Origin of the sequence: Mariprofundus sp. EBB-1, from assembly GCF_003665155.1 — a bacterium.
GTDB lineage: Bacteria > Pseudomonadota > Zetaproteobacteria > Mariprofundales > Mariprofundaceae > Mariprofundus.
The window spans coordinates 1-57,671 of record NZ_RCFQ01000015.1 but is presented as its reverse complement, the minus strand read 5'-3'; the positions used below and the strand labels follow the sequence as shown (position 1 = coordinate 57,671).

The following is a 57,671-nucleotide window of genomic DNA, read 5'->3' as shown; positions in this document are numbered from 1 at the left end:
TCATCATCTTTCTGCTTTTTTTTGGCTCTTGCTATGGCTGGGTCAACGCCGCGCATAACCTCTAGGTTAAATTCGCCCACTATCTTGCGAGCTTCTTTTAATGTTAGTGCCGGATAGTCACCAAGCGTTAAAAGCTTTTCCTTCCCTGCCAGAGTGAATCTGTACCGCCATACTTTCTTACCAGAACGCTTAAAAGCCATAAATAGACCATCTGCATCATACTTTTTGATCTGCGCTTTATCCGTTGGGCATGCTGTTTTACGGATTTGAACATCTGTTAGAGCCATTTCACACCTCAAATGAGCGCAAATGCTGGGGTACAAACTGGGGTACGTTTGAGATCTGCGGTGGGGTACGACTTGCCGTACCACGGAATATACCCCTGTAAATCATGCGCTTCATTGCGTCAGTATGGCACCTATGCGACAACCCCACAAGAAAAAAGCCCCTGTTTCCAAGGGCTTTCGCGTCTTTCTGCTATTATATGATATTACTAAATGGTACCGAGAACTGGACTCGAACCAGCACTTCCAAGAGGAAACTAGCACCTGAAGCTAGCGCGTCTACCAATTCCGCCACCTCGGCCTATAGTGTCCCGCACTGCGGGTCCACGAAGGCGCGCAATCATAGGATGGAGCAACATAGTGTCAAGAAAGAAAAACGAAACAGATTCAGGCAATAAATGGCCAAAAAGATCGGGAAAAAAACAGACCCCGGACGCACGGTCAGGCAACAAGTGGCCAAAAAAGTCTGACAAAAAGCGGGATGCCGACGAACAGTCCGGCAATAAAAGCGCTGCAAAAAAATCGCGTGGCAATAGTGCATGGGACAAAACCTCTGAGCGCCCTAGCCGTCAAAAGCGGAAAGCAGGTGGTAAATCTCCCTGGGCAACCGTAAGCAAAAAAGACCAACAAACATGGACAGGCATTGTCTCCGCCCATCCCGATGGTTTCGGTTTTGTTGATGTTGTTGGCGTAGAAAAAGGTTTTTTTCTGCCGCATGAACAGATGAACGGTTTGATGCATGGCGACACTGTAGAGGTGCGTGCGGTGCGTAATCGCGGTCGAGAATCTGCTGAAGTAGTACGCATTGTTGAACATGCATCATCTATACTGGTTGGCCAATTCCTGATTCAAGGCAATAATGCGTTGGTAAAACCGCGCTCCCGTAAAATTTTGCAAAATATTCTCATTGCCCATAAAGACTGCAACGGCGCCACTGATGGCGACTGGGTGCGCATCGACATATCTCGCGGCTCCGGCCCTCTACGCGGACGCGTGCAGGAGGTACTCGGTGATAACCTTTCACCTTCCCGTCTGATCGACCTGATCGTTGCCGAGCTTGGATTAACAAATGAATTCCCGGCCAAGGTCGTCGCTGAGGCCAACGCTTTCTCAGATGAAGTGGCTGAAAAAGATATTGAAGAGCGCAAAGACTTAAGACATCTGCCGTTTGTTACCATTGATGGCGAAGATGCGCGTGATTTTGATGATGCCATTTGTGTATTGCCACGCGGCGAAGGTTTTGAAACCTGGGTGGCTATTGCCGATGTAGCACATTATGTTAAACCACGTTCTGCCTTGGATGAAGAAGCGCTGGAACGCAGTAACTCCTTCTATTTCCCTGATCGTGTGATTCCAATGTTGCCCGAAAAACTATCCAATGGCCTCTGCTCTCTGAATCCAAACGTAGCGCGCCTGGCCATGACCGTACGGATGCGTTTTGATGCCAATGGCACACGCCGCTCTATTCATATCTATAACGCAGTCATTCATTCACAGGCACGTTTAACCTATACACAGGTTGCAAAATGGCTGGAAGATGGTGATGAAAGTAGCGTTGAAGAAGCAGGCATCCGCGATATGCTTGATGATGCGGCACGCCTGTTCCGAAAACTGCTGATCAGACGTGAAAGACGTGGCGCACTCGACCTTGATATGCCGGAAGTACGCGCCAAGCTTGAAAATGATGTCGTCGTCGATATGACTGCCTCTGATCGCAACATTGCTCACCGACTCATTGAAGAGATGATGCTCTCTGCCAATACGGCCGTAGCTGAATATATGGAATCACATCATTGCCCGACATTATACCGTGTGCATGCAGCACCAGAACGTGAAGCCATTGAAAAACTCAATGATTATCTGGCCCCGTTCGGCTTGTTTGTCGTTCTGCCCAAGGCCAAGGATAAAGATGGCAAGGTTAAACCGGGTGCAGTGCAGCATGTGTTGTCGAAATCTGCAGGTAAACCGTTCGCACATGTATTGCATCGCATGGTGCTGCGCTCCATGCAGCGGGCACAATACACGCCCAATAACGAAGGGCACTTCGGTCTGGCGTATGAATCTTATGCGCATTTCACCAGTCCAATTCGCCGTTATGCCGATCTGATTGTGCATCGTCGTCTAAAAGCGCTGATCAAAGGCCAGGACCCGAATAAGGTACAGCATGAAAATACGCTGGCCGAAATTGGTTCGCAGACATCAACCCAGGAACGCAAACAGCAGCGCGGCGAGTGGGATACTCAAGCGATGTTGGCGGCCCTGTTTCATGCTAAAGATGTTGGCAAAACCATGAGCGCGCGTATTTCGGGCTTAACTAAACGTCGCATCTTCTTTGAACTGGAAGGCACAATGGCTGAAGCATCACTGGATGTGGATGATTTGACAGGTGCGTTTATTCTGGATGAAATGGGCCATACCCTTGCTTCCAAGCATAGCGGCCATGCCTATCATCTGGGTGAGACACTGGATGTAGTGATAGAATCCACCGATCCGGTTCGTGGTCAGATCCTGGCTCGCCTGACCGATGATGACTAAGCTTCTTGCGGAATTCTGCTGTTTTGGCATGATTCCGCCCGCTTAACGTGCATACCTACCTATGCCGAGGTGGTGGAACTGGTAGACACAAGGGACTTAAAATCCCTCGGTAGCAATACTGTACGGGTTCGACTCCCGTCCTCGGTACCATGCATAAAGCCCTGATTTATCGGGGCTTTTTCATTTTCTGATTTTGACTCAGTTACCATTCTGTAACCAAACAGCTCTAATTTTGTCTCCAGCATGTGGATACATCTCTGGCATCCAACGAGCATACTTCTTAAATAATACGCTCGGATCAGTGTGACCCATCTGCCTAGATATCCATGATGGATGCTCTCCTGCAGATAAAAGTGATGAAGCATAGGTATGTCGTGTCTGGTATGGCTCTCGATATTGAATATCTAATTTCTTAAATGCTGCTTGCCAGTGGCGCCATATAGCATCACAACTAGCCCATTCTTTTTTTGTGATTGGATTATGAAAAATACGGTTTGATAATTTATACGTAAATAATTTCTGACCGTTCAAAGCTTCTAAAGCAGCCTCAAATAAAACCACATCACGCTCACCAGCGGCTGTTTTTGTAGTTGATTCTTCTTTCCTACTAATAGAGCGCCTCACCCGAACCAAATTATTATCAAAATCAATGTCAGACCAGCGAAGAGCAATTAACTCCCCAGTCCTTAACCCTGTATAAAATGCGAACTGGATTAGATTCCGAGTTTGGTCATGGAGCACATTCAATATTTTCTTCTGTTCCTCAAGACTAAATGGTTGTGGCTCCCTACTTCTAGTTTTGTAATTTCGAATGCGATCCATTGGGTTTTGTTCAATAAGGCCATCAGCATGTGCGTCTTTCAACATGCCGCGCAGTGGAATCAGAATATTATTAATCCGTTTTGGTGAACAACTTAATGAAGACATCCACTGTCGAATCATACCGACATTAATATCAATCAAACGCACATCTTTAAATGCCTGGATAAGATGCCCCTCTATAGCCTGAAGGTTTGTTTCTTCGGTTGATTTTTTCCATCCTTTTTTATTGGCGTTGAAATAATTTTGCAGTGCCATTTCAACAGTCATATTTCCAGCCAAGGAATTACCAAAGATCATTGAACTATGAGTTTTACTATTAGGGAAATGAGCACGGTATTCAAAAGAATTGGTCGCTATCTCATGTTTAATGATTGATAACTTATTTTCAGCATATCGAATATTTGCTTTGGTTGGAGAAAGCTTCAATGTTTCTAGGCAGCGAACATTCCGATAATAAAAATCGATTTGTATGCTTTTTCCTCTTGGGCGAACACTCATTGAGTATCGCCTTTAACATAACGCATAACAGCTGGATAATCGTACCAAACAGTTCGTGCAGAACGCTTAAACCAATGAATATCCTTTAGTAACTTCCCTTGATATCTCATCGCATTAATTGCAGCAACCGTTAAACCGGTCACTTCAGCGAGTTTTATAGCACGAACGTATTTCATTAGTGTTGAACCGAACTAAAGTCAGGACTGCAGACGGGGCACGATTCAATTTCATCCAAATCCGCTTTCATTGCATCTACTTGGAAAGACTTGCAACGCGTGCAAACACTGAAAAATACGGGAACGACTTGAGGAAATCCGTCATAGACATATTCTGGCCACGCAAAAAAAGGAACGTGTAAAAGGTGGCCTTTACATTCCTTGCATTTTTTCTTTGGCTGCATGCTTTTCAGTTGAATTAATTGCTCTTTTGAAAGCCGCCCTTCGATTTTTAACATAAACACCTCCGTGGCCAAGTGCGGCCTACTGGAGGGGTACGCTATACCTCCACCAATGGAGGTGCAACACACCCCCTCTTGTAGAGGTGTGATATATCGCCACAGTTAATCTATTTCAGGACTACGAACACCTTTAATTTCTCCACGAACAGCTTTCCAGAATGAAGTAACCTTCTGCGCTAGCTTCCAAGCAATTGACTTATCTGCGTTATTTCCAACTTCCGGCAAAACCTTTCTAAACTCAACGCCAAGAATTTCCTCACAGCGACGTATAGTTTTTTTGTCGTGAATCAAAAGCAAAGGCTTCCACCCTAATTCGCGCCCTACAAGTAAAACTCCAATAGCAGTATGCAAATGATTCAAATTACCGCGAAAATTGAGTGTTGCCTCATTAATTAAATCAATAAGCTCTTTGGCTTCTTTTGCCGTAACTGGGGTCGGGGTTCGTTCCATACATGGAAGCATGCACTTAAATAATAGCACTCTCAACGCCCGACAATAAAAAACTAAAGTTTACAATGAAATTAACAGCTGATTGCACTATACCAGTAGGCTGTTGCAATGAGGCGACAGGCTGATTTCGGCCATAAATGGACAGTCAACTTAATAACATTTACCTTAATCATCATTAAGGCTGAATGTGTAGAGTTGAGTCATAAAGTTTCTCACTTCCTCTTTAATATGAGATATAGTGTGATTTATGTTCAACTATAGGGGCGTAATATGTGGAATGACTGTTACTCATATTACCTTAGTTAGAGGTACAAAATGAGTTCTTACTCTGAACCTGAAAAAAATAAAGCAAGGGCACTTGTAATAGACAATGCAATAAAAGCCCTGACTAAAAACCGTTCTGTATCAACTCTTGCGCGACGCACTTATGTCCGTGATGTCAGAGATCATATTACATCTGGTGATAATCCGTATGATGTAAAAATAGCGAAACAGCTTACCGATGAAACTATAGAAAGATGGGAATATTTTTACGACTCCATCGTACAATCCAGAACACCAGCCAATTTAAAAATCGCATATTTGTCGGGCCCTAACCCAGAAAATGACTTAAGGATATTCTGTCAGGCTGGCGTTCTTCCTGAGAATATTTGGGCATTTGAATCGGAAAACTCCACCTATTCAGATGCAGTTGTTTCTGCATTAAATTCAGAATTTCCATTTATCAAGATAATCAATGGTGGCCTTGACACGTTCATTGATGCTTCACCTCAACGGTTTGATATTATATACCTTGATTTTTGCGGCCCCCTTCCTAGTAGAAATAAGAAGCAGAAAACCTTAAGTGCTCTAACAAGAATACTTGCTAAACATGCCCTTAATTCACCAGGCGTCTTAATCACAAACTTTTCACTACCTTTGGAGGAGCAGGATGAAGCTGGCCGGTCATTACTAGCAAAGCTAGTCTCATGCTACCTTTACCCCAAAGATTTTCTAGAAGACAAACAATCTGAAAGTGGATTTAGTGAGGGACCCGTAGCGCGCAGTTTATCTCCAGAAGAATGGCATGAAACTGTATCAAGTGACTTGGAATATTATTATGGGCAATTTGTTACTCGTCTTTTAATAGATCATGCCAGTTTAATCTCAACGTACAATAGATTTCCTAAAAACAACTTTCTCTATAAGAAATTTTTTAGTGGAAATGAAGGGAGTATTCTAAATACGATAAAGCGTAGTTTTTTTCATTTTAATGACGAGGATGAAGGTGGTGGAGGGGACGTAATTGTTGATTCTGGGCAGCATCCTACCTTATGGACTCTTGCATCATTAGACAAAGAGTTAAATGCGAGAGATTCAAATTATCCTCAGTTTATTTTTGAGGATGATGAGTTTTATAAATTTACTGAGCAGTTTTTATCTCAACTAGATGTTGGTGGCAGCAAGAAAGAACTGATTAATACTCATTTATTAATATCTTACTTGTTGTCAGAAGGAAGCGGGCAAGAAGAATTCTGGTCTGAAAAGATAAAAGAACTATATAGAAACCACAACATCTGGGCCTTCCATCAGTTTTGTGACCTCGTATTATTTCATCCAATATTTGAAGCGTTGTTTCGGCAGGTAGCCACTCCTTATCATGTAAATATCAGCGAAACAAAACGCTGGAACTACAAGGCCAAAGACACACCGATGTTTATGGATATGTTAATACTCGATGAATGTCGCTACCTGTACGACTGGATGCCAACGACAGATATGTTCTCTAATGCAGTGGCCGATATTAATCGACAGCTTAGTTACCGGTTTGTCCTCGATGGGGTTTCAAAGCATCGGCGCTGGTATAATCCAGAGTACTTCTTTGGTACAGCTGTAGTTGATCAAGATACGGAAGGTTTTGATGCTAAAATTCTTAAACCTCGAGAAACTATCGAAAATGATCTCTAACAAAGCGCGGCGTCAAAAGAACGTTTCCGAACGTCCTGTTTTGGCCGAAATCAGCCGGTCGCTATATTGCAACGATAAGCTTCCAACTCCAACACTCTTCAATGTGGTTACCCACAAAATTTCACACAGTATCGCTATGCGATTCGCACCCAATTTCACCCACAACAAAAACACCTGATTTAATCAGGGATCGTTTTTTGTTGTGGATAAAACCCGGCACGACCCTGTGCATAATTCTATGGATAACGTGATTCTATTTCCTTTCCAATGACAGCATTAAAAAGCAAAGACCGGATATAAGCACTAACAGTTACATTCGACGTTATCGCCTGTTGTTCAACATGATTCATTAACTCAACCGGAGCTCTAAACTTAAGATACACATTACATTTCATCGTAGGAATAGAATCCATCACATCATTATTAACAATCGCTTCAAATAGCTTAAAACGAACAAATGAAGATGTATTCATACCTTTGTTTCCTGCTTCCATAGCAACCTTTTCTTTAAGGTTTAATGGAATAGATAATTTAACATATTTATTGCTTCTCATTATCAGCTCTCCTCTTGATTTATCAGATGGGCGGTGGCCTATTAGATGTACTCTGTAATGCACCCGTACAGTTATTGACAGGACTCCAAGGCGGCCGCTGCGCAGCCGTGCTATGCGCGCGCGTAGCGTGCTCTGCGCACTGCAGCTCATCGGCCTTTGAAGTAGAACGTAATTCAATTTTCCAATCGTGTAATCGTGTGCATAGATACTCTCTAGATGATTCAACTCCATTAACTAACCACCCCAAAGGATCACCATATTGGTTTTCATCATCACTCCACTCTTTTGAAAGATTCACTGTCTGGTCTTTACGAGAGCATTCAAGTCCACCCATTGCATGAATGAAGGCACACCAATCACCGGAATTAGCTGCCAACCATGCATCACCTAATTTAGGATCATTTACAGATGGTTCTCGAACACGTCTTAGTTCACGCCAAACAGAAACCGAAGGCCCACCGACCTGTTGAAACTGACGAATATTCCAAATAGAAGCCCAAGCAGTAACACGCTCTGAGCTATTTTTTGCATCGTTACCATAAAGGTCTTTTTCAACTTCATGTCCATCAATGTTTTTAGAGATATATTTAGCAATATAACCAGCAGCACTTCCTTTACTCCTATCAATAGCTTCGACTTTGAAACGATATTTGTCTGCGCCGGACTCGTGACCGTCTTCCATGAGTGAGTAAGCTCTAACAATCTTCGTTGCTTGTTCTTGGTCACGATCAGGAAGAAATACGAGCAGATGCCAATGAGGGGTACCATCATGTTGCGGCTCTACCACTCTGAACCCATAAAGTTTTATACCCATGCGATCAAATTTAGCTCTAATACATGCCCATAAATCACAAAGATATTTCTGTGCCTGGGCCGGAGTGGTTCCATCATATTTGGGATTGGAACGGCCTGATTTACTAAGCGATGCATGCATGCGACTAGGGCAAGTGATTGTCCAAAACAAAGCTATGTGACCTTTCTCAAGTGAATACTTCTCGAATCCAGCAATACGACACATTAATTCGTTGCGACGATTAACAGGGTTAGAAACAGAAGTGTCAGCAAGCTCAGCTAAAGTGAGTTCTTTACCCTCTTCATTTACGGCTATGACTTTCTCAAGCATTTTACGATTACGCTGTTTTTGCTCTCGATGAATACTCAGGCCTTCATCAGACACATAAATGCTTTTAAAGAGGTTCACACGGTTCTCTACGATAGCTTTTGCCTCTATCTCTCTAGCAAATAGCTTTCTAAGTGCTCGGCGCCACCAGTGCTCACTAATCATTCTCTGAACGGCACCATTTACTGATATACTATCTGATAAATCTGGAGCATGAATACCAAGCATCTGACATAAATCAGACAATCGACCAAAAGCAATTAAAGAAGATGTGCTGGAGCCAATTAGTCGAAAGCACAAGTTAGCATTTTTTTCTGCCATGCTTTGTATCTCTCTGCTAAAGATGCTTGGGTTTGTAACCAAACTGTGACTAGATAAGGACGAATTAGAGTGTTTTTTACCTCTTTCATCACCTGAGCGCTTTGTACTGTTTTTATTGACTGAGTAAGTGTTTCTTCGGTTTGATCCATGATTTTTATTATTTGGGAATCGGGTTCGACTCCCGTCCTCGTACCAACAATAAAAAGGGTAGTGACTTAATGTCACTGCCCTTTTTTGCGTTAGGCCTTTATTTAAAAAACTCAGTGACTCAATGTCACTCTCCCTTTTTGCGTTAGGCCTTTATCTAAAAAACTCAGTGACTCAATGTCAGCTGGGATTTTTGCGTTAGGCTCTTATGTAAATAAATCTGAGTGACTTAATGCCACGCGGGTCTTTTGCGTTAGGCCTGTATCTTTTAAAATTAAGGACTATCAACCCTTTAGCTCAATTAAAGCCAGTAAGCTATATGCGCTTACTTAGAGGTGCATAACTAATGCTAGTAATCTATACACGACTACTTATCAGTGTATAGATAATGATTGCTTTCTATATATAGACCGGACATCATGCATAGATATTCACCATTATCTATATATGGAGGACGTTGATGTTAGCTTACTTTAGCAATCAAGAGAGGGAGCATATCAGTGGCTAGCCCTAATTTACTTCCGCCAAGTGTAGACGTGGAAACAAAATCTGTATTGAAGAAAGCAGCATCTGCGCATCGTTATTTAGCTGAACTTAAAGGGGTTGCTGCCAGCATTCCAAACGCTGATATATTAATAACAACACTTGGACTGCAAGAGGCTAAAGATAGCTCAGAAATTGAAAATATTATCACAACACATGATGAGCTTTATAAAGCAGGCCTGTTTTCGGACTTTATTGGTGGCCCTGCCGCAAAAGAAGTAAATCGTTATGCTCTCGCGCTTCGAAAGGGCTTTGAACTAGTTGAAGGCAGCGAACTTTTATCAACAAGACTTATTCTAGAAATTCATCAAGAACTTGAGCAAAACCAGGGGGGTATTAGGAAGCTTCCCGGCACAGAACTTAAGAATGCACAGACTGGTGAGGTCGTATACACCCCTCCTCAAGATCACCATGAGATTACGAAGCTCATGTCTAACCTGGAGCAGTTTATAAATGATGACGCAATGTGTGACATCGATCCTTTAATAAAAATGGCGATTATTCACTTTCAATTTGAAAGTATTCATCCATTTTATGATGGTAATGGCCGTACTGGCCGGATGATTAATATCTTGTACCTAGTATTAAAAGACTTGTTGAACCTCCCCGTATTATATTTAAGCCGTTATATTATTCGTAGTAAATCCGAATATTATCGACTGCTTCAAGACACTCGTATATCAGGGAATTGGGAGCCTTGGATTCTCTATATGCTAGACGGAATCGAAAGCACTGCGCAACAAACCATATGGCTAATTCAAGGTATTAAAAAGTTAATGTTGGACTATAAACATCGAATTCGAAATGAGCTGCCTAAAATTTATAGCCAAGACTTATTGAACTTATTGTTTAGGCATCCGTATACAAAGATTGAACATGTAAAAAGTGAGTTGAGAGTCTCGCGAATAACAGCCACCCGTTATCTTGATCTGCTAGTGGAGAAAGGGTTTATTCAAAAACATAAAATTGGGAACTTCAACTATTATATCAACAATCCATTATACGATTTGTTTCTTGATATACCGGAACCAAAAGATAAGGCGTTTTAGATGAATCAATGTCAGCTCGGCTTTTGAATTAATCGACCTCATTGATGAACTTGGTGATATGGTGTCGATTTTCTCATGCATACAGACCTCCCTTAGAGAGGTCGATTTACACCCGAAATAGCCCTTCTAAGCGCCACATCACCTATCATATAGACGCATACTTATTATATCTCAGCTAGTTCGCTTGGTCTGACCCAATCCGACCAATTAAAGGATTAAACCTTAATGACCGCTCTATTGCTTTGGCGAAAGACATGGCCCAAAACTTTTGGAATAGAGTTGCAAATGATGAACGTATTTCCGATGAATTTAAGGACTTTCTAAGTAAGGGAAACCCCATTCAAACAGACACGGAACAACTAGACCTATTAAACAGTAAAGACTAAGAACTGGGAGTCAGCTCATTTAAGTGTGATTGACCGAATCCCAACAATCACAGCAATAGAAACCAATAAGAAGGGGAATGATATTTCATCACCCCCCCTTTTTCATTAGATCTACTTTATACCACTAAGCTTATTCAGTGGCCTGGAGGTACAGATAGGTAAGACCAGCATTTACACCGACGCCAGTCGTGCCTTCAACCACAGGTTGCAGTGAAACACTCGAATTACTGCCACCCACCAGCACTTGTGCACCAACACCGACACCGGCACTGGCCAATGCTCCAACACCGCCATATTTACCTGCCAGTTTATGGCTACCCTTCACCATATCCGCCGCAAAGACAGCGAAGCGAAGATGCCTTTCCACATCAAAATTAATATTGATGCCAAAGCCAACGCCGGTTTCTCCGATATAGTGCTCAACACCACTGCCATCAGTGGATTTAAACGTGCATTGTATGTCGACAGTAGAATGGATAAGCAGATTCACGCCCGAATCGGGAACCGAATCGCAACTTAAAATACCAATTTTTGTACCTGCCGTTGAATTACCGGCATAGGCCGGCATAGCAGCTAGTACCAGAGCGATACCAGCCGCACTTAAAATCATCATCCTCACTTTCATTTCAGCCTCCTTTTAACAAGGTGGCCGAAGCCACCTAATCAATTAGGCGTAGCTGAAAGCATAAAGTGACAGTTTTAATCTTGTAAACCCTGCCTGCTGACCTGCCATACTTACAAAGCGTGCATCACTCCGTTTTATTCACATGCACATCCATCTGTGGATATGGAATCGAGATGCCAGCATCATCAAATGCCAATTTTATTTTTTCAGTGACGTCAAACTTAACAGCCCAGTAATCACCAGCGTTGACCCAAGGGCGCACATTGAAATTCACACTGGAATCAGCCAGTTCACCAACAGCAATAAGGACAGCAGGTTCTTTATGCACACGCTCATCGGCATCAAGGATGCCCTGCATAATCTCTTTGGCTTTCTTGATATCATCGTCATAACCAATACCAAATACCATATCGATACGACGGGTATCGCGGGCAGAGTTATTGGTGATAGTGCCACCATAGATAGCGCCGTTTGGTACAATAATTTCACGGTTGTCGCCCGTTTTCAGACATGTGCTGAAGATACCGATCTCTTCCACAACGCCTGAAACACCTGCCGCTTCAATGAAATGCCCCACTTTGAATGGACGGAAGATAATCAACAGTACACCGGAGGCAAAATTCTGCAGTGAGCCCTGTAATGCCAAACCAACAGCCAAGCCAGCCGCACCGATCAATGCAATGAATGAGGTGGTATTTACACCGAGCTGATCAAGCGATGCAATAATAATGAACAGCAACAATAGTGCATTGAGAATGGAGTGCACAAAATTCACCAGCATCTTGTCCATGCCAGCTTTATTCAGCATCTTATCAACAACATTCAATAAGATGCCGGCAATCCACCGACCAACAAAGAATATCGCAAGGGCCATGGCAATATTGATGCCCCACGGAATAACATAAACATCTATAATATCCTGAACATTTGACGGGTCTAACATGCGAACTCCTTAGTGGTAAAAAACTTTTGAAAAATTAATAGGGCACTAGTTTACCATCAAACGCAATAAATTCACCACCCATAAAATCATGCGCATGGGCAATCACCTGTGTCATGCCGTTCACCGATGTGGAAACATCAATCAGACCGGTCTGATGCGTCATATCGGTCTCAACCCAGCCCGGATGCAGGGTGATCACCTGCACACCATACGGCTCTAAATCCACCGCCATTGACTTCGATACAATGACCAGGGCCGCTTTAGCGGCGCGATAGGCATAGGTGCCACCACTGCCATTATCGCCACTGGAACCCATTTTAGAGCTGACATTAGCAATAGTGCCTTTCGCTTCAATGACCTTCTCTTTTAATTTTTGCACCACGCGTAATGGGCCCACGCAATCCACATTAAACACGTCCATCATGGCAACAGATGAGACCTTCTCAAGCGACTGGCCATCTTTGCCCGGCCCATAGATGCCAGCATTATTGATCAACAGATCGATACGTTCCGGCAGCGTTCCAACAGGCTCGGCATCGCTACTGATATCCCACACGACAGTGTGCAGATGTGCAGAGTCGATCTTTACTAATGCTCCGGGGTCAGTTCGATAACAAGCCCAAACATCATGCCCCTGCGCAAGATAATGGCGTGCAAAACCGAGCCCAAGGCCACGGTTTGCACCGGTGATCAGTATATTCATGTTACCTCCATGGTTAGCATAGCCGCATGCCAAGCCTAACCATGCAATCGCCGCCGCGCCAAAACATGCTTGATGCCCTCAAAGGCACATGGCCTGATCGGCTGCTGTTATTGATCGCATTGATCAGTATTGTCGGCACATGGTTTGTCATTCAAGCGAATATTGCAGCAGGCCCCGCCATAGCTGAGATTTATCATGGAGGCACACTGTTGGCGAGCTACCCTCTGCCACAAGAGGGCGAAGCTCCCATTACTTTGCAAGTAAAAGGAGATCTGGGACTATCCGATATCATCATTGATGAACATGGAGCCCGCATAGCCTCTGCCCCCTGCGCTTCGCAGCACTGTGTTTTATCAGGGCCACACGCCCATGCAGGCGATATTATTGCCTGTGTACCCAATAAAATTCTGATCACACTGCGCGGCAGTGCTGAATCCCGTTTTGATGCGATTGTTGAATGATAAACAATCAACAGCACACAATATGACTTCCCTGGCACGCCCTCCTTTAAAAGAACTGGAAACAAAAGCCCGTTGGCTAGCCCTGTTAATGCTGGCTATTGGCCTGCATGTGTTTGAAGCATCTTTACCAAGTCTGGGGCCATGGTTCAAACCGGGCTTAGCAAATTTAGTAACCCTGATCGCTTTAGCCATGATGGGAACACAGGCGGCAATCTCACTCTCCATTGCACGCATCCTTGTCGGTAGTTTTTTTATCGGCACCCTGTTCACACCAACCTTTATCATTGCCATGGCGGGTGGTTTAAGTGCCACACTCGTCATGGTAGCGGCCTGGCGCTGTATTCCGGGTCTTAGCCTGGTTGGCATTAGTCTGCTCGGAGCGCTGGCACACATGCTGGCACAGTTTGTCACCGTCGAAGCTCTGTTCATTCAACAAAGCGCCCTTTATTACGCTCTACCCCCATTGCTGATCCTCTCCTGCATTAGTGGCTGGATTAATGGGGCATTGGCAGAGTATATTTGCGGCCGTCTCGCCCATGAAAAAATTTAACGCCGTCATACTCAAGCCCCAACAGCAACGTTTCACGTTGGCGTTGGCCGCTTCAATCGCCGCCCATCTACTGTTGGCGGTGCTCATAGTGACCTCAACACACGACAAACCGTTGCCAAAAAAAGAGCAGCCACAGATTATGGATGTGACATTGCTTGATGATGACAAAAAGCCAAGCAAAAAAGCCAACAAGGATGCGCGTACGCTATCCAATAAAAATGCTACAGGCAGTAGCCGCAATGCCCGTGACCGGGTGACACGAAAAGCCAAGGCGCCGGTTCCACCCAACCCGCAACAAAGCAAAAAGAAACCCGCGCCAAGGCCAAAAGTCGTCAAACAGCAACCCACGCCTGCACCTGAAAAACCCAAACAGACACGCTCTAGTGTAATCACCAAGCGTAGTGAAAAAACGGAACATCAGAAACCGATCAAAACACCGAAAGTAATAAAGAAAAAGCTGGTCGAAAAACCGCGCAAACAGGTGCCTTTGGCGAACTTGATGCCATCTGCCATGGCGCTCTCGCAACTCTCTCAAGATTTCGAACGCGAACGGCGCATGAAACAGACACTCAACCGTGAAGCTGATATTCCGATCAACACCCGCCAGGCCAAGTATGCTCCCTACGCCCAATCACTGGTTCGCGCTCTGGAAGATCAATGGCGTCCCGGCAAAGCCAATTATGAAAAGTTTTCAGAGCAGGCGCGTCGCTCTCTGATTAAACTCACCATTGAACATGATGGTTCGCTTGGAGGCATTGAAATCCTGCGCCCCAGCCCTATTCCTCAAATCAATGAAAGTGCCATTAAAGCGATTAAAGATGCCGCGCCATTCAAAGGCTTGCCATCCTCGTGGGGACTGGATCGCGTAAGCTTCTATTTGACCTTTGAAGTCGTTGAGAATGGTTTTGTCTTCCGCCAGATGTAAGGCCCTACTGGGCTGGTACCGGCTACATGCACGCAAACTGCTGTGGCGCGAGACCCGCGAGCCATACCATATCTGGATCTCTGAAATCATGTTACAACAAACCCAGGTGAAAACGGTATTGCCACGTTACACTGCTTGGTTTGAGTGCTTTCCTCGCATTGAAACGCTGGCCGACGCTGAACTGGATGATGTGTTAAAAGCCTGGGAAGGGTTAGGCTATTACCGTCGTGCCCGCTTCATTCATCAGGCTGCCCAAGCCATTGTATCGCTACATGGAGGCAGCTTCCCCAACGATCTTGAAACCATCATCTCACTGCCCGGTATTGGCCGCTCTACAGCAGGTGCCATCGCCTCCTTCTGTTTTGATGCCAATACACCGGTGCTTGATGCCAATGTAAAGCGTGTACTCAAACGCTGGCATGCCCTACCCGATGCCTCAGACAAAATACTGTGGCCCTTGGCACAACAGGCCATTGATACCTCAGCCCAGCCGGCCAGCTGGAATCAAACCATGATGGAGCTGGGCGCAACGCTTTGCTCTGCTAGAAAAGCTGATTGTGATCACTGTCCAGTGCATCAGTATTGTAAGTCCGCTTTTCAAGTTGAGCCGGCGAAAGAGACGCGTAAAAAGGTTGCTGTGCTTGATCTGCACTGGCAGGTAGATCTGCATCTCGATCAAACAAAAGGCATATGGCTCACCCAGCGCCCCGCATCCGGCATTTGGGCAGGGCTTTGGACACCACCAATCACTGAACTCTCCCTCGCCCCTGAAAACCAACCCGATCATATCCACCTGCTCACCCATCGCCGCCTGCATCTCTATGCTCAGGCTCAGTCTGATCAACCGCTTGGAGAAGGTATATGGGTCAACAGCCTTGCAAAACATGCACTGCCAACCGGTATCCATCAGCTGCTTAAGAGGATCGATCATGTCCCGCGCTGATCTATCAACAGCACCATGTCAGCAGAATCAGTTCCTGCTGGACCATATCCGTATGCTCAATGACAGCTTGCAACACTGGACAGGCCGATCTCTGCTCGATGATGGCCAACTAGAACGTGATCCCATTGCTGCCGCACAACAGCTCTACCATGCCCCCTTTGCACTGTTATCACACGGCACAGAGCCTGATCCCATCATCAATTATGCTAATCTGGCAGCACAAACACTGTTTGAAATGAGCTGGCAGGAGTTCATTGCCCTACCTTCACGCTTATCCGCTGAAACAGCTGTTCAACAAGAGCGCAATGCACTACTAAAACGGGTCAGCGACAACGGTTATATTGATGACTATTCAGGTGTGCGCATCGCCAAAACGGGCAGGCGTTTTATTATTGAGCGCGCCACGGTCTGGAATCTGCTCGATAAAGATGGCAACCCTCAGGGGCAGGCCGCCATGTTTGCACATTGGAAACAATTAAACAGGTAGAGCAATCCAGCTACGCCAAGATCAATGACAAACTCGTGCATATGGCTTCGATCAGCTACCCTTGGCACATGAGCAAGCAACCAGCAGCCCGGGCCAAAAAATCACTTGGGCAACATTTTTTACACGATCAACATGCCATCTCCCGCATTGCCAAGGCGGTGCCAAAAGGCGCTACCGCCATTGAAATCGGGCCTGGGCCGGGCGCAATCACCAATGTGTTATTGCAACACGTCGCGCATTTGAGTGTCATTGAGATGGATGATCAATTCGCCGCCAGTTGGCAAAAAATAGCACAAGAAAATGATCGCTTATCTGTCATTCACGGCGATGTGATGCAGCTGCTGGAAGAGACAGTAAATCAAGTACAACCGGAATGGATTGCCGGCAATCTGCCCTATAACCTTAGTGGCCCATTAACCGCCAAACTGGCTTCTCTATCGCTATCCGGCGGGATGGTACTGATGTATCAACGTGAAGTTGCAGAGCGCATTGCCGCAGGCCCCGGCAGCAAGACATACGGTGGTCTATCTGTGCTGGTACGCCACCATTACAATGTAAAACGTCTGTTAGTACTGCCTCCAGGCGCTTTTTCACCACCGCCAAAGGTACACTCAGCTGTCATTTTATTAACACCGCACGGCAACACGCCCTCCTGTGATTTCAACCAATTACAAAAAACAGTGCGTCAGGGGTTTGCCCATCGTCGCAAAACCATTGCCAACAATTTCAAAAAAGAGTTAAGCGGCGAACAGTTTGAGGCTATCGGCATAGACCCGCGCAAACGCCCGGAGCAACTGGACTATCAGCAATGGGTTAACATTGCTCTGGCATTGGCCAATTAAGTTTCAGTTGCAAAATATCCACATAAAAGCAGCCATTTATATGGCCGCTTTGACAGCCCATGCAAGGACTATAAAGAAACACTGAATTATTCAGCATACCCTTAACTTACACCCAAGCCCGTTCATGCTAACACGGGATAATCCACGCCCTCACTTTGGCAGCTATCTTGCTGCACACCTGAAACTATGAACATTGGAATCAACACATGGATTTCAATGCATCTCAGGGAGTTAAATATCGTGCGAATGCTTGCTACCATCCCCCATTATGACATGTCACTCCCCGGCAGGAGCATAACAGCATGAACCCCATGTCAGGCGATGTTGAGCAGATGCGTATCTCACTGTTGGCCGCTGAAAAGTCGCACGCAGATCTGGATGAGCAGTCAAAAACGACACAGGCAGCACTTCTGCAAGCCCTGGATGATGTTAAAAAAGAGCATGAGCTCATTGAACGTTTGCTCTCGGCTATGCCCTCAATCCTCATTGCAGTCGACCATAATGGGATCATTTCATTATGGAATGATGTTGCTGAGAAGGTATTCGGCCTTTCCCGTAAAGAAGTAACCGGCACCGCCTTTTCTACTCTCGCCATCGCATGGGATTGGGATGAAATTCACCATGCGCTATCTGAATCAAAAGCTTCTTACACCAGCTCTATGGATCATGTGAAATTCAACCGCAATGACGGAACAGATGGTTTCCTGGGACTCACAATCAATGCCGTAATTGAGCATGGTCAATACAATGGTTTTCTGTTGGTGGGTGCCGATAAAACAACACGCATGCAGCTGGAAAACCAGTTACAAATGTCTCAAAGAATGGAATCTATGGGCGAACTGGCGGCGGGTATTGCGCATGAAATCAACACTCCGATGCAATACATTGGTGATAATGTTCGTTTTCTCAAAGATGGTTTTAATGACATACTGCAACTGATATCCACCTATCAATTGCATATGACGACAATGAAACAGGAAAATATGTCAACATCGGTTCAACAGCTCACTGAGACACTGCAACAGGCGGAAGAGAAGGCAGATCTGGGTTTTCTGCGCGAGGAAGTGCCGTTGGCTGTAGCGCAAACGCTCGAAGGTATTGCCCACGTCAGTAAAATCGTTGGCGCTATGAAGGAACTCTCGCACCCGGGCACCGGTGATAAAATGCCTATTGATATCAATAAAATGATTGAAAGTGCCGTTACCGTGAGCCGGAATGAGTGGAAATATGTTGCCGATCTGGATGTCACATTCGATCCTGAATTACCCATGATTCATGCCCTGCCCGAGATCAATCAGGTATTTCTGAATATTATCGTCAATGCCGCGCATGCCATTGCAGATACGCTACCTGAAAACAGTGATGAAAAGGGCCGTATTCATATTCAAACCTGCCATTCAAATGAATTTGTAGAGATTCACATTAATGATTCAGGCTCAGGTATCGAAAAAGACAAACTGGATAAAATTTTCAATCCGTTTTTCACCACCAAAGAGCCCGGCAAAGGAACTGGTCAGGGGCTAGCGATCAGTCATCAGATTGTATGTAATCGGCTTGATGGGCAACTATCGGTTAAAAGCGAACCGGGTAAGGGCGCACATTTCACCATTAAATTGCCGATAGGAAATACATGAACATAAACAAGAATTTGATGCTGGAGCTGCTATCATGAACGAACATACCCATTCATCCATCGCTGAGAAAAAACACATCCTGTTTGTTGATGATGAAGAGAATGTGCTCACTGGCCTTAAACGCATCGTACGATCGATGCGTGATGAGTGGGATGCCAGCTTTGCATCTTCTGCCCAGCAAGCGCTGCAAATAATGGATGAGCAGGAGATTGATGTACTGGTAAGTGACATGCGCATGCCCATGATGGATGGGGCGCAGCTGCTCAGCGAAGTATCCGGCGAATACCCCCACGTGATACGCATTCTACTTTCGGGCCAGTGTGACCTTGAGTCATTTATTGGTACGGCCTGCCCTGCGCATCAACTACTATCCAAACCCTGTGATGCAGTCACGCTGAAGAAAACCATCGAACGCGTGATTGCGCTGCGTTATCTGCTCGAGAATGAAACCTTACGCGACATCATCATGCAGATGAACACACTGCCATCACCGCCAACGATATATTTACAAATTGAAAAGGAACTGGAACGCCCTGACTCATCCATGCAGCGGGTTGGCGACATTATCGGCCAGGACATCGGCATGACCGCAAAACTGTTGCAGCTGGTCAACTCCCCCTTCTTCGGTTTCAACCGCAATATTGATACTCCCGCTCAGGCTGCCGCACTGCTTGGTGTGAATATGGTGCAGTTTATCATGTTACATGTGCAAACCTTTGTTTCACATCCAGCTATTGAGCGGGTAGTCGGAGAAATCTCTGAACACTGTATGCTGGTCGCCACCTTGGCACGAGCGATTGCCAAAAAAGAAGGCGGCAATCCATCCTGTTGTCTGGATGCCTATATAGGCGGCATGATGCATGATCTTGGTCGTCTCATTCTGGCCGTGAATATGCCAAAAAAATATACCGCCATCATAGAACAGGCAAAACTTTCATCAGAGCCCACATGGAGCATCGAACAGCGCGAAATCGGGGCATCACATGCGGAAATCGGGGCCTATCTGCTTGGCCTGTGGGGTTTGCCCGAACATGTCGTTGAAATAGTTCACTACCATCACACTCCGGCTGAGTGCACGCTACTGGATGATCATCTGCCACTTACCGCCGTACATATCGCCAATGTCCTGACTGCTGACCCCGATCTCGAACGGCGTGGTCACCCAGACAGCCTCGATGAAGCCTATCTCAACCATCATGCTTTAATCGATCATATTCCGGATTGGCAGACATGTCTGAAAGAGCTTATGGAGAAGAGCTAATGAGCGAAAAGATTCTCTTTGTTGATGACGATATCAATATTCTTCAAGCCTATAAACGTCAGCTACGTAAACAGTTTGACCTACATACAGCACAGGGACCTGAGGAGGCGCTGAAACTTATTGCCGACCATCATAACTTTGCGGTGGTGGTATCTGATTTCTCCATGCCGGGCATGAATGGCGTCGAATTTTTAAGCGAAGTGAAGAAGATATCGCCCAACAGTGTACGCATCATGCTGACAGGCTTTGCCAATGCGACAAATGCCATTAACGCCGTTAATGAGGGAAATATTTTTCGTTTTCTTGCCAAACCATGCGCACCCGAACAACTGGCGTTATCACTGCATGCTAGCATCGATCAATACCATCTGATTACTGCGGAAAAAGAGCTGCTTGAGAAAACCCTGTCTGGCAGTATTAAGGTGATGAGCCAGATTCTATCTCTGGTGAACCCTGTCGCCTTCAGTAGCACATCACGTATCAAATCATATATTAAACACATGGTGGAAACACTTAACCTGCCAGGAAAATGGCGTTATGAACTGGCTGCTATGCTATGCGAGCTTGGGTACGTCACCCTGCCTCCTGAAACCACATCTAAAATCCTTGCCAATCAACCCTTATCCAGCAACGAGCAAACATTATTTGATGCGCATCCGACTGTTTCTGCATCCATGCTGGACCATATCCCCAGGCTTGAGGAGGTCGCTGAAATGGTGCGCAGACAGCAGTCTAATTTCAGTGATTATACCCTGACAGAAGAATCCATTTTGGCAGATCCATCCACACTTGGCGGCTGCATGCTTAAAGTAGCCCTTGATTTTGATCGTCTGATCAACACGGGCATGAGCCTGCCTAAAGCCATTCAGAGCATGTCGAATCGGCGCGGTGTCTATTATCCACGACTACTTCAATGCATGGAATCACTTAGTAAAGTGGACCGAAGCATGGAAATCAGGCCCATTTACATGAAAGATTTAACCGTTGGCATGATTGCCGATGAAGATATTCTTACGGTCAATCACATGCTGCTCATCGCCAAAGGTCAGGAAGTAAATCTGCCCATGCTTGAACGCCTGCGCAGTTTTGCAAAAACCACGCACATCATCGAACCCTGTCGCATGCGTATTCCTTAGCGGCTTACGCGGGCCAGACCAATACGGGCTTTCTTGCCGCCTGTGTTTCATCCAACCTGCGGCGAAACGGTTTCACAGGCGCTTCATGCAGGGCATCCGTATCACCGGCTTCGCATTGCGCTGCAATTTCCAGCATCGCATCACAAAAATTATCCAGTGTTTCACGTGATTCCGTTTCGGTTGGCTCAATCAGCATCGCCCCGTGTACAATTAGCGGGAAATAGACCGTCATCGGATGGAAACCCAGATCAATCAGCTGCTTGGCAATATCGAGTGTTTTAACGCCGTGTCTGTTCTGAATCTCATCAGTTAGCAAGCATTCGTGTTTGCACACACCGTCAAAGGGTACGTGATAAGCATCCTTCAAACGATGCAGAATATAGTTGGCATTGAGCACTGCGTCTTGTGCAATTTTATGCAGGTGTTCACGCCCGAACGCGGAGATATAGGCATTCGCACGCATATACACACCGGATTGACCGATGCTACCCAATACCGAACCGACCGATGTCCCCACATTACCCTGCAAAGCATACGCATCAGCATCTTTCACAATACGCGGTACCGGCATATATGGCGCCAGCGTCTCATTCACAGCAACAGGACCGGCTCCCGGGCCACCGCCACCATGTGGTGTAGCAAAAGTTTTATGCACATTGATATGCAAGCAATCGATGCCCATGTCGCCAGGGCGCGCTACACCAACAAGCGCATTCAAATTGGCTCCATCCCCGTAAACCAAACCACCAGCATCATGCACAAGCTGACAGATCTCTTTGACGTCTGATTCAAAAGCACCAGCAGTATTCGGATTGGTCATCATCAAGGCAGCCGTGCCGTCATTTAAATGCGCTTTCAGGACATCCAGATCAATGCGGCCATCAGGGCCGGATTTCAATTCGACCGTATGCATGCCACACAAGGCTGCTGAAGCAGGATTAGTGCCGTGAGCTGAATCAGGCACCAGTACAGTTCTGCGCTCAGTCTCACCACGCGCATCGAGGCAGGCACGAATCATCATCAGTCCAGTCAGTTCACCATGTGCCCCAGCCGCAGGTTGCAGCGTGACATGCGGAAAACCGGAAACCTCACCCAACCATTGCTGCACTTCATACAATAGTTCCAGTGCGCCCTGCACTGTCTCTTCCGGCTGATCCGGATGAATGTGCGCCAATCCGGGCAACCGTGCCACCTGCTCGTTGACACGCGGGTTATATTTCATGGTGCAGGAGCCAAGTGGATAAAATCCTGTTTCAATACCGTGATTCCACTGCGACAAGCGCACAAAATGACGTACTGTTTCAGGCTCGGACAGACCTGGAATGCCGGCAGGATTTTGGCGTGCAAAAACAGCCAGTGCATTCGGCATATCACCCTTTACTCCGGGCAAATGAATAGATTCGGCAGCATCATGTGCATGTTCAAACAACAAGGCTTCCTCATGCTGAATGCCATTGGTCGCTGAATATTTAAAGGCCGTATCGTTCATGTCTGAAACGCTCACAGGCTCACCTCCAGCACACGCAGATAATCGTGGATATCCGCCTCTTCAATCATCTCTGTGGTGGCGACAAGCAGATGCCTGTTCTCAGCACTCGGGCCAGCCTCTCCAAGATCAGCCTGTCCGACATCAAACCGTTCAAGCGGGATACCGGCAAATATATCATCGGCCTGTGCAGCAGCCATGAAACGCTGGCGTGCCTGATGATCGACAAAACTAAGTACGGTTTCGTTGTAATGTGCGCCTTCAAGCGCCGTGACATGATCGGGCAATTGCGATACCAGCAATTGCAATGCAGCAGCAGAATGACGCGCTACCGTGGATAAACCTGCATCTCCCATCAGCGTCATATAAGTGGCAGCTGCAGTACACATCAAGCCTTGGTTGGTACAGATATTCGATGTCGCTTTTTCGCGACGGATATGCTGTTCACGGGTCGATAGCGTTAACACAAAACCTCGCTTGCCATCAGCATCTTTGGTCAGACCACACACACGCCCGGGCATCTGACGCAGATATTTTTGTTTGCAGGTGAATAGCCCCAGATGCGGCCCCCCAAAAGCCATCGGAATACCCAGTGACTGGCCGGAACCGACGGCAATATCCGCTCCCATCGCACCGGGAGACTCAATCAGGGCAAATGCACTGACATCAGAAAACGCCACAACCATCAAACATTGATTGGCATCACACGCTTCACGCAGAGGTGCCAGATCATAAACGGAACCATAAAAATCAGGATATTGCACAATCACACAGGCTGTTTGCGCATCGATCGCAGCAATCACCTTGTCCAGATCAGTGCCGAAGCAGCCCATATCGACTTCTTCATATTCACCATCTAAACGCGACAGGTAATTGGCTGTAACACTACGGTAACGCGGATTCACAGATCCGGCCATCACTACCCTTTTTTTGCGACTCACACGGCGCGCCATCAAGGCTGCTTCTGCAGTTGCTGTGGCAGCCTCATACATCGAAGCATTGGATACATCCATGCCGGTCAAACGCGCAATCATGGTTTGAAACTCGAACAAAGCCTGTAATGTACCCTGAGCAATTTCAGGCTGATACGGTGTATAGGCGGTGAGAAACTCACCACGTGAAATCACATAATCAACAACGGCTGGCACAAAATGGTGATAGGTGCCGCCACCCAGAAAATAACGGGTGTTGGTCGCATTACGATTCTTTTCAGAAGCCTTGGTAAATTTACGCACAATGCCTGCTTCTGAAAGCGCTTCAGCAATATCCAGCTGACCTCGCTCCAGATGAAATACATCCGGGATATCTGAAAACAGGTCAGCAATGCCTGATACACCGATCGACTCAAGCATGGCTGAGCGATCAGTATCGGTATGGGGAAGAAACCGCATGGTTATGTCCTCTGCAATAATTTTACCGCAAAGGACGCAAAGTTACGCGAAGTAAAACCATAAGAGCAAACAAGAAAAGCGCCTTGGGCAGGCTCAGCTTCCCAATAAAGAAAGCGGCAACCTTATTCTTGAATTCCCTATAAAGATTTTGATCTACTTTGCGTTCCTTTGCGTACTCTGCGGTATAAAGATTTACTCTTCTAAAAATGTGTTGTACTCATCATCTGTCATCAACTCGACAGGTCCATCACCGATAACTTTCACTTTAGCAATCCAGCCGGCACCAAACGCATCGGTATTGACCTTCTCCGGTTCGCCTTCCAGCTCTTCATTCACTTCAATCACTTCACCGGCCACAGGCGCATAGACATCAGAAACAGCTTTTACAGATTCTACCACGGCATAGGCCTCACCGGCCTCTACCTCACGACCAACTTCCGGCAGCTCGACAAACACAATATCACCCAACGCTTCCTGGGCATGATCGGTAATGCCAAAGGTGGCGATATCGCCATCCATTCTGACCCATTCATGATCTTTGGTATATTTTACATTCGCAGAAATTGTCATCGTCCCTCTCCCTTTTCTACTAGAATTATCGTCTTACGTTGCTGCGTACAAAAGGTAGAACGGTGCGTTCGGCTGCCACCTGTTTACCACGAATCTCTACGCTCACTTCACCTGCTTCAGCGTGTTCAGGTTTTACATACGCTAATGCAACACCACCAGCCATAGGGCTGAACATGCCGGAAGTGATTTCTCCACTCAAGACACCATCCACACTGACCGGATAATGCTCGCGCGGAATACCGCGACCGGTCAATTTAATCGCAATCAATCGCTGTTGTGGCCCGCTCTCTTTGCGTGCTTCAACCGCTTCCTTACCGATAAAATAACCTTTCTCAAGCTTGGTAATCCACATCAATTTCGCTTCTACAGGTGTCACAGCATCAGAAATTTCATGGCCATAGAGTGCGTAGCCCATCTCTGTACGCAACATATCACGCGCAGCCAGACCAATCGGAACGGCTCCATTGGCAAGCAATGCATCCCACACATCTACAGCGATAGCATTGGGGATATAGATTTCAAAACCATCTTCACCGGTGTAACCGGTACGTGAGATGATGCCATCACAACCATTGATGGAAACTTCAGCAAACTTGTAATAACCAATCGACTCAAGATCGATATCCAATAGTGGTTGCAGTGCCGCCTGTGCAGTTGCCCCTTGTAGAGCCAATAATGTGGTGTCATCCGATTCATCCACCACCACCACATCAAAGTTAGCCGCCTCTGTTTGCAAATGCGCGACATCCTTGTGGCGATTGGCGGCATTGATACAGAGATAGTATGCGTTGTCGCCTAGTTTATAGGTGGTGATATCATCAATAAATGTGCCTGTTTCATTCAACAGGGCTGAATATTGCACCTGACCTTCCACCAGCTTCGAGACATCATTGGTGGTGAGGTATTGCAAAAACTCCAGCGCCTCATCTCCACTCACTCGCACCTGGCCCATGTGAGCGATATCAAAGATACCAGCCCCACCTTCACGCACAGCTGTATACTCTTTTAATGCGCCCATTTTATATTGTACAGGCATCTCAAAGCCTGCAAACGGCACCATCTTTCCGCCCAGGCCAACATGCGCAGCAAATAGTGCTGTTTTAGCCAGGGTTGCTTCTAATGTAGGCATCTATCCTTCTCCCAGGTGTGCTTTAAATGCTTGCACAGTATTAGCTAGCAACATGGTAATCGTCATCGGGCCCACACCACCGGGAACCGGGGTAATCCAGCCTGCACGCTTACTGGCATCTTCAAAAGCCACGTCTCCGGTTAACGTGCCATCTTCCAAACGATGGATACCAACATCCACAACGATAGCACCGGGTTTAATCCATTCGCCTTTAATCAGGCCCTGTTTCCCGGCTGCCGCCACCAACACATCCGCGCGTTCGACATGACTCTGCAAATCGCGGGTAAACTTATGCGTCACCGTCACCGTAGCTCCGGCCAACAATAATTCCAACGCCATCGGACGACCGACAATATTCGATGCACCAACAATCACACACTCTTTACCATGCAAATCAATGCCCGTTTCTTCGATCAACTTCATGCAGCCATACGGTGTGCACGAGCGCAGTGCCGGCTGACGCGCAGCCAACCGCCCAAGATTATAAGGGTGAAAACCATCCACATCCTTACTCGGGTCAATCGCTTCAATGATCGTCTCGGGATTAATGTGCGCAGGCACAGGCAACTGCACCAGAATACCATCTACTTTCGGATCCTGATTCAGTTCAGTAATCAGGCCAAGCAGATGTTGCTGCGTAGTATCGGCAGGCAACTCATGCGAATAAGAGGCAATGCCTGCTTTTTCACAACCTGTTTTTTTGGCGCGAACATAGACCTCTGAAGCAGGGTCGGAGCCAACCAGAATAACCGCCAGTCCGGGTTTGCGTCCGTGTTTGCGACTCTGCGCGTCAGCATCAAGCGCTATTTCCTGCCGCATGCGAGCAGCCAGGGCTTTACCATCTAGTATCTGTGCATTTAAAGTAGTCATATGACTGCGCATTGTTGCAGTATCGGCCTGTTCAGACAATCATAAGCTGCATGCTCACGGAGATACGCACAAAATGAAAAGCGACATGCGCATTGGCATTGATCTGGGTGGCAGCAAAATCGAGTTAATTGCACTCGATCATCATGACCGCGAACACATGCGCATACGTCGCCCAACACCGGCTGGCGACTATAAAGCAACCATCGCCTTGATTGTTGCAATGGTGAGTGAGGCAACGTCCAGTTTGCAGGCTGAGTGCAGCATTGGTATCGGCACACCCGGTGCCGTTTCACTCAGCACAGGACGCATGAAGAACTGCAACTCCACCTGCTTGAATAGTCAACCGCTACAACAGGATCTTGAGCGGGCATTACAGCGAAAAATCCGCCTGAGTAATGATGCCAACTGCTTTGCGCTCTCTGAAACCATACACGGAGCAGCACAGGGAGCGCGGGTTGTTTTCGGTGTTATTTTAGGCACCGGTGTGGGTGGAGGCTTGGTGATTAACGGTCAAATCATCGATGGAGCCAATCATATTGCTGGCGAATGGGGACACAATCCATTGCCGCTTTCGACCGCCACAGATTTCCCCGGGCCTGCCTGTTATTGCGGCAGACATGGCTGCATTGAAAGCTGGCTCTCAGGGCCTGCCATGGCTGCCTGCCACCAACGTGATACTGGTGACTTCCTTAGTGCCGAAGCCATTGCACATGCCGCAGCATCCGGAGACATAGATTGCACAGAGACACTGGAACGCTATTTTCAAAGAGTAGCCATGGCACTGGCGACTGTGATTAATATAGTTGATCCTGATGTGATCGTACTGGGCGGTGGTCTATCCAATATCGATGCTCTGTACAGACGCGTTCCAGAGCTATGGTTGCCATATATTTTTTCAGATGACGTGCGCACTACACTGCTGCCGCCAGAGCACGGTGATTCATCCGGCGTGTATGGTGCAGCCTGGTTATGGGAGAAAACATGAAAATTGTACATATTGCACTATTGGTAAGCGACCTCAACAGAGCTGCCCGCTTTTACGAACAGGTGTTCGATCTACAACGCCTTGCGCGCCCTGCTGCACTTGCTTTTGATGGCCTATGGTATGGCCTTGACGGTGGCCAGCAGATTCACCTTATGCTGCTCGATAATCCTTATGAAAATTGCCCTAAACCTCTACATGGAGGACGTGACAATCATGTCGCCATGCAAACTGATGATATCAAATTGATCGCCAGCAAGCTTGATGCGATGGATGTACCATATACCATGAGTAAATCCGGTCGGAACGCACTGTTTTGTCGTGATCCAGATGGTAACACCATCGAATTAACCACATAAATACTTGAAGATTTTTCCATAGGCATCCTGACCATCTGCGAACACCGTTAATATTTACTGTAGCTACCCCATTTTCTCAAGACCAGTAACTTTCCCTCTCAACAACAACCATGATTGGAGCCAGTTTATCTATGGCATAGATATTGCTCAAATCAATGGTTATTGAACTTTTAATTCAGGGAATCGGGGTGGATAGTCGGTATGCAATTATCATTACCAGTAAAGTTTGCATCAATGTCATTTATTATCACCCTGTTTGGTGTGCTTGGCGTAGCTATGATGGCCTATCTCGAATCTGATCAGTTATTGCAGCAAGAAGCCATTCATAGCTTATCCATGCAGGTACAAGAAGAATGCGATTTATTAAGTTCCAATGCAGAGGTGGTAAGATCAGATGTGGCCTTTTTATCCCAATCTGAGCCCGTGCAATCACTGACCCAAAAGTTCGCCAAAGGTCTTCCTATTCAGACAGATATCAGGCATTTGGAAATGCTTTTTTCCAATCTGCTGGTGCAACACAAAATGTATTCTCAGGTACGTTTAATTGGCGTGGCCAACGATGGACATGAGCTAGCGCGGGTAGCTCGTTTGGCACACGGTATTACAGTCATTCCCAACAGTAAGTTAATGAAAAAAAATAAGCGGGATTATTTCCAGGCATCCATCAAACTCAAACCGGGAGAGTTTCGTTTTTCCGATATCACCCTAAATCGGGAACATGGTGTCATTACCCTGCCGCCGCAACCAATGTTGCGCGTTTCAACAGCGCTATTTGATGATAATGGTGCAATCTATGCCATTTTGCTAATCAATGTTGATTTCAACCTACTGGCGCAATCTTTTCTGGCTCATATCGAGCACAGCGATGATCAGCAACACTATTTTATTGCCAATGCGCATGGTGATTACATCGTACATCCTGATGCACACAAAAACATGGCTTTTGAACTCGGGCGGCAGGCCACTTTGCAGCAGGACTTTCATATCGAAGGTGCACTTTTACAAAACAACAAGCATGCATCGAACAGTATTGATCAATATCTGTTCGATGATTCGGGGAGTATATTAATGCTCGGCAAAGTACTCCTTGATCAGAGCCACCCTAATCGTTTTTTGCATATAGGAGGTACATTCACACTGCATCAGTTACGCCAACAATCACTTGCCTTACGCGACAGAATGCTATGGCTGACCCTATTGCTGGCCATTTTTCTAGGCGTAGTCACATATTATTGGGCGCGCTATTTAACCCGCCCTGTGCGTAAGATGATCGATGTTGCAGTCAAAATCAGTGAAGGCGAAAAAGACGTGCCTATGCCGAACACAGGCAAAGATGAAATTGGTTTATTAAGCCATGCTCTGCAACAGATGGTAACGCATTTAAGAGAATCGCGTCAAAAAACAGAAGCCCTCAACGTTGCACTGGAAGTGAAAGTAAATAACCGCACTGCAGAGTTAGGCAGATTAGCAGAAGAACTGGAAAGCCAGAATACTCAACTGGAAAAGGCTTTGATCAATGCCGAACAGGCTGCTGTAGCCAAAAGTCAGTTTCTGGCCACCATGAGCCATGAGATCCGTACACCGTTAAATGGAGTATTAGGATTAACTGAGCTGGTACTTTCCTCAAAAATGTATCCGGCCCAGCGCAAACGCATGGAAGTGATACAGTCGAGCGGCAAGGCACTATTAACGATTTTGAACGACATTCTCGATTTCTCCAAAATTGAAGCAGGCCAGATGGAGACGAAAGCAATCGAGTTTAATCCCAACCACGTGATTGAGGATGTTGTACAGCTGTTTTCCTCTCAGGTTAACCAGGATGAAAGCACTCTGGAATTGATTGCCAGAGGCATCCCTGTCGTAAAAAATGTAGTAATAGGCGATTCAGATCGCTTACATCAAGTGATGTTAAATTTGGTATCTAATGCCATTAAGTTTACCCAACAGGGTGAGATTTTGATTGCTGTCGATATGCTGTCGGAAAGCGATTTACAGGTTATTGTGCGCTTTCAGGTTGCCGATACAGGTAGAGGCATTTCTGTTAAAGATCAAGCCCGTTTGTTTGAAGAATTCACCCAGGCCGATGGTACCGATACACGTAAACATGGCGGCACAGGTTTGGGACTGGCTATTGTGAAGCGATTGGTATCCATGATGGGTGGTGACATTGCGGTGAAAAGTGAGATCGGCAAAGGCTCATGCTTTTATTTCGATCTCACGCTGAAAAAGTCCACTCCGATTGCAGCAGGGCCCCATCAATATAATGCTGAATTTTCACAGTGGCGGGCCTTGGTGGTCGATGACAATGCGACCAATCGCAACATATTGCATGGCCTGTTAGCCGGTTGGGGCGCGAGTTGCGATGTGTGTAGCAGCGGAGAAGATGCCAAACAACGCTTACTAGAGATGACAAGCCAATCTACTGCCTATGATATGATATTTATAGATCATCAAATGCAAGGTATGGATGGCATGATGCTGGCACGTGTGATTAAGGAGACACCTGAACTTTCCGACTTGAAAGTTATCATGACCACATCACTGGATTTTACGTTTGATGATGCCTTGCGCCAAAAATATGGCCTGAATGGTTTTATGCGTAAGCCGATTTATGTGCATTCGCTGTGTGAAACAGTGCTCGATGTGATGGGAGTCAGAAAGCGAATCATTCGTGCTGATACAGAGATTGGTGTTATTCAGCGCGATGAACGCATCCTGCTGGCTGAAGATAATGCCGTGAATGAGCAAGTGGCCGTGGGCATGTTGAAGAACCAAGGCTTTGCCAATGTAGATGTGGCACACAATGGCCTGGAAGCACTGACCCTGTATGCCGAACATGACTATGATTTGATTTTGATGGACGTGCAGATGCCAGATTTGGATGGCATTGCTGCCACCCGCGAAATCCGAGAACTGGAACAGTTCAGTGAAAACGCACAACAGATTCCCATTATCGCACTTACAGCACATGCACTCGATGCGGATATGCAGCGCACCCGGGATGCAGGCATGAATGCCCACTTGACTAAACCACTCACCGGCAAAGCACTAAAAGAAACGATGGCCGAATGGTTGCCATTACAAACACAAGCGACCTCCCAAGCCAGCAGCGCAACCATCGAGGAAGAAAAACATCGCCAGGAGCCTGCGCTAGCCGTCGTAGATGAAGCTGTACTGCGACAACTACGAACGGATATGGGCTTTGGTATAGGCATGATTATCGACACCTATTTATCCGAGTTGCCCAAACAGATCGAAGCTATTGAAGCCGCTATTGCTGCTGCTGATGGCGATACACTGCGCCGTAATGGACACCGATTAAAAGGTGCCAGCCGCTCCATTGCAGCCGCGACATTGGGCGAACTATGTTTTCAGCTTGAACAACTTGGCCAAAACAACGATATCGAAGCCGCCGCGAGTGTATTCAAGGAATTCAAACAAGCTGCAGAAGAGGTGCAGGAAGCTCTCACCGCCAACTGGTTATCCGACATCCGCTAGTAAGCTAAAAAACAGAAAAAGGTGCTATAATGAATGATATGAATTTGATAGAGAAAGGGGCAACGGTATTGGTTGCCGATGATGACCCAATGTTTTGTGTTATGCTGACTCAATTTTTTCAAGCCAATGGTTATGTAGTCATCACTGTTGACGATGGTGAACAGGCAGTGAAAATATTTGAACAACAGCATCCGGCAATGATCATGCTAGATGGTGATATGCCGGTAATGGATGGCTTTGCCGCTTGCGAAGTCATTCGCACATTGCCCGGAGGTGAGGAGCTGCCGATATTTATGATCACAGCTTTGGAAGGGAAGGCAGCCATGGATTGTGCTATCGCGGTGATGGCTTCTGACTTTGTCACCAAGCCCATTCAATTCCCTGAGTTGCGCAACAAGCTAAGCTGCGTCATGGAATTTGATCTCACATGACTCCTGTCTTCCCTACCCAAATCCCAACAAGCTGTTAAATCTGGTGAATCTATGACCTCAAAATTAAACGTCGTTGTAGTGGAAGGCGATCCGAAAGCACGCCTGGCCATGGTTCATGCGCTCAACAAACAAGTCGGCATTAACGTGAACGGTATCGCCTCTGATGTAATGCAGGCGCGTATGCAGGTAAAAATTCGTAAACCTGATGTATTGGTATTAGGGGTTAATCAAAACAGCGATGCCATCACTCACTTTTTAATACAAATGACGGAAGAGAAATCACTGGCTATGGTGATTGTAGCCAGTGAAACATTGCCCAAGTCCAGTACCTACTTGAATGCAATCAGCTCCTGCATTGCCACAGTGATGATCAAACCGCCGCTTGAAACTACGGTCCAGCAGGCAGCTTTTTTCGACAAGCTAACTCAGCGAATTAAACGTATTTCGCAACAGTTCACGCAGAAACATGGCCCTGCAGTAAAGACTCTCACTGCCGTAGAACAGCCTGCCCCCCCCCGCCTGACAAGCAGCAAAAAAAATATGGCGACAGCAGAGAGACACCATCCCACGCAAGATAAATTGATTGCGCTTGGAGCCTCAACAGGCGGCACAGAAGCACTCCGTCACGTCATTGCTAAATTCCCTGCAGATACGGGGGCAGTCGTGCTTGTGCAGCATATTCCCACAACTTTTTCTGCATCATTTATTGATAGGCTGGATCAAGCTTCACCGATGCATGTGGTATCTGCTGAAGAAGGCATGGAAATCTGCAAGGGTTTTATTTATGTCGGTGCCGGCGATGAACATTTCACCATCGAGCGCAATGGTCAGGGTTATATTTGTCATGTTGGGGGTAAGGATCCCATGAATAGCCATTGTCCATCGGTAGATATGCTCTTCAATTCGGTTGCCAAACATGCAGGCTCAAAAGCAATTGGCGCATTGATGACCGGCATGGGGGAAGATGGCGCCTCCGGTCTGAAAAAAATGCGCCAGTCCAATGCCCGAACTGTAGCACAAGATAAAGCCAGCTCCGTCGTATGGGGCATGCCCGGTGCAGCTGTAAAAATAGGCGCAGCCGAAGAAGAGGTGGCGCTCAACGCGCTCGGAGATCACTTAATCACTCTATGCAAATAGCTTTAAAATAAAGAGTAAAACAAAAAACGCTTAGTGCAACATCCGCAATACAGCGGCCCGGCATGTGCAAGTGGCAGCAATCACACATCTTAAAAAACTTACAAACACAGTCTTTATGCTATAATATGTGTTAGTTGAGAAGCCTATTTTAGAAATTTGAGGGTGCTTTTACTGCCATGAAAAAGACTATTCTTCATATGAATCCATTACAGCTCTCTCTGCTGGTTGCCATTCCATTTGTGCTGATGTTTAGCATCATTAATTTTAGTCAGGGCTTCAATGGTTTGGGTCAAATCGAACTGCTCATGGTCGCTTCACTTGCCTCTCTCTATCTCTGGACCAGAAAAGTAGAAATGCTTTTTGTGCAACAAAACCTCTTCATCATCCATGCCGCCACCCTATTTTCTCTGCTGTTTTTACAGGGTGGTTTTAGTGGTATTGGTTTCATCTGGAGCTTTGGCTTCCCATTTATCGCCTGCTTAAGTGCAGGCTCCCGAATTGGTCTGATATGGACTGTAATTTATGCGCTGATTATCGCAATTTTAAGCGCCACCATTGGTGATCTCATTTGGCAAAAAGCAGCCTATATTAGCCTGGCTTATGTTGCTTTCAGCCTGATCGCCGCTTACACCATTACTTGGCGCGAATTGCGCGAAGAAAATAGTCTACATCGCATCCTGGACACCACTTCACGTCTCAAACATAAAGAACATGCATTACTAAACAATAAAATGAGTCACCGCACCCTGCTCGATAGCCTGCCACATGCCTTAGCTGTGCATTGCAATGACCGTTGGGTCTATTGCAATCCGATTGCTGCCGACTTGTTCGGCGCTAGTGGTACTGAGGAGATCATTGGCACATCCATTTACGATTATGTTCAAGATGATGATCTGGAAAAGGTAAAAGAGCGCATTGCCAACATGATCAAACATGCCCGCCCCGCCCCAGTGGTTGATGAAACAATCATTCGCAAAGACGGCCAGACTATCGTTGCGAGGATTCAATCCAGCCCGGTTATTTATGATGGTGAGCCCGCCTTTCTAGTTACCGCTGAAGATTCACGCCAACACACAAGCAATCAGCCCCTATCATCCAACGATCACAGTGATCGGCTCGAACATGCGCAACGGCTGGAATCGCTTGGCGTGCTGGCTGGCGGCATAGCCCACGATTTTAACAACCTGCTGGCAGCGATTTCCGGCAATGCAGAATTGGCTCGCAGTAGTCTGGATAAAGAAGCAGAAGCAACTACCCATATCGATAATATCAGCGACGCCTGCGATCACGCTGCGGAGTTATGTAAACAGATGCTCGCATATGCCGGAAAAGGTAGTTATGAACTCGATATTCTTGATCTTAACGAGATGGTAAAATCGACTGGTAAGCTTATTCGAGCCTCGGTAAGTAGTCATATTGCACTTAAAATAAAACTGGCCAAAACACTGCCCGGCATTGAAGGCGACATGGCCCAAATTCAACAACTGATCCTTAACTTCATCGTTAATTCTGCCGATGCCATTGGCCCCAAGTCGGGTGAAATCAAAGTATCTACTGGTGCCCGCAACATAGACCGCCAAATGCTGGATAAACTGTATAATGGCTCATGCCTGAAACCCGGCCAATACGTCATTATCGAAGTCTCTGATACTGGTCGCGGTATGAGTCTTGAGATGATTTCAAAGATTTTTGACCCTTTCTTTACCACCAAAGAAACCGGTAGTGGTCTGGGCCTATCTGCCGTACTTGGTATTGTGCGCGGTCACCATGGTGCCATTCAGGTGCATAGTTCAGAGGGTAGAGGCACGGCGTTCCGTGTCTATCTGCCATCTACTGATCAAGAGTTTAAAGCGACCATGATCAGCACTGTCGAAGTCGATGCCTGGCAAGGAGATGGTAAAGTGCTCATTGTCGATGACGATATGCGGGTACGCCAAGTAGGCAAAGCTTTCATAGAAAGCTTGCACTTTACGGTGATGACCGCCGATGATGGCAAAGAAGGCTTGGAAGTATTCGCCAAACATCATACTAATCTGGCAGCAGTACTCCTCGATATGACCATGCCTGTGCTCGGGGGTGTCGAAGCCATGGCGGGTATGCGTGAAATTGATAGTAACGTACCGATTATACTGGTTTCCGGCTATTCAGAGGTTGAAGCCGGTTCTCTCATCGCAGGCGATCGCCCTGATGCGTTTTTGCAAAAACCATTTAAAGCCAAAACGCTAAAAACCACGCTCTATGAGGTCATGCATTCCACCTCTAAACAAGGCTAAACAAAACAAAGTACCCATTGGCTGAGTAAACAGTCCATGTTGTATTGGTGCATTCAGAATGCCCCAAGGGCGAATAGAGAAGGCATAATCTACGTTGTTGTGCTTCCTTGAATGAGCTACTGCTAGTCCTGCGGTCGCATGCCTAACAGCTAAGGTCTTCTTCTATCCGCTGAATCCGTCAATACAACATGGACTGTGTACTATGCCTCACGATAGGCTGCGCAACCATGCAAGTCAGCGATTTTAATTTTGAATTACCCGAACACCTGATAGCCAAGCAACCGTTAAAGCAACGCGATGCTTCACGCCTGCTTTGTCTTTCCGATAGTGGCTGCACAGATGCGCGCATTAGCGATTTAGCGGCGCTTGTTCAGCCCGGTGATGTCTGGGTATTAAATGATACGAAGGTTATTCCTGCCCGATTAACCGGCACAAAGCCCAGCGGCGGAAAAGTGGAAGTCTTACTTCTTGAGCCAACAGGGGATGACAACTGTTGGATCGCCTGGGGCAAGTGCAATAAACCATTGAAACCCGATACCATCATTCACTTCAGTGATAATTTTTCAGCCAAAGTCTTGCGCCGTGATGGCAAACAGATTGAAGTACAGTTATTCGCTGATGATGTAGGCACAGCTATTGAAACACATGGCCATATGCCGCTTCCGCCATATATCAATCGCCCTGACACTGAAGAGGATAAAGCGCGTTATCAAACCGTTTTTGCACGTCACTCCGGTGCTGTTGCTGCGCCAACTGCCGGACTACACCTGACCACAGCATTAATGGCTGCAATGCAGCAAGCAGGTGCCGAATTTGTACATCTCACGCTGCATGTTGGCCCCGGTACCTTTCAACCGGTACAGGTCGATAGCCTGAGCGAACATATCATGCACGAAGAGGCATACATCGTGCCCGCAGAAACAGCTAAAACAATCAACCAGGCCAAAGCAGACGGCAAGCGCATTGTAGCTGTCGGCACCACCAGCCTGAGAACATTGGAAGCCGCCAGCCAACACGGCACACTGCAGGCAGGTGCTGCCAGAACTTCCATCTTCATATATCCGGGGTACCATTTCCAGATGGTGGACGCCTTATTAACCAACTTTCACCTGCCCAAATCAACCCTCATTATGCTGGTTGCAGCACTGGCAGGTCAGGATCGTGTACTGGCTGCCTATGAACATGCCAAAGCGCATGATTACCGTTTCTACTCCTACGGAGATGCCATGTTTGTACCTCGATTAGAAAGCGCATGAAGATATTACTGGCACAAATCGCACCACGAGTTGGTGATCTTAACGGCAATGTAAAACTGATACATGAGGCCATGGCCAAGGCAGAAGCTGGGCTTTGTGACCTGCTCGTACTACCAGAATTAGTCATCACCGGTTATCCACCCGAAGATCTACTACAACGCCCGGCTTTCATGGACCTTGTAGTGCAAGCGATCCATGCAGTGGTCAGCGCCAGTCATAATAGCTGCGTAGTTTTCGGTGCCCCGCGTCAAGATGGTAACCATCTGAGAAATAGCGTATTTCTAGCCCAACATGGCAAGATCATCGGCATCTATGATAAACAATGTCTGCCCAATTATGGTGTGTTTGACGAACGTAGATATTTTGAGCCTGGAAATGGTGAAACATGCAGCTTTAAGGTGAATAGTTGGCATATTGGTATCGGCGTATGTGAAGATCTATGGAGTGATGAACTCGCCTCCAAACAGGCCGATATTGCATGTGATGTCTGGCTTAATCTGAACGCCTCTCCCTTCCACATTGGTAAACAAGCAGATCGCGAAGCTCTGGTGCAACGCCGGGCCCAAGCATTTTCTGCTCCGGTGATTTATGTGAATCCTGTTGGCGGCCAGGATGAGATTGTCTTTGATGGCGGCTCTCATGTGGTGGATGCGTTGGGTAATTTACTCATGCGCGCGCCACTGTTTGAGCCATGCCAGAAAATCATCGATCTTGGGGCGGTTGGTACCAGTGATATCACTCCATTGCCAGACCCCATGCAGCAAATTTACCAAGCATTGGTCATGGGTGTCGCCGATTACGTACTGCGTAATGGCTGTAAACAGGTAGTGATTGGTCTATCCGGCGGCATTGATTCAGCCTTAACGGCGGTGATTGCGGTAGAAGCACTGGGTGCAGACAATGTACTCGGTGTATTGCTGCCATCCCGCTATTCCAGTGATCACTCTATTGCAGATGCAGAAGCGCTGGTCACTACCCTTGGCATAGCATCCATCACCTTGCCTATCGCTGATAGTGTTACTTCGGTAGAAGCCACGCTGGCAAACTCCTTTGCCGCCTGGGGGAAATCAGCACCCGATATCACCGAGGAAAATATTCAGGCCCGCATGCGTGGCGTATTACTTATGGCCATATCCAACAAGACAGGACGCATGGTGCTCACCACGGGTAATAAATCAGAGATGGCAGTCGGATATGCCACCTTGTATGGCGACATGGTTGGTGGCTTTGCTGTACTCAAAGATGTGTACAAAACAGATGTGTTTGCTCTGTGCCGCTGGATTAACCGCGTTGAGGAGATCATTCCTGCCAACACCATCAACAAACCACCATCAGCCGAATTGCGCCCGGATCAGAAAGATTCCGATTCTTTGCCCGATTATGATGTGCTCGATGCGATTCTCAGTGCCAATATCGAAGAACGTTTAAGTGTAGATGCCATTGCCGCACGTGGTTATGACAAGGCAGAAGTAAAACGCATTATACGACTACTACAACTAGCCGAATATAAACGTCGCCAGGCTGCCCCCGGTGTGAAAATCACAGAACGCGCCTTTGGCCGCGATCGGCGTTACCCCATCACCCACGGTTTTTGGGAATAGCTTAAGAAGCTTTCGCCTCACAAGCTGCTCTCAAACAGGTCGCTGCCTGTTCATATTTTTTCGCAGCCTGATACCACACTCCAAGACTCTGCCATGCGGATTTACTACCGGTTTCATCGGCCAGCGCCTGCATCTGTTCAAATGCGAGCCCATCAAGATGAGCGGCATGAGCCAACTCAGCACGTAACCAGCGTTGGGCATGATTCATAGCACTCGCTTTTTTATTTTCAAGCTTACGATATGCGTGCATGGCATCGCCACGCAGTAACTCCAACAAAGCTGCTGCAATAGCATCACTGCTGATGCGTTCCAGATGACCCGACCACAAGCGCTGTGCCGTTTTCGCATCATCCCCAGCAACCAGGCTACGCCCATAAGCCAGCAACACTTCTTCATTTTCAGGCTGCAACTGATATGCCTTTCTCAAAAAGAGTGTGGCATTTTTCGGTTCCTGCTTGGTTAGCTTAAGATAGGCATGCACCAAACGCGGATGCACCTGCGTAGCAGGCCTTTGCCCATGTTTTAATTCAGCCTCAAGTAGTTCGGTACAATACAACCATTCGCCATCTTCTTCAGCCAAATCAGACCTTCGGCTCACAGCTAATGGTGCGCCGGGATGTGCCGCCAGCCATGCATCCAGGTGCGCTTTACGCACATCCAGATCCAGTTTCGGCTCAGCATGTGGATCGGTAGCGATCCGTGCTGCCAACACAGTGCTTAACGGTTCCAGATTCTGCTGCTCCGCAGGCGTGGGTAATCGATGCGCCGGTGTCACCATCGTGCGTAGCAACTCATCGCTCCAGTCAGGCAATACCCCACGACTGCGCTTAAAAGCTTTAAGACCAGAGTCACCGCGTTGATCCAAACATTGCGCCAGCGCTTCTTTAAGGTTTTTCTCACGCCGTTTACGACTGCCCATACGCAGTGAGCGCCAGGCCATACCCGGGCCGGCAAACAGCGCTGCAATCAAACTGCGCATCAACCAAAGCACAAACAACAACAATAGAAAGGCTACAATAAATGCCCCTTGTCGTGTTTCAAACACCCAGCCAAAAGCTTCGACACGCAGTGCCTGATCGGCAATATCAGGGAACACAATCAGTGCAATGCTGATTGCCAGAACAACAAGGAGAGTCAGTACCAGTCTCATAACATACCTCCTTGCTGCACATTGCTCTGTTCAACATCACTCGACCATTGCCGGGCTGTTTCTCGTAAGGTGTTGATATCAGTCTGTATACCTTCAAAATCAACAGGCAAACCAATTTCGACTTTCGCATCACCGGCCTGCATGGATTTAATCTGCAATAATAGTTCGGCATGCAAACGCTGCCATGCGCTTTGATCAGGCCATGTTTGCAATGTCAGCTGGCGAGCAGAATCAAGCAAACGCCCACGCAAATCAGACAGTCTTCTGGCCTCTTGCGAAGGTGCATGGCGCAACTGGAATTGGCCGACAATCCAGGCCAGCCAGGGTTGCTCAGGAGTTGGTAATACATTTTCATGCACTGGTGTTGATAAAACCTCTGCCCATTTTTTTAAGTTACCTTGCCATTGATACAACCGCAGCACATTGGTTCGGGCCAATGTATGCATCTCCACAGCTTGCTGACGCTGCTGTTCATTCAATCCAGGCAGTAAAGAAATCTCTTCCCAAGCCAGTTGCATCTGAGCCAAACGGCTATCTGAATCTGCAATCCAACGTAAACGCACCTGTCTGTTCATGCGCTGCTGTTCAAGCAAACGCTGCTGTAATGTTTGTTGCGATTCTTCCAACTGGCTCAATGTGCTTCGCAAACTATCGATGCTAAGCAACAATTCATTTATCGCAGCATCCGACACAGCGGGGATCGCTGCTGCCATTTCATTCGGCGCTACATCGGCAGGCTGATTTTGCACATCAGAAGGTACGTCAGATGACACAGCGGATGTCATCGGCTGACTATGTTCTAATTGAGCTGAAGTATTCAGCGTTTCTGCCTGAGGAATAACCGCCTGAGGCACAAGCCTTTCAACCGGTTCCACTACATCTGCAGACTCTGTCGCTACGCTTGAGATAAGTGATGCATACAGTGGTTGCAACTGCCCGGTCAGCTTTAAGCCACCAAGAATAGCTGCGATAAGCAGAATAAAGGCAACTATATATACGCCCGTATTTGAGCTTTTTTTGCTTGTTGCCTTGCTTGTTGCCTTGCTTGTTTTCTTCTGTTTTTCTGATGACTCCGCACCGGCGCTTTCAGCAATCACAGCTTCAATCGATGCATCAGCAGCAGCTTTCTTATCGATCGTGTTCTCCACCTTATCACTCATCAGATCAACCTCTATTCAGCTCATCTTCCTGCAACCAACGCGCCACATCAAGCGCGTGATAGGTCAGGATCAAATCAGCTCCGGCACGTTTGAAACTCAACATCGTCTCCAGCACCACACGCTTCTCATCAATCCAACCATTGGCTGCCGCCGCCTTCACCATAGCATATTCACCCGATACATTATACACAGCCATCGGCAGCTGTGTCGCATCCTTCACTTCGCGAATAATATCCATATAGGCCAGGGCAGGCTTCACCATCAACATGTCAGCGCCCTCTTTCACATCCTGTTCAGCCTCTTTCAAGGCTTCCCGACGGTTGGCCGGATCCATCTGATAACTGGCACGATCACCAAAACTCGGGGCTGAATCCGCAGCATCACGGAATGGCCCAAAATAACCCGACGCATATTTAACCGCATACGACATAATCGGCAATTCGCAAAACCCTGCCGCATCCAAAGCAGATCGAATCGCGCCAATCATACCATCCATCATACCTGATGGCGCAACGATATCGACACCGGCTTTAGCGTAAGAGACCGCTTCTTTTTGCAGATTAAGCAGCGTGGCATCGTTATCTACTTCTTCGCCGCACAGTACACCGCAGTGACCATGGTCGGTATATTCACAAAAACATGTATCGGCAATCACGCACATATCAGGGGCAGCAGTTTTGGCGGCACGAATGGCCTCCTGCACAATACCATGATCATCCCAACCGGAAGAACCGATGGCATCCTTCTCCGTCGGAATGCCAAACAAAATGACACCGGGGATACCCAACGCTTCTACTTCTTGAACCTCCTTTCCAACATCAGAGAGTGGAATGCGCTTAACACCCGGCATACTCACCACTTCAATCGCTTCACTGATGGCCTCATCAACGAACAGAGGATAAATCAGGTCTGCTACCGACAGATGCGTTTCGCGCACCATGCGACGTATGGTGGCATTGCCACGCAATCGACGTGAACGAATGGCTAAATCAGGTAGGGACATATTAAAACTCCATCAAATTTTATGGCTTTCAAAACACTCAGCTAAGGCATCGAGCATAGCCTCGAAACTAGCGTGTTTGGCCACAACCTGCACGCTCAGACCCATATTGCGCACAGCAATGGCCATAGATTCAGAGATCACCACGACCACCGGCTTATCTGCAAGCGCAACAGAGCCAAGACGCTCAATGTAATGCAGGGCTGTTTTAGGACTGCCAAGTAGCACTGCATCAATTTGATTGCTCGCTACGCTGTGAATAATATCAGATGCATCATCCAGTGGGCAGATAGTTCGATAGAGCAGTGCCATCTGCACCGGTACAGCCTGCCTGCGTAGTGCTTCACTTAAGGCATCGCGTCCCTCTTCAGCGCGTACAAATAGCAGTGAACGCGGCAACCCGCGCTGTGCATACGCTGCAATCAAACCGTCCTGTGATTCAAGCTCCGGCATAATGTCGGCACGCACACCAAAATCCCGCAATGCCGCAGCAGTTTTATTGCCCACTGCTGCAACCCGCCTGCCTTGCAGCAAGGTGGCAAGTGACAAGTCCTGACTGGCTAGCGCGTGCACACCATTAGCACTCGTGAATACCACATCACTAACTTCTGTTATAGATGCAGCGGCTTGCATCACAGCATCGGATAACACCTCAATCTGCAGACATGGAAAATGCACAGCCACGGCACCTCTTGCACAAAGCATCTTATCAAGTACCTGCAGATGCTCTTCAGACCGCGTCAGTAGAATCCGTTTATGTTCCAAAAGTCGAGAGCTCATGCATGCAATGATGCAGTAACTGATGATCGAGTTCTATGCCAAATAGCTGGTAGAAGTTTCCAGGGATGCTTAACGTCTTGCGCTACACACCCCCTGCTCTAGCATGCCGCGCCCAAGAAAGACTAGGAGTCCCCATGTTCGAGCTCTACTATAACCACGCCGCCAAGACCAAGGATGATATCCTTTCCGGTCTGACCGTTGCTTTTGCTTTGGTACCGGAAGCGGTTGCCTTTGCCTTTGTCGCCGGTGTCAACCCACTGGTAGGCTTGTATGGCGCTTTTATGATGGGTTTGGTTACCTCAATTGTAGGTGGTCGCCCGGGCATGATTTCCGGCGCGACAGGTGCAATGGCTGTTGTCATGGTTGCGCTGGTTGCTCAACATGGTGTTGAATATCTCTTTATCACCATTGTGTTGACCGGTATTTTTCAAATGATGTTTGGTGCCGCCAAGTTCGGTAAATATATTCGCATGGTTCCATATCCAGTTATGCTCGGCTTCGTAAACGGTCTGGCTATCGTTATTTTTCTAGCCCAAATGGATCATTTTAAAGTTGAAGGTGCCGATGGCGTCATGCACTGGTTAGGCGGTAACCCGCTATTCACCATGCTTGGTCTGGTGTCGTTAACAATGGCTATTATGTATTTTCTGCCAAAGATTACCCGCGCGATCCCTGCCGGGCTTGCTGCAATTATCACCGTCAGCCTGATCGTTATTTTTGGCGGACTGGATACCAAGTCTGTTGGTGACATTGCTGATATCAGTGGTGGTTTCCCATCGTTTCATATCCCTGACGTACCATTTACGCTTGAAACGCTCTATATCATTTTACCATATGCAGCCATCCTCGCTGGCGTTGGTCTGATTGAATCGCTTCTGACCATGACCGTTGTGGATGAAATGACCAATAGCCGTGGACAGGGCAACCGCGTATCCATCGGACAAGGCCTGGCCAACACCATCAACGGTTTCTTCGGTGGCATGGGTGGTTGTGCCATGATCGGGCAAACCATGATCAACGTATCATCCGGTGGCCTGCGTAATCTCTCCGGCATCGCAGCTTCACTATTTCTACTTATATTTATCATGTTCGCATCTGATTTGATTGCTCTGGTGCCCGTTGCCGCACTGGTCGGGCTAATGTTTATGGTGGTCATTGGTACGTTTGAATGGGGCAGTTTTAACCTGCTCAAAAAAGTGCCGCGTGAAGATTCATTTGTCGGAATGCTGGTTGCAGCCGTCACTGTTGTTACTGATCTGGCAACTGCTGTAATTGTTGGTGTGATTGCAACTGCACTGGTATTTGCATGGAAGCAGGCTCGCCATATCTATGTCACTACAGAAGACCATGCCGATGGTTCACGCACCCACAAAGTGCATGGCCCGCTCTTTTTCGCCTCAGCACATAATTTCGGTAATCTGTTCGATCCTGATTCCGACCCTGAAGAGGTCTATATCGATTGCGCTCTATCCCGTATTGCAGATCACTCCGCTATTGAAGCCATCGATAATCTGGCTGAACGCTACAAAAGTGCCGGCAAGAACCTGCATCTGATCCACTTGAGCCCTGAATGTACCAAGTTGCTTACAACTGCTGGTGATCTGGTTGAAGTGAATATCAAAGAAGACCCGCGCTACCACATTGCGGACGATAAACTGGCATAATACAGCGCATCTCAGGATGAAAAAAGGGCGCCTTGAGCGCCCTTTTTTTATTAACCACCCAGCAATATGCACACACCTAGTCTGTTACAGACAACGCTACGACAACCAACCATGCAGTTATCAACTATTGAACCAACCAAATGGCACCTCAGATCCTGTGAGTTCACTCTTATGCTTATTGCGCCAGATAAGATACGCACGGGCTTGTGAAGGGCCAGAAAGATGATTTTCTTTATTACCATGATTTAAAGTCACCTTGTATCCCTCAATCTGGAGTTCAAAGGCAGGACGCACACCCGGTGCCCCTGCTCCAAAAGCCAGATCACCGAAGCGGATCATATTCTCGCCCTTCTCCAACAACACAGGGTAACTGGCAAACCACGTATAAAATGCTGCGCCGGGAAGACTATGCACATCGTTTACCGTATGCATCGCCAATAACTTCTGCCAAACGAGGTCACCGGCACGCCCCATACGGTTGGAGATCATCGCTTCGATAAAATCATCATCAAATAACCATTTCGTACCAGCGAATTCGGGGGCCAGGTTTACTGATGACCGCATATAGTAATCCGGATAGATAGCGATCAACTGCCAATGAAACGGTGAAAAAGCCAAGGGTAGAGCATTATAGCCCACAGCATCCGGATACGCCTGTTTTGTCAATGTGACTGCTGATTGCTGGTTACTATAGGCTAGAGCTAAATAGCTGCACATCAGTATTAAACTGGCTATTCCCATGATGCGCTTTTGCTTTTTCCAGATCAAACCTAGCAACAGTGGAACCAACATACAGGCCGAAAAAAACGGGTCGATAATAAACAACAGGTCCAGACTGGCACGCCAATCTGAAAAAGGTGCCAGTATCATGGTACCAAAGGTGGTAATCACATCGAGCATGATATGCAGCAGCAATGCTCCCCCAATCAGCCATGGCATTACCCTGTTCGCCTGCACCTGTCGTGATGTAAGACTGTAGATAAACCAGCCCCAGAGAGGAACCAACAGTATGGAGTGAGTAAGACCTCGATGATGTTCCAGATAGAGGGTCTCTGAAAATAGACGCAATACAATATCGGCATCTGGAGCCATCGACAGCAGTACAATCATTATAAACTGCTGTGCGGGAAGATGATGTTTCGGAATTGCGCGGGCAAGTGCTGCCCCCGAAATCGCATGTGTTAACGGGTCCATATCCCGATCATATGCAAAACTGCACAGTTTGCTTCTTTTTCGTGTTACACATCTGAAGAAAATGATTGCCATAAAAAAAGGGCGCCCAAAGGCACCCTTTTATTGTTACGTATGTGTAAGTCGAAGCTTAAGCAGCTGCGTCTTCAATCGAGATCGTTGTGCTCGGATCAACATCGTCGATCACTTCGCTCAACTCTTCAAGAATATCCACATCGGTAGCTTTCTCGATCACATCTGCCGCAGCAGCCTCTTCAGCAGTCTGACGGCGTGGTGCATTGCGTGCTGCAAGACCAGTACCGGCAGGTAGCAGGCGACCAAGAATGACGTTCTCTTTCAGACCAGTCAGCCAATCGACTTTACCAGCCAATGCAGCCTCGGTGATCACACGCGTAGTTTCCTGGAATGAAGCCGCAGAGATGAACGACTCAGTGTTCAAGGAAGACTTGGTTATACCCAACAGGATAGGCTCGAATGTTGCCGGAGCTTTACCTGCTGCAACCAGTTTACGGTTAGCCTGCAGTACATGTTTACGCACTGGCTGTTCACCAGCAACATAGTTGGACTGGCCCGGATCATTGATCTGAACCTTACGCATCATCTGACGTGCAATCACTTCGATATGTTTATCGTTGATCTTCACACCCTGTAGACGGTAAACCTCTTGAATCTCATCAGTCAGGTAGTTGGATAGCGCTTCAACACCCAATACTTTCAGAATATCCTGAGGAGCAGGAGAACCTTCCATCAGACGCTCACCACGACGTACGCGGTCACCTTCCTGAACGAGGATCTGTGAACCCTTAGGAATCTGATATTCAAGCTGATCAGAACCATCGGCTGGATCGACATATACACGACGTTTACCACGAATATCTTTACCGAATGAAATCACACCATCAGCACCGGCAATGAATGCCAGATTCTTCGGCTTACGTGCTTCAAACAGCTCGACAACGCGTGGAAGACCACCAGTAATATCCTTGGTCTTGCCTGCTTCACGTGGAATACGAGCCAGTACATCACCCGCTTTCAGTTCAGCTTCATTTTCAACATTCAGAATCGCACCGGGAGAAAGGAAGTAACGCGCCGGAGTATTCGTACGTTCCAGTACAATCGGATCACCTTCCGGATCCTTAGGATCAACCAGATGAATCTGCGGACGCAATGCATCTTTACGGGTATCGGTCTGCTGCGTAACGATGCGACTGGAGAGACCAGTAACTTCATCAGACTGCTCACGCATGGTGATACCTTCTTCCAGATCAACGAAACGAATCTTACCATTAGTTTCTGCAATCAATGGCATGGTGTAAGGATCCCATTCAGCCAGTTTTGCGCCAGCTTTAATGACCGCGCCATCTTTAATCAACAGATGTGCACCATATGGAATACGATGACGTTCCATCTCTTTATTTGCAGTAGAATTAATAATCACTTCTGTATGACGGTTAATAACAATTTCAGAACCATGTGAATCGGTTACTGTGATCGCAGCGTCCAATTTAACAGTACCACCGAACTTGGCTTCAACAGCAGCCTGCTCAGCTGAACGTGATGCAGTACCACCAACGTGGAAAGTACGCATGGTAAGCTGAGTACCCGGCTCACCAATGGACTGCGCTGCAATCACACCAACAGCTTCTCCGATACCTACAGGAGCACCATGACCAAGATCACGACCATAACAGTTTGCACACACACCATCTTCAGCTTCACATGTCAGTACTGAACGGATACGCACAGATTCAATTTCTGCATCATCAATCTTATTCGCCAGTTCTTCATTAACCATTGCGCCAGCTGGAGCAATTTCAGTACCTGAAATTGGATCACATGCAGACTCTAACAAAATACGACCAAGCACACGTTCATATAGTGGCTCAATCACTTCACCACCCTCAACAAGGGCAGTCAGTGTAACACCAGCTTCAGTACCACAATCCTGAATACGCACTACAGCATCTTGCGCCACGTCAACCAGACGACGGGTCAGATAACCTGAGTTCGCAGTCTTCAAGGCAGTATCGGCCAGTCCCTTACGGGCACCATGGGTAGAGATAAAGTATTGCAGAATAGTCAGACCTTCACGGAAGTTCGCCGTAATCGGTGTCTCAATAATAGAGCCATCCGGTTTCGCCATCAGACCACGCATACCAGCCAGCTGACGAATCTGCTGTGCAGAACCACGTGCACCGGAATCAGCCATCATATAAACCGGGTTAAAGGTCTTAACTTCTTCACTCTGTGAGCCATCAGCACTGGTGATTGTTTCATTGGACAGGTTGTCCATCATGGCACGTGCCACTTTTTCAGTGGTATGAGTCCATAAATCCACTACCTTATTGTAACGCTCACCGGCAGTGATCAAACCATCAGCATATTGCTTTTGTACTTTGGCAACTTCTGCTTCAGATTCTGCAACAGTAGTAGCCTTGCTATCCGGTACTACAACATCACACAATGCAAATGAAGCACCGGAAATCGTTGCATAGGTGTAACCCAGCACTTTCAAACGGTCAGCCAACAATACAGTCGCTTTATTGCCTGCAACGCGGTAACAATCTTCGATCAAACCGGCCACATCTTTCTTGGTCAAAATACGATTAATGCTTGAGAATGGCATTTCATCCGGCAAAATAGTGGAAAGAATAGCACGACCAACAGTTGTCTTCTCACGCTTACCACGAATACGACACGTAATACGTGTATGTAACGCTACAGCGCCAGCATCCTCTGCACGCAGCACTTCAGCCGGTGATGAGAATACCATATTCTCACCCTTCTCGAATGGACGCTCACGCGTCAGGTAATAAATACCCAGAACCATATCCTGTGTAGGAACGATAACAGGTTTACCTGTTGCAGGAGAAAGTACGTTATTGGAAGCCATCATCAATGCACGGCATTCGGTCTGAGCTTCCACAGATAGCGGAACATGCACAGCCATTTGGTCACCATCGAAATCCGCGTTGAAGGCAGTACAAACCAATGGGTGCAATTGAATCGCTTTACCTTCAATCAGGATCGGTTCAAAAGCCTGGATACCAAGTCTGTGCAGTGTTGGTGCACGGTTCAGCATAACCGGATGCTGATGAATCACTTCAGCCAGAATATCCCATACTTCCGGAATACCCTGCTCCACAAGCTTCTTAGACGCTTTAATCGTGTTGGATAGACCGCGCAGTTCCAGTTTGTTGTAGATAAAAGGCTTGAACAGTTCCAAGGCCATCTTCTTCGGCAAACCACACTGATGCAGTTTCAGATCAGGACCAACAACGATCACCGAACGGCCGGAATAATCCACACGTTTACCAAGCAAGTTCTGACGGAAACGACCCTGCTTACCTTTAATCACATCAGAGAGTGATTTCAAAGGACGACGGTTGTTACCAGTGATCGGTTTAGAGCGACGATCATTATCGAACAACGCATCAACAGATTCCTGCAACATGCGTTTTTCGTTACGGGTAATGATTTCGGGCGCGTTGAGTTCCAACAGACGTTTCAGACGGTTGTTACGATTAATCACACGACGATACAGATCATTCAGGTCGGAAGTCGCAAAACGTCCACCATCCAAAGGGACCAATGGACGAATTTCTGGTGGCAGTACCGGAATAACATTCAGTACCATCCATTCCGGACGGTTGCCTGAACCCAGCATCGCTTCCACAGTAGAGAGGCGCTTGGTCAATTTGGTCAGTTTAGTAACTGCTTTGGTCGCCAGAATCTGAGCACGCAATGACTGACGTTCTTCGTCAAGATTGATATCTTTAAGCATTTCCTGCAGTGCTTCCGCACCCATGCCGGCACGGAACTCTTCACCGTACTCTTCAAATGCTTCGATATACTCTTCTTCGGTTAGTAGCTGGAACTGTTCCAAACTGGTCAGACCAGGATCAAGTACAATGTAAGATTCGAAATAAAGGATGCGTTCCAGCTCTTTCAAGGTTTTATCAAGTAGCAGACCGATACGGGACGGCAGACTTTTCAAGAACCAGATATGTGCGACCGGAGCAGCAAGATCAATATGACCCATGCGCTCACGACGTACTTTAGATTGAATCACTTCAACCGAGCACTTTTCACACACTACACCACGGTGTTTCAGGCGTTTGTATTTTCCGCACAGACACTCGTAATCTTTGATAGGACCAAAGATTTTAGCGCAGAACAGGCCATCACGTTCTGGTTTGAAGGTACGATAGTTGATGGTTTCAGGCTTTTTAACCTCGCCGTAAGACCATGAACGAATTTTCTCAGGACTTGCAAGCCCTACGCGCAGACCATCGAAATCTTCGATGCTGGACGGCTTCTGGAACATTTTGAGAAGTTCTTGCATAACTTATTCTCCTTCTGTTTCGGTGGGTTTCTTGACCATAGAAAGGTCAATACCCAGCGCGTTCAATTCCTTCGTCATCACGTTGAATGATTCAGGGATACCTGCATCAAACGACATATCACCACGTACAATAGATTCATACATCTTCGTGCGACCCTGCACATCATCAGACTTCACAGTCAGCATTTCCTGCAAGGTGTAAGCTGCGCCATACGCTTCCAGCGCCCACACTTCCATTTCACCGAAACGCTGTCCGCCGAACTGAGCTTTACCACCCAATGGCTGTTGTGTAACCAGAGAATACGGGCCAGTAGAACGGGCATGAATTTTCTCATCGACCAGATGATGCAGTTTAATGATATACATATGACCAATCGTTACCGGACGATCAAATGCTTCACCGGTACGTCCATCATACAATGTGGTTTGACCGGTTTCAGGCAAGCCAGCCAACTTCAACATGCGTGTAACATGAGCTTCTTTAGCACCATCAAACACAGGTGTCGCAATCGGGATACCACCTTTCAGGTTGGTAGCCAATTCAGTCAAAGACTCTTCATCCATAGCTGCAATATCTTTGCAGGCAGACTTATCTTCGTCATAGGCATCCAGCAGGAACGCTTTCATGTCTTCATGCGCTACATTGGCTTGCAGCATGCCCTGAATCTTCTTACCAAGGCCACTGGCAGCCCAGCCCATATGAATTTCGAAAATCTGTCCGATATTCATACGTGACGGTACACCCAGAGGGTTCAAGCAGATATCAACCGGTGTTCCATCAGCGGTATATGGCATGTCTTCTTCCGGTACGATAACCGAAATAACACCCTTGTTACCATGACGACCAGCCATTTTATCACCAGGTTGCAGTTTACGTTTCACAGCAACGAATACTTTAACCACTTTGATGACGCCAGGTTTCAATTCAGAACCTTCACGCACCTTGGCAACTTTTTCTTCGAAACGTGATTCAAGTTTAGCACGCTCTTTATCCATAGATTCATGAATTTCAGCGACACGCTCATTGATTGCAGCATCATCCACAGAAACTGCAGACAGATCACGCAAGTTCAGTGCATTAATGTCTTCTGCTTTAATACTCGCACCTGTTTTCAGGCCCTTGAACTGCGCAGCTTTTTGGCCAGTCAACAAATCCTGCAAACGGCTTACAGCATTGGCTTCAAGAATACGACGTTCTTCTTCTTTATCAGCATAAAGCTGCTCAATGGCACTCTCTTCAATCACTTTGGCACGATCATCTTTCTCGTCGCCTCTGCGTGTGAAGACCTGCACATCTACAACTACACCTTCATTACCCGGCTTGATACGCATAGATGTATCACGTACATCCGATGCTTTTTCACCAAAGATGGCGCGTAGTAATTTTTCTTCAGGAGATAGCTGGGTTTCACCCTTAGGTGTGATTTTACCAACCAGAATGTCGCCCTGTTTAACTTCAGCACCAATGTAAGCGATACCACACTCATCAAGGTGACGCAGTGCTTCTTCACCAACATTAGGAATATCACGCGTGATCTCTTCTTCACCCAACTTGGTATCACGAGCGACCGCTTCAAATTCTTCGATATGAATAGATGTATAAACATCTTCTTTGACAATCTTTTCAGAAATTACAATCGCATCCTCAAAGTTGTAACCACGCCAAGGCATCAATGCCACCAGCACGTTACGACCCAAAGCAAGCTCGCCCAAATCAGTAGATGGACCATCGGCAATAATATCACCCTTGGCTACAATCTCACCCGCTTTGACCAACGGACGCTGGTTGAAACAAGTGTTCTGGTTGGAGCGGCGATATTTGAATAGACGATAAATATCTACACCAGGCTCACCTTCAACCTGTTCGTCATCATGTACCTTAACAACGATACGACCACCATCAAGACGTTCAACAACACCACCACGACGCGCAACCTGAGATACACCCGAGTCACGTGCCAATGGCGCTTCCATGCCTGTACCAACCAATGGTTTTTCGGAACGCAGCAGCGGAACAGCCTGACGCTGCATGTTCGAGCCCATCAATGCGCGGTTCGCATCATCATGCTCAAGGAAAGGAATCAAACCGGCACACACAGATACAACCTGTGATGGAGAGACATCCATAAAGTTAATATCAGCAGGTTCAATCATGATAAATTCACCAGCCTGACGGCACTGAACCATATCAGCTAAAAACATACCATTATCATCAATTTTAGCATTCGCCTGAGCAATGACTAATGTAGCTTCATCAATTGCAGACAAGTACTCAACTTCATCGGTAACTTTACCATCTATTACCTTACGGTAAGGAGACTCAAGGAAACCAAAATCATTTACTTTAGCATAGGTCGCCAATGAGTTGATCAGACCAATATTTGGACCTTCAGGCGTTTCAATCGGGCAGAGACGGCCATAATGGGTTGGATGTACGTCACGTACTTCAAAACCAGCACGTTCACGGGACAGACCACCGGGGCCTAATGCAGATAGACGACGTTTATGGGTAACTTCAGAAAGCGGATTGGTCTGATCCATAAACTGAGACAGCTGAGAAGAGCCAAAGAACTCTTTCACAGATGCAATCAATGGTTTGGCGTTGACCACATCAGAAGGCATCATTTCAGTCAGGTCACCTGAAGTCAGACGCTCACGAATAGCACGCTCCATGCGAACTAAACCAATACGAATCTGATTTTCCAGCAACTCACCAACAGAGCGAAGACGACGGTTACCCAAGTGGTCAATATCATCCACTTCACCAATACCATCACGCAGGTTCAGCAACATATCGAGCGTCATCAGAATATCTTCGACACGCAGCGTACCCTGATCCAGTGGCACATCAGTATCAGCAATATTCAAGCGGCTATTCAATTTCATACGACCAACACGGGACAGATCGTAACGGGAAGGATCATAAAACAGTGATTCAAACAGTGCTCTGGCAGTTTCCACCGTTGGAGGCTCACCAGGTCGCATCATACGATAAATTTCTACACGAGCTTCTTCACGTGACTGAACCATGTCCAAGCGTAGTGTATCGGCCAACCATGGGCCGCGAACAGATCCATCGATCAACAGACAGTCAAACTTCTTAATGCCGGCACCCTGCAAAGCAGAGATGGAATCTTCTGTAAGTTCATGGTTGTGATCGATCAGGATTTCGCCACCATCAATCAGAATAGGTTCAGCAGCAACTTCACCAATCACCGTTTCAAGTGGTACATCAATCCACTCAACGCCAGCTTCAGTCAGGCGTTTAATAGCCATATTGGTAAACTTCTTACCTTCAGCGACAATGATTTTTGAACCTATCTTGATGCTCGTTACCGCTCGTGTTCCAAGGAACTTTTCAGCTTCAAATTTAATTTGAATACCTTTTTTGGTGAACTGGTAAGAACGACGCTGATAAAAGCGTTCCAGAATGTCCTGTGTAGAAAGTCCAAGCGCTTTCAGCAAAACACCACATGGCATTTTGCGACGTAAATCAATGCGGAAATGTACTTTATCTTTGGCATCAAATTCAAAATCAAGCCATGAACCACGGTAAGGAATCACACGTGCTTTAAACAGAAATTTACCTGATGCATGGGTTTTGCCTTTATCGTGATCAAAGAACACACCTGGAGAACGATGCATCTGAGAAACAATAGCACGCTCAGTACCATTAATAATGAAAGAGCCATGCTCTGTCATATATGGGATTTCACCCATATATACTGACTGGTCACGCACTTCACGCACTTTGCGTTTGTTGCGTTTATCTCCATCAGATTCAAAGATCTTCAAACGCAATTTCACTTTTACCGGCAAGGCAAAAGTCATATCACGACGACGACACTCATCTAGATCATAACGTGGCGGGCTATATTCTAAGCCTTCAAAAGACAATTCAGCATTGCCCCCATAATCGCGCACAGGAAATACAGATTGGAATACAGTGGATAGACGGGAATCATTAACCGCTTCCCCATAACCCACAAACTCGTGGTACGATTCAGTCTGCAACTGCAACATGTTTGGCATGTCGATAGGAGACTTAATTGTGCCGAAATTCTTACGGATACGTTTCAATGATGCTTGCTTGGCCATGATACCCTCGAACTAAAAACTAGTTTTGTTAAATTCTTATAAAGATAAAACTCACAAACGCGAAAAAGGCTAAGCCCCGATAGCTTTCGCTACCGGGGATTAACCAAAATCAAGCGTGTGTAAAACGGAACAACTAGAGTTGCTTACTTAAGTTCTACTGTAGCGCCTGCTGCTTCCAATTTTTCTTTGATTTCGCCAGCGTCATCTTTAGATGCGCCTTCTTTAACGTTGCCAGGTGCGCCGTCAACCATTGCTTTAGCTTCTTTCAAGCCCAAGCCAGTGATTTCACGTACTGCTTTGATTACCTGGATTTTCTTTTCGCCTGCAGAAACCAGAACTACGTCGAATTCAGTCTTTTCTTCAGCAGCAGCTTCGCCGCCAGCAGCAGGACCAGCAGCTACAGCTACAGGTGCAGCAGCAGATACGCCGAATTTGTCTTCTAATGCTGTTACCAGCTCAGACAGTTCCAGTACGGTCATAGTTTCGATTGCTTCAATTAGTTCGTCTTTAGATAGTGCCATTTTAAGCTCCTTGTGCTTTTAGTTTAATAAGTTAGTGATAAATGTTTGCGGCTTCGAGTCAAAGACTCGATTATGCAGCTTCTTTTTGGTCGCGAATGGCTGCCAATGTACGTACGAAAGATGCAGGTACTTCTGCCAATGTACGGACGAATCCGGAAATTGGTGACTGCATGCTTCCCAGCATTTTGGCTAGCAAAACTTCGCGTGATGGTAGACTTGCCAATGCTTTCACATTTGCGACGTCAATCATCTTACCGTCGAGTACTCCACCTTTGATCTCAAATATCTCATGCTTTTTGGAAAAATCTGCGATGGCTTTTGCCATGCCAACAGGATCATTACCATAAGCAATTGCTACTGGACCTTTGAAAAGTTCTTCAGCTACCTTAAAGTCTGTACCTTCAGCAGCACGTTTTGCCAACGTGTTTTTAACAACCTGTAGAGACACATCTGCATTATGCAGATCACGGCGCAATTCCCCCATTTGGGAAACTGTTAGACCGCGATACTGTGTTACAACAGCCGCTGTTGATTCAGACCAGGCAGAGTGAAGTTCTTCGACAATGCGTTGTTTGTCATTTTTATTCACATTTACCCCCTTGCTTTTCGACCCGCGCAAGTGGCTTGCACTCCATCTACTGCTGGAAGGATTTCTCCAATTAAATCTTACTTAAACGCTCTAAGTCAGACTCCGACAGTTTTGGACGGATCGTTCGTTCGATTTTCTGGTGACCGGTAATCAGTCACCGTGCTATCGATTTTTATGTGTCCGTAGACACTGCTGCTGGCCCGAAGGCCTGCAGCCAAACGTGTTACCTGTTAAAGGGTTGTTTCGTCTACACGAACGCCGGCACCCATCGTAGATGAGATAGACATTTTCAGCATATAACGACCTTTAGAAGATGCTGGTTTCATACGATTAAGTTCACTCAGCAAGTACTCAAGATTTTCATTCAACGTAGATGCATCGAAAGAACGACGACCAACAGGAGCATGAACAACCGCACCTTTATCAACACGCACTTCAATTTGACCAGCTTTAATTGCGCCAACAGCTTTAGTAACATCCATAGTTACTGTGCCAAGCTTAGGGTTAGGCATCAAACCACGAGGACCCAATACACGACCTAAACGGCCAACCTGTGCCATCATATCTGGTGTAGCAACAACACGGTCAAAATCCATGAAACCACCCTGAACTTTTTCTACCAAATCATCAGCACCTACAAAGTCAGCGCCAGCAGCAGTTGCTTCTTCTGCTTTCGCACCCTTAGCAAATACAGCAACGCGCATTGTTTTACCTGTGCCGTGTGGTAAAGAGATAGAACCACGAACCATCTGATCTGCGTGACGAGGATCTACACCCAATTTAATGGCCACATCGATAGACTCATCAAATTTTGTGCCTGGTTGTGCCAAAACCGCATCAATCGCGTCTTTTACACTTACAGCCTTTGCAGGTACTGCTGCCAGGCTAGCTTTCATACGTTTAGTTAACTTTGCCATCTCTATCCCCTCAGCCTTCTACTACCAGGCCCATAGAAACAGCGGTGCCTTCAATAATTTTCATACCAGCTTCAACTGTGTAGCAGTTCAGGTCAGGCATTTTAGTTTCTGCAATCTCACGAACCTGAGCGCTGGTTACTTTACCAACTTTCTTCTTGTTCGGTTCGCCACTGCCACTTTTAAGGCCGGCTGCTTTCAGCAATAAAACAGAAGCAGGCGGAGTTTTGATAATAAAATCAAATGATTTATCAGCATATACACTGATCACTACTGGTAGCGTCAGGCCTTTTTCCATTTCCTGTGTTCTGGCGTTAAAGCCTTTACAAAATTCCATGATGTTCACGCCAGCCTGACCAAGAGCTGGTCCTACTGGTGGAGCTGGATTCGCAGAGCCTGCAGGCACTTGCAATTTAACAATTTTATCGAGTTTCTTTGCCATTATTTTATCTCCAACCGGTTTCAGGCCTCTTGCCCTTCACCTTTATTCGCATGTCATTGCTGACTATGCTTCCGCATCAGCGGTGAGCCCGACACATCCTGTGCAGGGTAACACGTTAAGCTATGAGCTTGCTATTAAGCCTTCTCAACCTGAATATATTCCAACTCAACTGGCGTCGGACGGCCAAAGATCGAAACACTAACTTTCAGTTTCGCTTTATCTTCCATCACTTCTTCAACCGTGCCATTGAATGATGCAAACGGCCCATCGATTACACGTACAGCATCACCAATATCAAACATCACCTTAGGTTTAGGACGCTCAACACCTTCGGCGATCTGATTAACCAGCGCATCCACTTCACGCTGTGGCATCGCACGCGGCTTACCACCGGAGCCCAGGAAACCACTAACCTGACGGGTATCTTTCACTACATGCCAGGTTTCATCGTTCATTTCCATCTGCACCAGCACATAACCAGGGAAAAATTTACGCTGCGAAATTACTTTCTGGCCATCGCGCAATTCAACCACTTCTTCGCGAGGCACCATAATTTCACCGAACAATTCTTCCAGACCTGCACGCTCGATATTTTCACGCAACATTCTTTCAACTTTATCTTCAAAGTTGGAATATACTTGGACTGCAAACCATTGTTTTGCCATCTAGATCACCTGCTGCACAAGGGCACTTAAGCCTGTATCAATCAACCATAAAAATAGGGCAACGAAAATAACCATGACAAACACCATTAGTGTTGCCTGCGTCGTCTCTTTGCGTTCCGGCCACGTAACCTTTTTGGTTTCGACCTTCACTTCATTCATGAATTTACGCATATCTGCTACGCGACTCATATCAAGCTCCTATTATTACTTCACACATTCAAACTGGCAGGCGAGGAGGGACTCGAACCCACAGCACCCGGTTTTGGAGACCGGTACTCTACCAATTGAGCTACTCGCCTATCCGACAAATAGTTTAAAACTATTTACCTATTTTTGTTTCCTTGTGCGCAGTATGCTTACGACAAGAGTTGCAATACTTTCTCAACAACAACTTATCAGTCATTGTACGTTTATTTTTATCAGTGGTGTAATTACGACGTTTACAATCTTCACACGCCAAAGCCAGCAATTCACGCATTCCCATTCTCCAGTGACAGCAAAGCGGCAGCAGGAAAACCTGCCACCGCTTACGCGTCTAAGTTACTA

General features: G+C 46.8%; 51 protein-coding genes and 3 tRNA genes (1 of these 54 running past the window's edge). 22 read left to right on the top strand and 32 right to left on the bottom strand.

The window, feature by feature from the left end; translation table 11 throughout:
• Together D8Y20_RS07850 and D8Y20_RS07845 are read right to left on the bottom strand one after the other, a co-directional pair.
• A protein-coding gene (locus tag D8Y20_RS07850; RefSeq protein ID WP_121542485.1) for a tyrosine-type recombinase/integrase crosses the window boundary here: on the bottom strand, window positions 1-287 show its beginning. It extends 934 nt beyond the left edge of the window; 287 of the gene's 1,221 nt are visible here — the first part of the coding sequence; its start codon is at window positions 285-287; the stop codon falls past the left edge of the window.
• Between the two features lie 211 nt (window positions 288-498).
• Window positions 499-585 (bottom strand) — tRNA-Leu (locus D8Y20_RS07845).
• A 59-nt stretch (window positions 586-644) separates the two neighbouring features.
• On the opposite strand from D8Y20_RS07845, the gene rnr reads away from it, so the two are divergent.
• Entirely contained in the window at window positions 645-2,819 is a 2,175-nt protein-coding gene (gene rnr, locus D8Y20_RS07840) for a ribonuclease R (protein WP_121542484.1), read from the top strand.
• 63 nt (window positions 2,820-2,882) lie between these two features.
• Window positions 2,883-2,969, top strand: a tRNA-Leu gene (locus tag D8Y20_RS07835).
• A gap of 48 nt (window positions 2,970-3,017) precedes the next feature.
• On the opposite strand, the gene D8Y20_RS07830 is transcribed toward D8Y20_RS07835, so the two are convergent.
• The 4 genes from D8Y20_RS07830 to D8Y20_RS07815 all read right to left on the bottom strand — a co-directional run bounded on the left by D8Y20_RS07830 (window position 3,018) and on the right by D8Y20_RS07815 (window position 5,046).
• A complete protein-coding gene (locus D8Y20_RS07830) occupies window positions 3,018-4,139 on the bottom strand; it encodes an Arm DNA-binding domain-containing protein (RefSeq protein ID WP_121542483.1) in 1,122 nt (373 codons plus the stop codon).
• The gene (locus tag D8Y20_RS07825; RefSeq protein WP_121542482.1) at window positions 4,136-4,315 is read right to left on the bottom strand and encodes a hypothetical protein; all 180 of its coding nucleotides are present in this window, start codon (window positions 4,313-4,315) and stop codon (window positions 4,136-4,138) included. Before D8Y20_RS07825 ends, D8Y20_RS07830 begins: the two co-directional genes overlap by 4 nt.
• Entirely contained in the window at window positions 4,315-4,593 is a 279-nt protein-coding gene (locus D8Y20_RS07820; RefSeq protein ID WP_121542481.1) for a hypothetical protein, read from the bottom strand. Before D8Y20_RS07820 ends, D8Y20_RS07825 begins: the two co-directional genes overlap by 1 nt.
• Before the next feature lie 105 nt (window positions 4,594-4,698).
• A complete protein-coding gene (locus D8Y20_RS07815; RefSeq protein ID WP_121542480.1) occupies window positions 4,699-5,046 on the bottom strand; it encodes a hypothetical protein in 348 nt (115 codons plus the stop codon).
• Window positions 5,047-5,361: 315 nt separating this feature from the next.
• Here D8Y20_RS07815 and D8Y20_RS13720 point away from each other — a divergent pair, with 315 nt between their 5' ends.
• Window positions 5,362-6,993 carry a hypothetical protein gene (locus tag D8Y20_RS13720; RefSeq protein ID WP_201265584.1) on the top strand — a complete coding sequence of 544 codons (1,632 nt, stop codon included), beginning with the start codon at window positions 5,362-5,364 and terminating at the stop codon, window positions 6,991-6,993.
• Between the two features lie 236 nt (window positions 6,994-7,229).
• Here D8Y20_RS13720 and D8Y20_RS07805 read toward each other — a convergent pair whose 3' ends face one another.
• The 3 genes from D8Y20_RS07805 to D8Y20_RS13525 are packed head-to-tail and all read right to left on the bottom strand — an operon-like array spanning window position 7,230 to window position 9,137.
• Entirely contained in the window at window positions 7,230-7,547 is a 318-nt protein-coding gene (locus D8Y20_RS07805; protein ID WP_121542479.1) for a hypothetical protein, read from the bottom strand.
• 22 nt (window positions 7,548-7,569) lie between these two features.
• Window positions 7,570-8,988, bottom strand: a complete 1,419-nt coding sequence (locus tag D8Y20_RS07800) for a replication endonuclease (RefSeq protein ID WP_121542478.1) — start codon at window positions 8,986-8,988, stop codon at window positions 7,570-7,572.
• Window positions 8,952-9,137 carry a hypothetical protein gene (locus D8Y20_RS13525; RefSeq protein WP_147434041.1) on the bottom strand — a complete coding sequence of 62 codons (186 nt, stop codon included), beginning with the start codon at window positions 9,135-9,137 and terminating at the stop codon, window positions 8,952-8,954. Before D8Y20_RS13525 ends, D8Y20_RS07800 begins: the two co-directional genes overlap by 37 nt.
• Window positions 9,138-9,629: 492 nt before the next feature.
• Between D8Y20_RS13525 and D8Y20_RS07795 the strand changes: the two genes are divergently transcribed.
• On the top strand, window positions 9,630-10,727 hold the full coding sequence (locus tag D8Y20_RS07795; RefSeq protein ID WP_121542477.1) for a Fic family protein: 1,098 nt from the start codon (window positions 9,630-9,632) through the stop codon (window positions 10,725-10,727).
• A 516-nt stretch (window positions 10,728-11,243) separates the two neighbouring features.
• Here D8Y20_RS07795 and D8Y20_RS07790 read toward each other — a convergent pair.
• The 3 genes from D8Y20_RS07790 to D8Y20_RS07780 all read right to left on the bottom strand — a co-directional run bounded on the left by D8Y20_RS07790 (window position 11,244) and on the right by D8Y20_RS07780 (window position 13,384).
• A complete protein-coding gene (locus tag D8Y20_RS07790) occupies window positions 11,244-11,738 on the bottom strand; it encodes a DUF992 domain-containing protein (protein ID WP_121542476.1) in 495 nt (164 codons plus the stop codon).
• Between the two features lie 124 nt (window positions 11,739-11,862).
• Entirely contained in the window at window positions 11,863-12,681 is an 819-nt protein-coding gene (locus tag D8Y20_RS07785; protein WP_121542475.1) for a mechanosensitive ion channel family protein, read from the bottom strand.
• 34 nt (window positions 12,682-12,715) lie between these two features.
• On the bottom strand, window positions 12,716-13,384 hold the full coding sequence (locus D8Y20_RS07780) for an SDR family NAD(P)-dependent oxidoreductase (RefSeq protein ID WP_121542474.1): 669 nt from the start codon (window positions 13,382-13,384) through the stop codon (window positions 12,716-12,718).
• Window positions 13,385-13,410: 26 nt separating this feature from the next.
• On the opposite strand from D8Y20_RS07780, the gene D8Y20_RS07775 reads away from it, so the two are divergent.
• The 9 genes from D8Y20_RS07775 to D8Y20_RS07735 all read left to right on the top strand — a co-directional run bounded on the left by D8Y20_RS07775 (window position 13,411) and on the right by D8Y20_RS07735 (window position 21,623).
• The gene (locus D8Y20_RS07775) at window positions 13,411-13,845 is read left to right on the top strand and encodes a NusG domain II-containing protein (RefSeq protein ID WP_236075337.1); all 435 of its coding nucleotides are present in this window, start codon (window positions 13,411-13,413) and stop codon (window positions 13,843-13,845) included.
• Window positions 13,838-14,395 carry a Gx transporter family protein gene (locus tag D8Y20_RS07770; protein ID WP_236075336.1) on the top strand — a complete coding sequence of 186 codons (558 nt, stop codon included), beginning with the start codon at window positions 13,838-13,840 and terminating at the stop codon, window positions 14,393-14,395. Before D8Y20_RS07775 ends, D8Y20_RS07770 begins: the two co-directional genes overlap by 8 nt.
• A complete protein-coding gene (locus tag D8Y20_RS07765; protein ID WP_121542473.1) occupies window positions 14,382-15,320 on the top strand; it encodes a TonB C-terminal domain-containing protein in 939 nt (312 codons plus the stop codon). Before D8Y20_RS07770 ends, D8Y20_RS07765 begins: the two co-directional genes overlap by 14 nt.
• 88 nt (window positions 15,321-15,408) lie before the next feature.
• Entirely contained in the window at window positions 15,409-16,263 is an 855-nt protein-coding gene (locus tag D8Y20_RS07760; RefSeq protein WP_236075335.1) for an A/G-specific adenine glycosylase, read from the top strand.
• On the top strand, window positions 16,250-16,750 hold the full coding sequence (locus tag D8Y20_RS07755) for an MEKHLA domain-containing protein (RefSeq protein ID WP_121542472.1): 501 nt from the start codon (window positions 16,250-16,252) through the stop codon (window positions 16,748-16,750). Before D8Y20_RS07760 ends, D8Y20_RS07755 begins: the two co-directional genes overlap by 14 nt.
• 68 nt (window positions 16,751-16,818) lie before the next feature.
• Complete coding sequence (gene rsmA / locus D8Y20_RS07750) at window positions 16,819-17,592, top strand: 16S rRNA (adenine(1518)-N(6)/adenine(1519)-N(6))-dimethyltransferase RsmA (RefSeq protein WP_121542497.1); 774 nt, start codon at window positions 16,819-16,821, stop codon at window positions 17,590-17,592.
• A gap of 302 nt (window positions 17,593-17,894) precedes the next feature.
• Window positions 17,895-19,226 (top strand): nitrogen regulation protein NR(II), encoded by a 1,332-nt coding sequence (locus tag D8Y20_RS07745; protein WP_121542471.1) that lies wholly within the window; start codon window positions 17,895-17,897, stop codon window positions 19,224-19,226.
• Between the two features lie 34 nt (window positions 19,227-19,260).
• Window positions 19,261-20,487 (top strand): response regulator, encoded by a 1,227-nt coding sequence (locus tag D8Y20_RS07740; RefSeq protein WP_121542470.1) that lies wholly within the window; start codon window positions 19,261-19,263, stop codon window positions 20,485-20,487.
• Window positions 20,487-21,623 carry an HD domain-containing phosphohydrolase gene (locus D8Y20_RS07735; RefSeq protein ID WP_161957596.1) on the top strand — a complete coding sequence of 379 codons (1,137 nt, stop codon included), beginning with the start codon at window positions 20,487-20,489 and terminating at the stop codon, window positions 21,621-21,623. Before D8Y20_RS07740 ends, D8Y20_RS07735 begins: the two co-directional genes overlap by 1 nt.
• Window positions 21,624-21,627: 4 nt before the next feature.
• On the opposite strand, the gene gcvPB is transcribed toward D8Y20_RS07735, so the two are convergent.
• The 5 genes from gcvPB to folD all read right to left on the bottom strand — a co-directional run bounded on the left by gcvPB (window position 21,628) and on the right by folD (window position 27,069).
• Window positions 21,628-23,112 (bottom strand): aminomethyl-transferring glycine dehydrogenase subunit GcvPB, encoded by a 1,485-nt coding sequence (gcvPB, locus tag D8Y20_RS07730; protein ID WP_121542496.1) that lies wholly within the window; start codon window positions 23,110-23,112, stop codon window positions 21,628-21,630.
• 11 nt (window positions 23,113-23,123) lie between these two features.
• Window positions 23,124-24,500 (bottom strand): aminomethyl-transferring glycine dehydrogenase subunit GcvPA, encoded by a 1,377-nt coding sequence (gene gcvPA, locus D8Y20_RS07725; RefSeq protein ID WP_121542468.1) that lies wholly within the window; start codon window positions 24,498-24,500, stop codon window positions 23,124-23,126.
• 192 nt (window positions 24,501-24,692) lie between these two features.
• Window positions 24,693-25,070: a glycine cleavage system protein GcvH gene (gene gcvH / locus D8Y20_RS07720; RefSeq protein ID WP_121542467.1), complete on the bottom strand. Its 378-nt coding sequence runs from the start codon at window positions 25,068-25,070 to the stop codon at window positions 24,693-24,695.
• A gap of 25 nt (window positions 25,071-25,095) precedes the next feature.
• Window positions 25,096-26,199: a glycine cleavage system aminomethyltransferase GcvT gene (gene gcvT, locus D8Y20_RS07715; protein ID WP_121542466.1), complete on the bottom strand. Its 1,104-nt coding sequence runs from the start codon at window positions 26,197-26,199 to the stop codon at window positions 25,096-25,098.
• Complete coding sequence (folD, locus tag D8Y20_RS07710) at window positions 26,200-27,069, bottom strand: bifunctional methylenetetrahydrofolate dehydrogenase/methenyltetrahydrofolate cyclohydrolase FolD (RefSeq protein WP_121542495.1); 870 nt, start codon at window positions 27,067-27,069, stop codon at window positions 26,200-26,202.
• 85 nt (window positions 27,070-27,154) lie between these two features.
• On the opposite strand from folD, the gene D8Y20_RS07705 reads away from it, so the two are divergent.
• The 8 genes from D8Y20_RS07705 (at window position 27,155) to D8Y20_RS07670 (ending at window position 38,606) form a co-directional block, all read left to right on the top strand.
• The gene (locus D8Y20_RS07705) at window positions 27,155-28,054 is read left to right on the top strand and encodes an ROK family protein (protein WP_121542494.1); all 900 of its coding nucleotides are present in this window, start codon (window positions 27,155-27,157) and stop codon (window positions 28,052-28,054) included.
• On the top strand, window positions 28,051-28,410 hold the full coding sequence (locus D8Y20_RS07700; RefSeq protein ID WP_121542465.1) for a VOC family protein: 360 nt from the start codon (window positions 28,051-28,053) through the stop codon (window positions 28,408-28,410). The genes D8Y20_RS07705 and D8Y20_RS07700 overlap by 4 nt, the downstream gene beginning before the upstream one ends.
• A 201-nt stretch (window positions 28,411-28,611) precedes the next feature.
• On the top strand, window positions 28,612-31,908 hold the full coding sequence (locus D8Y20_RS07695) for a response regulator (protein WP_121542464.1): 3,297 nt from the start codon (window positions 28,612-28,614) through the stop codon (window positions 31,906-31,908).
• A 29-nt stretch (window positions 31,909-31,937) separates the two neighbouring features.
• Window positions 31,938-32,339, top strand: coding sequence for a PleD family two-component system response regulator (locus D8Y20_RS07690; protein WP_121542463.1), 402 nt, complete (start codon window positions 31,938-31,940; stop codon window positions 32,337-32,339).
• A gap of 51 nt (window positions 32,340-32,390) precedes the next feature.
• Window positions 32,391-33,476 carry a chemotaxis protein CheB gene (locus D8Y20_RS07685; RefSeq protein ID WP_121542462.1) on the top strand — a complete coding sequence of 362 codons (1,086 nt, stop codon included), beginning with the start codon at window positions 32,391-32,393 and terminating at the stop codon, window positions 33,474-33,476.
• Between the two features lie 176 nt (window positions 33,477-33,652).
• Window positions 33,653-35,749: an ATP-binding protein gene (locus D8Y20_RS07680; protein WP_236075332.1), complete on the top strand. Its 2,097-nt coding sequence runs from the start codon at window positions 33,653-33,655 to the stop codon at window positions 35,747-35,749.
• Window positions 35,750-35,976: 227 nt separating this feature from the next.
• Window positions 35,977-37,005, top strand: coding sequence for a tRNA preQ1(34) S-adenosylmethionine ribosyltransferase-isomerase QueA (queA, locus tag D8Y20_RS07675; protein WP_121542461.1), 1,029 nt, complete (start codon window positions 35,977-35,979; stop codon window positions 37,003-37,005).
• Complete coding sequence (locus D8Y20_RS07670) at window positions 37,002-38,606, top strand: NAD+ synthase (RefSeq protein ID WP_121542460.1); 1,605 nt, start codon at window positions 37,002-37,004, stop codon at window positions 38,604-38,606. The genes queA and D8Y20_RS07670 overlap by 4 nt, the downstream gene beginning before the upstream one ends.
• A 1-nt stretch (window position 38,607) precedes the next feature.
• Here the strand turns inward: D8Y20_RS07670 and D8Y20_RS07665 are convergent, their stop codons facing one another.
• Genes D8Y20_RS07665 through D8Y20_RS07650 form a run of 4 tightly spaced genes read right to left on the bottom strand, consistent with a single transcriptional unit; the run spans window position 38,608 to window position 42,696 of the window.
• A complete protein-coding gene (locus tag D8Y20_RS07665) occupies window positions 38,608-39,756 on the bottom strand; it encodes a heme biosynthesis HemY N-terminal domain-containing protein (protein ID WP_121542459.1) in 1,149 nt (382 codons plus the stop codon).
• Window positions 39,753-40,916: a hypothetical protein gene (locus tag D8Y20_RS07660; protein ID WP_121542458.1), complete on the bottom strand. Its 1,164-nt coding sequence runs from the start codon at window positions 40,914-40,916 to the stop codon at window positions 39,753-39,755. Before D8Y20_RS07660 ends, D8Y20_RS07665 begins: the two co-directional genes overlap by 4 nt.
• Before the next feature lie 4 nt (window positions 40,917-40,920).
• Entirely contained in the window at window positions 40,921-41,919 is a 999-nt protein-coding gene (gene hemB, locus D8Y20_RS07655) for a porphobilinogen synthase (protein WP_121542457.1), read from the bottom strand.
• A 12-nt stretch (window positions 41,920-41,931) separates the two neighbouring features.
• On the bottom strand, window positions 41,932-42,696 hold the full coding sequence (locus D8Y20_RS07650) for a uroporphyrinogen-III synthase (RefSeq protein ID WP_121542456.1): 765 nt from the start codon (window positions 42,694-42,696) through the stop codon (window positions 41,932-41,934).
• 134 nt (window positions 42,697-42,830) lie between these two features.
• On the opposite strand from D8Y20_RS07650, the gene D8Y20_RS07645 reads away from it, so the two are divergent.
• Window positions 42,831-44,360: a SulP family inorganic anion transporter gene (locus D8Y20_RS07645; RefSeq protein ID WP_121542455.1), complete on the top strand. Its 1,530-nt coding sequence runs from the start codon at window positions 42,831-42,833 to the stop codon at window positions 44,358-44,360.
• 120 nt (window positions 44,361-44,480) lie between these two features.
• Here D8Y20_RS07645 and D8Y20_RS07640 read toward each other — a convergent pair whose 3' ends face one another.
• The 11 genes from D8Y20_RS07640 to rpmG form a co-directional block, all read right to left on the bottom strand.
• Window positions 44,481-45,554, bottom strand: coding sequence for a metal-dependent hydrolase (locus tag D8Y20_RS07640; RefSeq protein ID WP_121542492.1), 1,074 nt, complete (start codon window positions 45,552-45,554; stop codon window positions 44,481-44,483).
• A 127-nt stretch (window positions 45,555-45,681) separates the two neighbouring features.
• Window positions 45,682-49,896, bottom strand: coding sequence for a DNA-directed RNA polymerase subunit beta' (rpoC, locus tag D8Y20_RS07635; RefSeq protein WP_121542454.1), 4,215 nt, complete (start codon window positions 49,894-49,896; stop codon window positions 45,682-45,684).
• Window positions 49,897-49,899: 3 nt separating this feature from the next.
• Entirely contained in the window at window positions 49,900-53,994 is a 4,095-nt protein-coding gene (gene rpoB / locus D8Y20_RS07630) for a DNA-directed RNA polymerase subunit beta (RefSeq protein WP_121542453.1), read from the bottom strand.
• Between the two features lie 143 nt (window positions 53,995-54,137).
• Window positions 54,138-54,515 carry a 50S ribosomal protein L7/L12 gene (gene rplL / locus D8Y20_RS07625; RefSeq protein WP_121542452.1) on the bottom strand — a complete coding sequence of 126 codons (378 nt, stop codon included), beginning with the start codon at window positions 54,513-54,515 and terminating at the stop codon, window positions 54,138-54,140.
• A gap of 70 nt (window positions 54,516-54,585) precedes the next feature.
• A complete protein-coding gene (gene rplJ / locus D8Y20_RS07620) occupies window positions 54,586-55,104 on the bottom strand; it encodes a 50S ribosomal protein L10 (RefSeq protein WP_121542451.1) in 519 nt (172 codons plus the stop codon).
• Between the two features lie 230 nt (window positions 55,105-55,334).
• Window positions 55,335-56,021, bottom strand: a complete 687-nt coding sequence (gene rplA / locus D8Y20_RS07615; protein WP_121542450.1) for a 50S ribosomal protein L1 — start codon at window positions 56,019-56,021, stop codon at window positions 55,335-55,337.
• A gap of 10 nt (window positions 56,022-56,031) precedes the next feature.
• Window positions 56,032-56,460, bottom strand: a complete 429-nt coding sequence (rplK, locus tag D8Y20_RS07610; RefSeq protein ID WP_121542449.1) for a 50S ribosomal protein L11 — start codon at window positions 56,458-56,460, stop codon at window positions 56,032-56,034.
• A 134-nt stretch (window positions 56,461-56,594) separates the two neighbouring features.
• Window positions 56,595-57,125, bottom strand: a complete 531-nt coding sequence (nusG, locus tag D8Y20_RS07605; protein WP_121542448.1) for a transcription termination/antitermination protein NusG — start codon at window positions 57,123-57,125, stop codon at window positions 56,595-56,597.
• Window positions 57,126-57,314, bottom strand: coding sequence for a preprotein translocase subunit SecE (gene secE / locus D8Y20_RS07600; RefSeq protein ID WP_121542447.1), 189 nt, complete (start codon window positions 57,312-57,314; stop codon window positions 57,126-57,128). It abuts the gene before it with no gap.
• Window positions 57,315-57,348: 34 nt separating this feature from the next.
• Window positions 57,349-57,424 (bottom strand) — tRNA-Trp (locus D8Y20_RS07595).
• Between the two features lie 20 nt (window positions 57,425-57,444).
• Window positions 57,445-57,603: a 50S ribosomal protein L33 gene (gene rpmG / locus D8Y20_RS07590; protein ID WP_121542446.1), complete on the bottom strand. Its 159-nt coding sequence runs from the start codon at window positions 57,601-57,603 to the stop codon at window positions 57,445-57,447.
• Window positions 57,604-57,671: the final 68 nt, after the last annotated feature.

Coding starts and splice junctions, on each gene's coding strand:
- secE (WP_121542447.1), bottom strand. CDS start 57,314: ATGAGTCGCGTAGCAGATATGCGTAAATTCATGAATGAAGTGAAGGTC.
- queA (WP_121542461.1), top strand. CDS start 35,977: ATGCAAGTCAGCGATTTTAATTTTGAATTACCCGAACACCTGATAGCC.
- D8Y20_RS07645 (WP_121542455.1), top strand. CDS start 42,831: ATGTTCGAGCTCTACTATAACCACGCCGCCAAGACCAAGGATGATATC.
- D8Y20_RS07790 (WP_121542476.1), bottom strand. CDS start 11,738: ATGAAAGTGAGGATGATGATTTTAAGTGCGGCTGGTATCGCTCTGGTA.
- rsmA (WP_121542497.1), top strand. CDS start 16,819: ATGAGCAAGCAACCAGCAGCCCGGGCCAAAAAATCACTTGGGCAACAT.
- rpoC (WP_121542454.1), bottom strand. CDS start 49,896: ATGCAAGAACTTCTCAAAATGTTCCAGAAGCCGTCCAGCATCGAAGAT.
- D8Y20_RS07785 (WP_121542475.1), bottom strand. CDS start 12,681: ATGTTAGACCCGTCAAATGTTCAGGATATTATAGATGTTTATGTTATT.
- D8Y20_RS07735 (WP_161957596.1), top strand. CDS start 20,487: ATGAGCGAAAAGATTCTCTTTGTTGATGACGATATCAATATTCTTCAA.
- hemB (WP_121542457.1), bottom strand. CDS start 41,919: ATGTCCCTACCTGATTTAGCCATTCGTTCACGTCGATTGCGTGGCAAT.
- D8Y20_RS07640 (WP_121542492.1), bottom strand. CDS start 45,554: ATGGACCCGTTAACACATGCGATTTCGGGGGCAGCACTTGCCCGCGCA.
- D8Y20_RS07740 (WP_121542470.1), top strand. CDS start 19,261: ATGAACGAACATACCCATTCATCCATCGCTGAGAAAAAACACATCCTG.
- D8Y20_RS07660 (WP_121542458.1), bottom strand. CDS start 40,916: ATGAGTGATAAGGTGGAGAACACGATCGATAAGAAAGCTGCTGCTGAT.
- D8Y20_RS07825 (WP_121542482.1), bottom strand. CDS start 4,315: ATGAAATACGTTCGTGCTATAAAACTCGCTGAAGTGACCGGTTTAACG.
- D8Y20_RS07690 (WP_121542463.1), top strand. CDS start 31,938: ATGAATGATATGAATTTGATAGAGAAAGGGGCAACGGTATTGGTTGCC.
- D8Y20_RS07670 (WP_121542460.1), top strand. CDS start 37,002: ATGAAGATATTACTGGCACAAATCGCACCACGAGTTGGTGATCTTAAC.
- D8Y20_RS07680 (WP_236075332.1), top strand. CDS start 33,653: ATGAAAAAGACTATTCTTCATATGAATCCATTACAGCTCTCTCTGCTG.
- D8Y20_RS07760 (WP_236075335.1), top strand. CDS start 15,409: ATGTTACAACAAACCCAGGTGAAAACGGTATTGCCACGTTACACTGCT.
- D8Y20_RS07745 (WP_121542471.1), top strand. CDS start 17,895: ATGAACCCCATGTCAGGCGATGTTGAGCAGATGCGTATCTCACTGTTG.
- D8Y20_RS07815 (WP_121542480.1), bottom strand. CDS start 5,046: ATGGAACGAACCCCGACCCCAGTTACGGCAAAAGAAGCCAAAGAGCTT.
- gcvH (WP_121542467.1), bottom strand. CDS start 25,070: ATGACAATTTCTGCGAATGTAAAATATACCAAAGATCATGAATGGGTC.
- D8Y20_RS07695 (WP_121542464.1), top strand. CDS start 28,612: ATGCAATTATCATTACCAGTAAAGTTTGCATCAATGTCATTTATTATC.
- rpmG (WP_121542446.1), bottom strand. CDS start 57,603: ATGCGTGAATTGCTGGCTTTGGCGTGTGAAGATTGTAAACGTCGTAAT.
- D8Y20_RS13720 (WP_201265584.1), top strand. CDS start 5,362: ATGAGTTCTTACTCTGAACCTGAAAAAAATAAAGCAAGGGCACTTGTA.
- D8Y20_RS07775 (WP_236075337.1), top strand. CDS start 13,411: ATGCCAAGCCTAACCATGCAATCGCCGCCGCGCCAAAACATGCTTGAT.
- D8Y20_RS07650 (WP_121542456.1), bottom strand. CDS start 42,696: ATGAGCTCTCGACTTTTGGAACATAAACGGATTCTACTGACGCGGTCT.
- D8Y20_RS07705 (WP_121542494.1), top strand. CDS start 27,155: ATGCGCATTGGCATTGATCTGGGTGGCAGCAAAATCGAGTTAATTGCA.
- rplL (WP_121542452.1), bottom strand. CDS start 54,515: ATGGCACTATCTAAAGACGAACTAATTGAAGCAATCGAAACTATGACC.
- D8Y20_RS07820 (WP_121542481.1), bottom strand. CDS start 4,593: ATGTTAAAAATCGAAGGGCGGCTTTCAAAAGAGCAATTAATTCAACTG.
- D8Y20_RS07700 (WP_121542465.1), top strand. CDS start 28,051: ATGAAAATTGTACATATTGCACTATTGGTAAGCGACCTCAACAGAGCT.
- gcvT (WP_121542466.1), bottom strand. CDS start 26,199: ATGCCTACATTAGAAGCAACCCTGGCTAAAACAGCACTATTTGCTGCG.
- D8Y20_RS07685 (WP_121542462.1), top strand. CDS start 32,391: ATGACCTCAAAATTAAACGTCGTTGTAGTGGAAGGCGATCCGAAAGCA.
- rplK (WP_121542449.1), bottom strand. CDS start 56,460: ATGGCAAAGAAACTCGATAAAATTGTTAAATTGCAAGTGCCTGCAGGC.
- gcvPB (WP_121542496.1), bottom strand. CDS start 23,112: ATGAACGATACGGCCTTTAAATATTCAGCGACCAATGGCATTCAGCAT.
- D8Y20_RS07800 (WP_121542478.1), bottom strand. CDS start 8,988: ATGGCAGAAAAAAATGCTAACTTGTGCTTTCGACTAATTGGCTCCAGC.
- D8Y20_RS13525 (WP_147434041.1), bottom strand. CDS start 9,137: ATGGATCAAACCGAAGAAACACTTACTCAGTCAATAAAAACAGTACAA.
- D8Y20_RS07765 (WP_121542473.1), top strand. CDS start 14,382: ATGAAAAAATTTAACGCCGTCATACTCAAGCCCCAACAGCAACGTTTC.
- D8Y20_RS07665 (WP_121542459.1), bottom strand. CDS start 39,756: ATGAGACTGGTACTGACTCTCCTTGTTGTTCTGGCAATCAGCATTGCA.
- gcvPA (WP_121542468.1), bottom strand. CDS start 24,500: ATGCGGTTTCTTCCCCATACCGATACTGATCGCTCAGCCATGCTTGAG.
- D8Y20_RS07830 (WP_121542483.1), bottom strand. CDS start 4,139: ATGAGTGTTCGCCCAAGAGGAAAAAGCATACAAATCGATTTTTATTAT.
- rplA (WP_121542450.1), bottom strand. CDS start 56,021: ATGGCAAAGTTAACTAAACGTATGAAAGCTAGCCTGGCAGCAGTACCT.
- D8Y20_RS07755 (WP_121542472.1), top strand. CDS start 16,250: ATGTCCCGCGCTGATCTATCAACAGCACCATGTCAGCAGAATCAGTTC.
- rpoB (WP_121542453.1), bottom strand. CDS start 53,994: ATGGCCAAGCAAGCATCATTGAAACGTATCCGTAAGAATTTCGGCACA.
- D8Y20_RS07780 (WP_121542474.1), bottom strand. CDS start 13,384: ATGAATATACTGATCACCGGTGCAAACCGTGGCCTTGGGCTCGGTTTT.
- nusG (WP_121542448.1), bottom strand. CDS start 57,125: ATGGCAAAACAATGGTTTGCAGTCCAAGTATATTCCAACTTTGAAGAT.
- D8Y20_RS07805 (WP_121542479.1), bottom strand. CDS start 7,547: ATGAGAAGCAATAAATATGTTAAATTATCTATTCCATTAAACCTTAAA.
- folD (WP_121542495.1), bottom strand. CDS start 27,069: ATGACTACTTTAAATGCACAGATACTAGATGGTAAAGCCCTGGCTGCT.